Source organism: Alkaliphilus serpentinus (assembly GCF_009017255.1).
In the GTDB taxonomy this organism is placed as follows: domain Bacteria; phylum Bacillota; class Clostridia; order Peptostreptococcales; family Natronincolaceae; genus Alkaliphilus_D; species Alkaliphilus_D serpentinus.
Genome location: NZ_WBZB01000025.1, coordinates 57,672 through 98,238, shown reverse-complemented (window position 1 = coordinate 98,238; position 40,567 = coordinate 57,672). Strand labels below are relative to the sequence as shown.

Sequence of the window (40,567 nt, the reverse complement as noted above, 5' to 3'; positions counted from 1 at the left end):
AAAACAAAAGCATTTTAACCATCCAAAATTAACTCATGAAATGCTTTTGTTCAAACATAAAGGTTATGAAGTTTAATAAGAAGCTTAAAATATAATAGGAGGGATAGGGTATAGTGGTAAAACTAATTACTGGAAAGGAAGAATTAATCAAAACCATTAGGGCGATAGTAGGTAAAAGTAGAAAAGTTCATGAGATCCTTTTATCGAGTATTTTTGATGAGGATATTTTTAATTTAATAAATAGTATTGTTGAGAGCCAACCCAATATTAATCTCAGATTTCTTATTTCCCATCTTGATCATAAGCTTTATTTCTTAGAAAGAGTAGAGGACTATCATAAGCATATAAGAGTAAATGCAAAATGTAGGTATAAGTTTATTATGATTGAAAAGAACATCTTTTTCATATCTGGAAGTTACAAGGACAAAGATTATAATATGGATGGAACTGATTTAATCCTACATCTTAAAGGGAATAAACAATTTTATGATGATTTTTGCAAGATGGTTGAAAACTGTTGGGAAACAGCCCTAGAATTGGATATATAGAGCTGTTTTGCTAAAATTCCTAGAGATAAGGATTTACATTTATTTAAGAATTGTTTCGTTGCTTTCTATGATATACTAAATAAGGAAAAACTTATAAGGATCTATTGTTTTATATTAGATATAAAGTAGTTATCTATTAAAAAATAATAAATCCTCAATATGATTTGGGAGGGTTAAAAATGAAAAAAAGGCTCTTGTTGTTTTTTTTAATCTTAGTATTAATTTTCTCCACAGTTTCTACATTTGCATTTAATACATCGGAAGCTAACAACATAAATCCATTAATCAGCGTTGACGGACAGATAATTGACGCAACGAATTATGAAATCTATATCTCAGAAGATGGCACAATCATGTATCCCTTGAGATTAATCAGTGAGGGGCTAGGTGCTGAAGTAGGCTGGGAGCCAACGAAAAATAGTGCCAGTGTTATTGATGATCAAGATGAGATATGGATTAATCCAAATACAAAGGTAGTGACGGTAAATGGGGTAGAAAAGAAGTTAGACTATCCCATAGAATTTAAAGAATCAAGGATCTATGTAACCTATGAATTCATCAGTGAAATATTAGGAGCTAGATTTGAGATTAATGCAGATACCAAAGCAATCAGTTTGCAGAAACCATCTGTAAACACAGAAAGCCTTGAGTTAACCGCTTCTCAACAGAATACTAAAGATGCTTTAGTTTCATACCTAACCAGTCTTGAGCTTCATAGAAACTTCTCGGGACAGATTTTAGTAGCTAAAGATAACCAAGTTCTAATAGATCGTTCCTATGGGTATTCAGATTATGAAAATCATATAAAGGCCTTTAATACAACAACCTTTGCAATTGGTTCTGTGACTAAACAATTCACTGCAGCTGCTATTATTCAGCTAGCTGAAGATAATATGTTATCCTATGATGATAAAGTATCTAAGTATTTTAGTGAGGTTTCTTATGGCGACGAAATAACCATACATCAGCTCCTCACCCATACCTCGGGGCTTTATAATTATACAATGATGTTACCTGAGTTTGCAGGTATGGATATATCAGAATTAACCTTTGAAAAAATCATTTCCTTGATACAAGATAAACCATTGGATTTTGAACCTGGAAAGGGATGGAATTATTCCAATACGGGCTATCTTATTTTAGGGGAGATTGTAGAACAGGTTTCTGGTGAAACCTTAGAAAAATATTTACAAGATAACATTTTCATCCCTCTTGGAATGGAGAATACAGGTGTAGCTTTCAAACTAGAGGATAAGCTTGTAGAGGCCAATGGCTATTCAGGCAATATGGATGTTGTACTAGACACTGCTGATAGCTTATTGTTGAATGTGGCCTATGGTGCTGGATTTTTACACTCAACTGCACAAGATCTTTATAAATGGAACAGGGCTTTACATGAGGGAAAGATTGTATCTACTGATGGTCTAGTTAAAATGTATGGAAAGTCGCCAGATATGGAGCTATTGGCACCCTATGGTTACGGATTAATGTTTAACTATAGTGAGGAGTATGGAGAAGAAATCTTCCATGGTGGTAATACAATTGGATTTACAAGTGAAAATGCGATTTTCACCGATGAGAATACTCAGATTATTATTCTTACTAACAAAGGGTATGCAGACCTTACAAGTATTAAATATAACATTGCAAGTATATTAAAGGGTAACGTAGTAGCTCCATTAGGAGAGCTTACCTATATTACAGTATCTGAAGAACAATTAAGTAAATATACTGGTACCTACGAAATCAAAGATCTCCTTGTGATTGATATCTTTGTAAAAGATGGGAAGCTAATGCTTCAAGGGGAGGGCCAACCAGCCATCGAACTAGAACCATTATCAGAAACAAAATACGAATCTTCATCCTTCGGTATAGCGATTGAATTTGACAGTAAGGATACACCAAAGGAGTTCATTCTTTATCAAGCAGGGCAACAATTTACAGCACAATTGTTAGAATAGACTCAGATAGAGACTCCTTTTGTGAGGGGAACTCATATAAGTATTCTAGAAGAAGACACAACAGTGTCTTCTTTTTTTCGTTATCTTTATAAATAGAGAATAGTTACTTCCTTATCGGAGACACTAATCTTGAATATATATTAAAGGAGGTGTCTTCAATATGCCAGGAAAAGCTAAGCAATATGTAGACCAGAGTATGACATCAGTACAAAGTACAGTAAGTACATTACAACAAGCACTAAGCTCAGCAGAAAAACCAGATAATAAAAACAAGATTCAACAAGCCATAAACGCACTGAACAATGCCCAACAACAACTATCTGGGTATCAAGATTAAGTTGTAAAAGAGGAACCCACAATAATGCCCTTTAGGTTATAACCCACCTAGATGGGCATTATTCTATTTGACTAAAACTAGATATAGGGTCCTAATGACTAAGGGGTTATCATGTAAAAGACTATGTATAATCACCTTCGCCCCCTACAAAGGCGCCGGCCATAACTGCAAATTGCACATCTGTTCTTACATTGATGTCTTTTCCTGGTACTAAATTGTTATTTTTGAGAACATATTCTAGCACCATGTTGGGCATTCCACCCTTTCTTCCCCCTAGTATTTCCTTACCCCTTAAATCTTCGAAGGTAAAATCCTCATCAGCTTCCCTTGAAACGATAAAGGAACCATCCCTTTGAGTAAGTTGAGCAAAGTTTAAGGCAGGATCCTCTGCACCCTGATTGAATACGTAAATGGATGCTTCGGGTCCCATAAAGCCTATTTCCACTTGTTCACTAAGTAATGCAGCCATAGTTTTGTCTGCTCCGCCTCCATCAATCAGCTCTATATCGATTCCTTCTTCCTTAAAGAAGCCCTCAGATATCGCTACGTATTGAGGAGCATAGAATACTGAATGGGTAACCTCCATAAGTCTAATTTTGGTTAAACCCTCTTCTTTTTGCTGGCAACCCATAAATGCAACCAATGAAATTATGATGATGATGGCCAGTGACGACAACAGCTTAGATTTTCTCATTCATATCACCTCTTATAAATATTTAGCCTACTAATCCATTATATTCATCGCATTAGCATGTGTTCCTTTGAATAGGATTTAATAAACAGGCATAAAATTATATATACAACTGTAATAAAAGTAAAGATATGGAGGGGATGGCATGTCTTGGAGCATAAAGCTTTCGCCGGGTAAAAATCGGTATGGATATATAAAGGGAGAAATTGATCACTTCCAATGGTATGCATTGGTACATAAGGATAATGTAGATTATGGGATAGATCCAATAAGTCTTAATGAGGGCACAGGTAGAATTTCACGGCTATGTATCTATAAGGATATACCTATGTCCTCCTATACTAAGAGATTGATATACGCCAACTATAAAAGGAAGTGGGATGTTTTTAATAGCAGCTATGAGGATATGATTCGATATTTAGTTGAATACCTAGACAGAATTTACTCAATAAGATTAGTAAAGTAATAGATTGTTTGATTTTTTTGATTGAATGCTATAATATGGAATATAAGCCACATAAATATTTTCAATCTGATTTGTCGAATATAAATAATAAATGATTTATTAGATAGAATATTAATTAGACTAAATAGAAAAGAGGGGTAGAATGAATATACCAAATCTATTAACAATATTACGATTTGCACTTATACCAGTCTTCATTCTCGTCTTTTTTTCCTCATCTCCTAATTCCACCCTTTATGCCTTAATCATTTTTTTGGTGGCTGGAATCACCGATGTTCTAGATGGATATATTGCAAGGAAATATAATTTAGTTACAAAATGGGGCCAGGCTATGGACCCACTGGCAGACAAATTAATGCAAATGACGGTTTTGATATCCTTTACCATCAAAAAATTTATCCCTACATGGATCACCTTTGTTGTAGGGATAAAGGAAACCTTGATGGTGGCAGGAGGATTATTTCTTTATCATAGGATGGGTAAAGTTGTAATACCTGCCAATAGGTACGGTAAGCAGGCTACTGTACTATTTTATTTTGCCATTACATGGCTTGTCTTTGATCTACCATTGGCCACAACCATTATCTCCCTGATGGCGTTTTTTGCTGCCTTTGCTTTTCTAAATTACCTAAAGCTTGGTCTCAAGGAGGTTCGAGAAAGAAAAATTCAAAATACACCTTGACAATTTTAGAAAAAGAAATATAATAAATTCTAATAATAAAAAAATATTTAATAAGCTTAGATGAAGAGGAGTAGATATCAAATTCCTTAAGAGAGAAGAGCCCGTGGCTGAAAGGCTTTTCAGGACAATGGATATTGAAGGTAGCTTCGGAGCTTTTGCACTGAACCAAAGTAGGTGCAAACGGGAAATCGTTAAATTTATAAAGAGCCTATACGTTATTTAGTGTAGGAATTAAGGTGGTACCGCGAAAACAAACCCTTCGTCCTTATTTTAGGATGGAGGGATTTTTTAATTGGGGGAATAAAATGAAAAGTAAAAAATAAAAAGTAAAAAAAATGAGATGGCTACTTGATAGGTGAGTTAAGGAGTTATTTAGATTTTAATTTTCAATTTTGGAATTTATTTTTACCCTAAAAGACAATAATAGAAATTTTTATGATAAAATTTCTTCAATAATTCAACATTCAACATTCAACATTCAACATTCAACATTCAACATTCAACATTCAACATTCAACATTCAACATTCAACATTCAACATTTAACATTACTTTTAGAAAGGTGTTGATAGCATGTTCAATTTTGGTATATTTCTGCTACTATTGGGGGCAGTTCTAGTATATGCCACAGTACCAATAATAAAAATATTTAATATAACAACCACCAAAGGCATTTTAGTAGTCAAATTAAGCGGCTTAGCCTTAGCAGTAATCGGTGCAATCATCATGTTTTTTGCACAGTTTCCCCAGAGGCTAGAATTTTTAAGGCTTATATAAATTAAAGGAGGAATTTTTATGATCAATAATTTATCCATAACCTATGATCCAAAGGATTTTGAAGATCGCATTTATCATAGCTGGGAAGAAAAGGGATACTTTAGACCAAAGGTGGACCCTAATAAAAAACCCTATTCAATCGTGTTACCACCACCAAATATTACTGGACAGCTTCATATGGGTCATGCCCTAGATCATACCCTTCAGGATGTATTAATTAGATGGAAGAGGATGCAGGGCTATGAAACCCTATGGCAGCCCGGGACAGACCATGCCAGTATCGCCACAGAGGTTAAGGTTGTGGAAAAAATAAAAGAAGAAGAGGGACTTACAAAGCAGGATGTTGGTAGAGAAGGCTTTCTTCAAAGGGCATGGAAGTGGAAGGAAGAATATGGAGGCCGTATAGTTGAACAGATGAAAAAGCTTGGCGACTCCTGTGATTGGTCTAGAGAAAGATTTACAATGGACCAGGTGCTAAATGACGCAGTTATAGAGGTGTTTCTTCAGCTATATAATAAAGGCTTAATCTATAGAGGAAATAGGATTATCAACTGGTGTCCTGAATGTAAAACCTCATTATCAGACGCCGAAGTTGAGCATGAAGATAAAAATGGATTCTTTTGGCACATTAACTACCCTGTAGTAGGTATGGAGGGTAAATATGTTGAGATCGCTACAACTAGGCCGGAAACCATGCTGGGAGATACAGCAGTAGCTGTTAACCCTACAGATGAGCGATATAAGGATCTCATTGGAAAAACCCTAATGCTGCCCCTTATGAATCGAGAAATTCCAGTAATCGCCGACGACTATGTAGATTCTGAATTTGGTACTGGGGCGGTAAAAATCACTCCAGCCCATGACCCCAACGATTTTGAGGTAGGATTAAGACATAATCTCCCACAATTAGTTGTAATGAATGACGATGCCACCATCAATGAAAAGGGTGGTAAATATGCAGGGCTAGATCGATATGCTGCTAGAAAAGAAGTTGTTAAAGACTTAGAGGAGCTTGGCTTACTGGTAAAGGTAAAGGACCATACCCACAGTGTAGGCCAGTGCTATAGATGCAATACCGTTGTAGAACCTTTAACCTCCCTTCAATGGTTTGTTAAAATGGAACCATTGGCCAAACCGGCAATTGAAGCCGTTAGGAATGGAGAAATTAAATTTGTACCTGAAAGATTTTCTAAGGTTTATCTCCACTGGCTGGAGAATATTAGAGATTGGTGTATATCAAGACAGCTTTGGTGGGGCCACAGAATACCTGCCTACTACTGTCAGGATTGCGGTGAGGTGATAGTATCTAAGGAGGCACCAAATAGCTGTAAAAAATGCAAGGGTTCTAGCTTTAAGCAGGATGAGGATGTTTTAGATACATGGTTTAGCTCAGCCCTATGGCCCTTCTCAACTCTCGGATGGCCTAAGAAAACAGAGGAGCTGGAATACTTCTATCCCACCGATGTTTTGGTAACAGGATATGATATAATCTTTTTCTGGGTTGTAAGGATGGCCTTTTCTGGATTGGAATTTATGAAGGAGGTACCCTTCAAGCATGTATTCATGCATGGAATTGTTAGAGATGCTGAGGGGCGAAAGATGAGTAAATCTCTAGGAAATGGTATAGATCCCTTGGAGATCATAAATCAGTATGGTGCAGATGCATTAAGATTCACTCTGCTAACTGGCAACTCTCCAGGAAATGATATGCGCTTCCATGTGGAAAAACTAGAGGCCAGCAGGAATTTTGCCAATAAGCTATGGAATGCTACACGATTTGTATTGATGAACCTTGATGTAGATAATATTGATAGAGCCTCAGTAGAAGCAAATTTCACTACAGCAGACCATTGGATTATGTCACGTATGAATCAGCTCATTAAGGAAGTAACAGAAAATATGGATCGGTTTGAGCTAGGTTTAGCCGCCCAAAAGCTCTATGACTTTATTTGGAGCGAGTATTGTGACTGGTACATTGAATTGACTAAACCAAGACTTTATGGTGAAAATCAAGAAAACAGAAAAACCGTACAATACACATTAACCTATATACTAGAAAACATATTAAAGCTTCTACATCCCTTTATGCCCTTTATCACAGAGGAGATTTGGGGAACCCTAGCCACTGTAAAGGGTGACGTTATTGTTTCACCTTGGCCTCAATACAATGAAGGGGAAGTAAATTACAAAGCTGAGGAAGAAATGAATCTAATCATGGGAATCATAAAGAGTATCAGAAATGTTAAGGCAGAAATGAATGTTGCCCCATCAAGGAAGGCTAAAATGGCAGTGTTGCCTTCAAAGGCTGAAGTGGGGGAGATTATTGAAGGTGCTAAGCAGTATTTCTTTACCCTTGCAAATATCTCAGAAATCCAATTGGTTGACAGTAAGGAAGAAATCCCAGCTGACTCTGTTTCCATCGTTGCAGAGGGAGCAGAGATATTCCTGCCTCTAGAGGATCTAATTGACTTTGAAAAGGAAATTGAACGTTTAGAGAAGGAGAAGCAAAAGCTAGAGGGAGAAATAAAGAGGGTAGTTGGAAAACTCTCCAATGAAGGCTTCTTGAAGAAGGCTCCCGAAAAGCTGATTGAGGAGGAGCGAGAAAAGCAAACAAAATATCAGCAAATGCTGGATACCGTGTTGGAGAGATTGGCTTCTTTAAAGGGTAAGGCTTAAGAGTAGATAAGACATCTGGGATTAGAAGAATGAACCCTTCTAATCCCATTATAAATGAAGTGGAGGAAGAAAAATGAACTATCAGCAAGCTTTAGAACACATTCATGGGACCTACAAATTTGGTAGTAAGCTGGGAATAGAAAATATTAAATATCTTTTGAGTATGTTAGGGGATCCCCACAAGAAGCTAAAGGTTATACATATAGCCGGAACCAATGGTAAGGGGTCTACAGCCTCCTTCCTTCATCAAATTCTTATGGAGGAGGGATATCGAGTAGGCTTATATACTTCACCCTATTTAGAAAGCTTTACAGAAAGAATAAAGATTAATGGAGAGAATATAGCCGAAGAAAAACTGGCAAGGATTACAGAAATCGTTAAAGAGAAAATTGAAGAGATGGTTCAGGAAGGAAGAAATCATCCTACTGAATTTGAGGTGGTAACAGCCATAGCCTTCTACTATTATGCAGAAGAAGCTATAGACCTCTTAGTGCTGGAGGTAGGGCTTGGAGGTAGATTGGATGCAACAAATGTAGTTGAAAATCCCTTGTTATCAATAATAACCCCTATAGGCTTCGATCATATGGAGTATTTAGGCGATACCCTAGAAAAAATAGCCTTTGAGAAGGCCGGGATTATAAAGGAAAACTGTCCAACGGTTGTTTATCCTCAGGAACCAGGTGTTATAGAGGTCTTTAAAGAGGTATGTAAAGAGAGAAAAAGTAGTCTAGAAGTGGCTAATTTTGAGGATATAATCCTTCATAGGGCTTCTATAGAAGAACAAAGTTTCACCACCACCATATTGGGGGAGGAATATAAGGATTTAAAAATTAAGCTGATCGGTCAGCATCAAATATATAACTCAATCACAGCCTTAACGGCTATTGAGGTATTAAAGAGAAGGGCGGATATTAAGGTTTCTAAAACTGCCATATATAAGGGCTTGGAAAATACCCGATGGCCAGGTCGTCTAGAAATTGTAGGTCAGAGCCCGTTGATAATCATTGACGGTGCCCATAATATTCATGGTGCCGTTGCTTTAAAGAATAGTATAGAGCTATATCTTAAGGATTATTCTGTAACCTTGGTTTTAGGAATGCTGCAGGATAAGGATGTTGAAGGCTTTACCTCCCTTGTAGTTCCTTTAGTTGACAGGGTAATAGCCACAAAGCCCGACAATCCAAGGGCTATGGATGCTAATAATCTAGCTGAGAAGCTTACGGCCTTTGGAAAGGAATTGTTTGCTGAGAATGACATAGCCAAGGCTGTAGACTTAGCCATTGGTAACACCCCTGCAGGAGGCGTAGTGCTTGTTGCCGGCTCATTATATATGATCGGTGAGGCCAGAAGATATATTAGATCAATGAACAATTAATTAAGTTTAAGATACTTTAGTACCAACAATATAGCTGATATAAAATCTGACAATTCCATATTTCTTAATCACACATCCCCTTATTCCTCATAAGATAAGTATATAGATAGGCAACAATAGGATTGGTATTGGTGATATTGGTTATGTGGGGTGATGGTTAGATGGATTTGTATAGTGGAGTTATCATTATTTCTAATTATTATGACGACTCTATTTCAATTGTAGATACAAAGGAGGGTAAGGAGATTAAGAGAATAAGCCTGATTAAGGACAATCTGTTGTATCCTCCAGCCCATTTCGGACCCCATCACATCGCAGTTGAAGGAAATACAAAATTTCTCTATGTACCCAATACCTATCATAATAGCTTAGCTATCATCGATTTAATTACAGGAAAGCTGACGGATATACTATATGTTGGTAGCTGCCCCAGTCAGGTTGTTTTATGTAAGAAATATAATTTAATCTATGTTGCCAACTCAGATTCCAATAGCGTTTCAGTAATTCAAATGGACTCCCTCAAGATGATCCTCCAGATACCCACCGGACAAATGCCCCATGGTATGGTTTTATCAAAGGATCAGGAGAGACTATTTGTAGCCAACCAAGGTTCCAAAACCATTACTGAGATCATTACTGAAAAAAACATTAAGAGAAAGTGTTATTCGGTGGATGGTAACCCATGGCATTTAAAGCTCAGTAGTGACGGTAAATTGTTGTTTGCAGTTCATTATAGCCATCTTTACCAGCGTAAGGGTAAGATATTTGTCTACAGAGTTGAGGACATGGAACTTATGAATACAATAGCTATTGGAAAGATGCCTGTAGAGGTTGCTTGTGATAAGATAAATGAACGATTATATATAAGTGATTCGGATATGGATGTCCTCCATGTTTATAATCTACAAGCAAATAAAGCCGAAGAACCAATTAATGTAGGTAAAATGCCCCACGGCTTAGAAATGGACTATGAAAAAGAAGAAATTTATGTAACAGGAATCCATAGTAATACCCTTCATGTAGTTGATTTTAAGAATAAAACCATAAAAAAAACCATAAGTGTAGGTAAAGAGCCTACAAGCATCGTAATCATATAATAAAAGCCAACTGTACCTTTGAAAATACAGTTGGCTTTTTAGTTTAGTCTATTATAAGGACATTGATCAGCTTTCCATAAAGATCCTGCCCATTATTCCTCCAGTTTTCGCAAATCTCTCGTGCCTGCTTATTACTGGCCACGTTAAGACTTAGGTTAAAGGTGGTTTGACCATTTTCAACCACTTGAAGCTTAACCAGAAAATCTGAATCTCCAAGCTTTATGTACTCTGCTGACATTTCTGCCTGCTTTTGAAGCTCTTCCTTTTTTGAAAGAAGCAAATCATCTACTTTCTTGATCATAGAAGAAGGAATTCTATCTAAGAAATAGTTTAAAGTACTAATTCCTTTGTCTGTAATTACAAAATACTGTTTATAATTCCTTTCCTCTTCTACAACAAATTCTGATTCCTTTAATTCTCCAAGAAACAGCTGTAGAGTGAAATAATTCATGATATCATTTTCTAGGACGAAGTCTGTAATCTGACTTTGAGTAACGGGGATTTCTAGCTCTTTTAGAATATATAAAAGCAAAAGTTTCTTTTCTGCCATTTGTTGAGATGAATGTACAAACATAATTTTTCCCTCCTAAGTAATCCATATATTTAGTTTAAATCATTTTTATATATTTTAAAAGTAGTTATATCATGATAAAAAAATTTTTAAGGGTAGTTAAAGAATATAAATAGTAACTGTCGATTATTTGGACACTGTAGTGAAATCATACAATCAGTAAAATTTGATGAATTACAGTAGTGTAGATTGAAGGGATAGAAAAACGTCCATATATTGGACATATGGTAAAGGAAATAGTTAAAAAATAAACAAATAAAAATTGTCAAATAAAATCCTGTGCATTCTGTAGGTTGTTTATAAAAGCCTTAATATCTCTGGACTTAACTGATTGATCCATGACATATATTATAATGAATCATTATTTTTGGCATAGCACTTGCGTATATAACGACAATAAAATACAATATAAGGGGGATACATTGTGAAAGGAAAAACAATATCTGAAATTGTAATAGGGGACAAGGCTTCTTTTCAAAAGACCATAACAGAGACAGATGTATACTTATATGCAGGAATCACTGGGGACTTGAATCCAGCCCATATTAATGAAAGCTATAGTAAGGAAAGCTTTTTCAAAGGGAGGATTGTCCATGGAATGCTTACATCGGGGTTGATATCAGCTGTTTTAGGTACTCAGCTGCCGGGGCCGGGAACCATTTATTTATCCCAGGAATTAAGGTTCCATGCACCCGTTCGGTTTTCAGATACCATTGTTGCAGAAGTAGAGGCAATAGAGATTATTGCTGAAAAAAATAGAGTGAAGTTCAATACCATATGTAAAAATCAAAATGATGAAGTTGTTCTTTCGGGAACTGCTTTTGTTATGCCCCCAAAATAATTCTAACAACTAAAAGGAGGTAGGAATTGATGAATTTCAATTTATCAAAGGAACATGTGATGCTTCAAAAGATGTATAGGGAGTTTACTGAAAAGGAAGTTAAGCCCTATGCTGAAGAAGTGGATGAAAGAGAAGAATTTCCAGTTGAGACTGTTAAAAAGTTAAGCAGATATGGATTTATGGGTATTCCTATTCCTAAAGAATATGGAGGGGCAGGTGGCGACAATATAGCCTATGCTATGGCGGTAGAAGAGCTGTCGAAGGCTTGTGCTACTACTGGGGTGATTGTTTCTGCCCATACATCCTTATGTGCAGTACCCATATTGGAGTTTGGAACTGAAGAGCAAAAGCAAAAGTATTTAGTTCCCTTGGCAAAGGGGGAAAAGCTAGGAGCCTTTGGACTAACAGAGCCTAATGCTGGTACAGATGCTTCTGCCCAACAAACCACAGCTATTTTAGATGGGGATAATTATATTCTAAATGGAACGAAGATTTTTATAACCAATGCTGGTTATGCGGATATATATATTATTATGGCCATGACCGACAAGAGTCAAGGCACAAGGGGAATATCAGCCTTTATAGTAGAAGCTGAAACTGAAGGTTTTACCGTTGGAAAAAAAGAGGCGAAATTAGGGATAAAGGGCTCTGCCACCTGTGAGTTAATTTTTGAAAACTGTAGGATTCCAAAGGCCAACTTGCTTGGTAAGGTTGGTAAGGGCTTCGGAATTGCAATGAAAACCCTAGATGGCGGACGGATAGGGATCGCTGCTCAAGCCCTAGGTATTGCCCAAGGCGCTTTAGATGAAACCATAGGATATGTTAGAGAAAGACGCCAATTCGGAAAACCCCTGTCATACTTCCAAAATACACAATTTCAATTGGCAGATATGCATACCAAAATTGAAGCTTCAAGGATGCTAGTATATAAAGCTGCCTTTAATAAAAGCAATAATATGCCCTATTCAATGGAAGCAGCTATGGCGAAGCTTTATGCCGCAGAAACGGCAATGGAGGTAACTACAAAGGCCGTACAGCTCCATGGAGGATATGGATATACGAGGGAATACCCAGTGGAGAGAATGATGAGGGATGCAAAGATCACTGAAATCTATGAGGGAACATCTGAGGTGCAGAAAATGGTTATTTCTGCTCACTTGTTAAAGTAGAGGAGGATATATAGATGAATATTATTGTTTGTATTAAACAAGTACCTGATACAACGGAAGTTCGATTGGATCCTGTAACTGGAACACTGATTCGGGATGGAGTACCTAGTATCATCAATCCCGATGACAAAAGTGGTCTTGAAGCTGCTTTAAAGCTTAAAGAAGAGATGGGGGCAAAGGTAACAGTCCTGACAATGGGGCCTCCTCAGGCTGAGGTGGCTTTAAGGGAAGCCTTAGCTATGGGGGCTGACCGAGGCATTCTTCTTACCGACAGAGCCTTTGCAGGAGCTGATACCTGGGCAACCTCCTGTACTTTAGCTGCAGCTATCCGTAAGATTGATTATGATTTAATCATCGCAGGTAGGCAAGCCATTGATGGAGATACAGCCCAAGTTGGACCACAGATTGCAGAGCATCTCGGCCTACCCCAGGTAAGCTATGTAGAAGACTTAAAAACAGAAGGAGATAAACTAATCCTAAAAAGAATGTTTGAGGATGGCTATCACTTAGTCAGGGTAAATACTCCTTGTTTAATTACTACATTAAAGGAAATGAATGAACCTCGTTATATGTCGGTAATGGGGATATTGGATGCCTATAGAGAAAAGGAAGTCGAGGTATGGGGCTTAAAGGATATTGAAATAGATTCTGGAAATTTGGGCCTTCAAGGGTCACCTACAAAGGTGAAGAAATCCTTCACCAAGGGGGCTAAGACGGCAGGAAAGCTGTATGAGGTAGATTCTAAGGAAGCTGCTAAAATTATTGTAGAAAAGCTAAAGGAAAAATATATTATCTAAATAGGAGGGATACCATGGCTATATCTGAATATAAAGGTGTTTGGGTTTTTGCTGAGCAAAGGGGTGGCGAAATCCTAAACGTGTCTTTAGAGTTGTTGGGTAAAGGTAGAGAATTAGCTGATTCATTGGGAACAAAGCTAACGGCGGTATTGTTGGGAGATCAGGTGAAGGATATCGCCTCTGAGTTAATACATTATGGCGCAGATGAGGTAATTGTGGTAGAGGATAAATTACTAAAGGTTTACATGACTGAAACCTATACGAAGGTAATGACTAAGGTGATTAATGAGAGGAAGCCTGATATCATTTTAATGGGAGCCACTGCGATTGGTAGGGATTTAGCCCCTAGGGTTTCTGCCAGGATCCATACCGGCTTGACAGCTGATTGTACTAGCCTTGAAATTGAAGAAGACACAAAAAATCTGTTAATGACAAGGCCCGCCTTTGGGGGAAATATTATGGCTACCATCATCTGCCCCGATCATAAACCCCAAATGTCTACCGTGAGGCCCGGGGTAATGGTTAAAATGGAACGAGATGAGTGTAGAAGTGGAGAAATTATTGAATTGTCATCGGAATTAACGGAGAAGGATGTAAACGTTGAGATTATAGAAATTGTTAAAGAAGAAAAGGCAAAAATGAAAATTGAAGAAGCTGAGGTTTTAGTGTCAGGTGGAAGGGGCTTAGGTAAGAAGGAAAACTTTGCTACACTGGAACTACTAGCTAAAGAGCTGGGGGGGCTTGTTTCAGGCTCTCGAGCAGTGGTAGATGCAGGATGGATCGATCGAGATTATCAAGTGGGACAAACGGGAAAAACCGTAAGACCCAACTTATATATTGCCTGCGGAATATCAGGAGCCATTCAGCATGTTACAGGAATGGAGGACTCTGACTTAATCATAGCCATTAACAAAAATTCTACCGCACCCATATTTGAGGTGGCCGATGTAGGTATCGTAGGAGATGTAGAAAAGGTTATTCCTGCTGTTATAGAGGAGTTAAAGGCCCTTAAAGAGGCTAAATAAATATCAAAAATGATTCTTCTACCCCTATTTTTTTAAATAATGAGAAATCTGCGGAGATAAGAATAAAAGAAGGAGAAAATTACAGATACAATAACCCCTGAGAGATAGTCCCCAACATATGACAGTATAGTATTTTCAATGTCTGAGCCGAAGGTGAGTTTTGAAAATACCTGTGATTTTTGAGTTCATCCTGCCTTTTGACCGAGAGCCAATTTCTCAGTTTTAAAATATAGGGGTCAATAACCTCAAAAGAAAATGCCCTGCTGAAGGGCATTTTCTTTTAAATCTATTTATTTGACATACTTCTTTCTGCATGCTCAATGAGACGCTTTACCATATAGCCTCCAACATAACCATTTTCCCTTGAAGTTAAGTTTCCTTTATCAATTTCTTCATAGTTACTTAATCCTAATTCCGATGCAATTTCTAGCTTCATTTGATTAAGAGCTTGACGAGCTTCGGGAACAACAATACGATTTCTACTTCGTGCCATAGTTTTTCCGCCTCCTTCAATCTTAATCTTTTTCAACACAGTATTTCTGTGTATTTATAGTGTGTCCAGCTTCGTAAAAATCTATGTTAGAAGTATTTATCTATACTACTTAAATATTGCCAAAGTGTGACATAATGCTTTCACTAAGCTTTTTTGATATAATGGATTAGAGGAGGGATGCTTAGATGAAGGAGCTTCAAGAGAAGCTACTGAATATTCTTGTAGCAGAAGGAGTAGCTAAAGTTGGATTTAGTTATGTAGGGGATCTTTTACCTGAAAGATATAAACATTTAAAAAGTGCCGTCACTGTTGCAATAAGGTTGTCACAACAGATCATTGATGATATTGATATAAATTTAGGACCAACCCACACCTATTTTCATCATTATAGAACGGTTAATACCTTTATAGATCAAACCACATTAAAGACAAGCAATATTTTGGAAAATTGGGGTTATCTAGCCATGGCCGTTCCAGCATCCCAATCAATTAATAAAGATGGATGGAAATATCAAAGCTTATTTCCCCATAGAACAGCAGCCACTAGATCGGGAATAGGCTGGATAGGGAAAAATTCCTCTTTAGTTACTGAAGAATTTGGGCCAAGGATTCGGTTAGGTACTGTTTTAACCAATATGGAATTTGATTATCATACACCAATAGTTGTATCCTTATGTGGTAAATGTGATATCTGTGTTAAAGCTTGCCCTGCCAATGCCCTTGTTGGCGGCCTGTGGAAAGCTGGTATGAATCGAGAAAAGCTATTGGATCCCCATGCTTGTAGCCAGCATATGCACAAAGCCTATCAGCATATTGGTAGAGGCGCAGTTTGTGGTATTTGCATTAAGGCTTGCCCTAAAGGTGTAAGAATAAAAGGCTAGGGTAGTGTAAACTACCCTAGGTTAACTTATCCTTTATTGGCCTTTTTACATCCTTTCTAAATCCTACCCAGTGACTGCTTTCCAACTGGGATTTTTGGGATTTTGCTTCCCGGTGAAAGTGTCTATCTTCCTTTTTAAAGGTTTTTGAACTGGCTTCAACTTGGTTGCCATTGATATTGGTCCATTGACTTCTTCTTATAGACATGAAATCACCTCTTTCTTTTAGATGGATGAAAAAATTAGGCTTAGTTATATTATTACCTGAAGCTGTGGCTTTAATTGAATCAATAAATGTCAAACCTTACAGCATTAACATTATATAATTTTTACAACTGGAGGAATAAACTTGAAAAAATTTATAAAAATATTGATAACTTCTATACTTATAGTTACCCTACTAGGGGGCTGTAGCAAACCAATGATCGCTGATGAAATAGAGTCAAAGGATTCAGGAGAAATAGCAGACCCGATTACGGAACCTATAAATGAAGAAAAAGATCCTATAGAGGCTCCTGTAGAGGAGCTTCCAGAAGAAGACCCTGGGGTAGAAGAGATTGATTTAAATGTCGTGAAGCCCAATGAGGCAGGAGAAATTATGGTTCTGATGTATCATCATATTAGAGAACCTGAGGCTGAATGGGCAAGAACTCCAGATAATTTCAGAAGAGACCTGCAGGAATTGTATGATAGAGGGTACAGGCCCATAAGTTTATATGATTATGCAACTGGAAATATCACCACTGAAGCAGGTTTCACTCCTGTGGTTTTTACCTTTGATGATGGAAATCAAAATAACTTTAATATGCTGCAGGATGATAATGGTGAGTGGTATATCGATCCTGATAGTGCTGTGGGGGTATTGGTAGACTTCCATGAGAAAAATCCTGATTTCCCTTTGGAAGCCACCTTCTTTATTAATGGTGGTGTGCCCTTTGGACAAAAGGAACTCATTGAGTACAAGCTAAAATATATTGTTGATTCTGGGATGGATATTGGTAATCACACGATGACCCACATCAACTTTACAAATGCTACACCAGAAAAGATTCAGGAGGAAATGGGCAGACTGATTAAGTTTGTAAAGGGTTATCTACCGGATTATGAAATCAAGACCCTAGCACTGCCCTTTGGCTCTAAACCTAAAAACCCTGATTGGTTAGGCTACTTGGTCTCTGGTAAGTATGAAGATGTAGAATATAACCATGCGGCTGTGTTGGAGGTTGGTTGGGATCCCTACAATTCTCCCTTTCATACTAATTTTACCCCATCAAAAATTAGAAGGGTAAGGGCCAGTGAAACAAAGGTTGACGGAATTGGAATGTATGATTGGATGGGGGCCTTTGATAAAGGTAGTAGAGTTAGATATATTAGTGATGGAAACCCTGACATGGTAACAATCCTTGAAAAGGATGCTGACAAGCTAAGGGAGGACCTTGGTGATAGGGAGATTAGGGAGTATAGGATAGAGTAAGATTAAAGATTATAGATGAGAGATTATATATTAAAGATAAAAGAGCAAGTGAATAGTTTAAGGCAGGTAATAGGGAGTAAGTAAGGGAAGCCAATGGCTTCCCTTATTTTGTGGTTTTGTGGAGCCTTCTAGGGGTTATGCAGGATAGTCATAAACCATATAACAGATGAAAAATAAGTAAAAATTGTCGAAATATACAGAAATTTCTCTAACGGTTTGTTATAAAAAATATCCAATATATGTTATTATAGTAACTAGAAGAATAGAAATAATTTTGTTATGTGCATCTTTTTAAATTTTTGCACCTATTGTTCTAGCTTTTAAGGTTTACTAAAGAATACATACTAAGGGTATTTATTTAAAATTAATTTTCAACTGGTAATTTATCATAATATTAATTCAATTATTACAAAGGAGGTGAGTACATGAAAAAGTATGTAGCTCCTAAAGCAAAGGAAATCCAATTTCCGGCAGCATTAATGCCAGATATGCCAAAGTAAGCTAGGATTTTCAGCATATGAACAGACAATGTTAATTCATTATCTGTTCATATGTACTTTTTCAAACAGGGGGGTAACTATGGATTCTATTGAAATAAAGCAAAGAAATATTATTCTTAACAAGAAGGATATACTTGAAAAACTCGATTATGAAGAAGAAGATATTATTTTTTTAGGTGGTTCGCTTATAGAAGGTAGCATTAATAAGCTTTCCAATGGAATGGGCAATAAATTATCTGATATTGATGTTTTTATTTTATCGAATGACATAAAAAAAATTCAAAAATCAAAGCTGGACTATGACAAAGAATATCTTAAAACTCAATTTAAAAGATTATGTAGTATAAGCCTAGATATTGAAATATACTCAAAGCAAGTGATTTTAGATTTAATTGAACAGTTAAATAATTGTGACTTTAATACTAACATAAGAACATTTAATTTATTAAATTTACCAGTTGGGTTTGATTTGAATAGCTTTACTTCATTTATACATAGGTTTTTAAATGGAATTCCAGTATATAATGAAGAGGTGTTTTATCAGATTAGTAATTTTTTAAAAAGGGATAATTATTTTAAATTAATGGTAAGGTTAGCAGTAAATAACGTTGATGTTTTTTACGAGGATGCAATAGGTAACATTCAAAATCATCAATATGAAGTGGCTCTAGTAGTTGCAAGAAATATTTTGTTAGAAACAATGAAGGCATACATTTTTAATAAAAAAACGTCACTAGATAGAGATAAATGGATTCCCTTAAAGCTGAAGAACTTAGGACTTTATGATGAAGAAGTAGAAACGCAATATAAAACCTTTGCTAAATTATATTATGAAGAAAAATTAGATGAAAGAAACAATATTAGATTAAACGTTGAAAAGATAATTAACTTCTCTAACGAAATAATACAAAAAATTGGACAAGATGGAGGTATTTAGTATGGTTCGAAATGTTTATAAAAGAAATATTCTTTATAGGATAAGAAAATTAGATAATAGAAATATTTTGTTTGGTCCTAGTCATTGCCTAGAACTAAATGAACTAGCATTATTAATTTGGAATAATCTTAACGGAGAGAATAATACGGAGTATTTAATAAACTTAATTCAGTCTCAGTATGAAGAGATTGATAAAGAGACTATAGAAAAAGATATATTAGATTTCATTGAAGGATTAGCTGACAAAAATATTATTAATGCATGTGTATAGATTATGAGTACTGATAGTGCGGTAATGAAAATGAATGAAAACCTATTATGGTTTAGTGTGCTAGTTCTTTCTATTTTAGCGTTCTTTGTTGATATTAAATATGTAGTATTATTATTTTTTTGGACAATGATTATAGTTTTTGTAGGTAATGCCAAAAGATTTTATTCAGAAAAGAATTATGGACTTTTTACAGTTATTAGAAGATCATTATATGTTATACCATATTTACTACCTTTATTAACTGATTTTAAACTAGATATTAAATGTGATTACTTGCTTTTCTGGTGTTCTTTAGGTTTATTTATTGGAGTAGCGTTTATTGCCCCTAAGTATAAAGACTGGCGTATTGCATTATCTATGGATATTATTGAATTCTCAAGAAAAAGTTCTAGAGTATATTATTACACTCAAGTTTTCATGTTATTGGGTGCTGCAATAAGTGAAGAGATTTTCTTTAGAAATTTTATTATTGGATATACTACTCAAGGATATTGGTATATTTCTATTCTTTTAAGCTGTGTATTGTTCTTTTTGAATCACTTTGGTGTTAAGTGGAACAATGGTTTTAAGAAGTATGACTATATTGTGCAAATAACATTTGCTTTGATTAACTCAATCCTTTATATTTTATCTAAATCAATATTACCATGTATTATTGCTCATGTGACATATAATTCCCCACATATACTACATTCAATTAAAAGCTACTATTATCATTATCACTTTACTAAGAATAGCCAATATCAGATTTAATAAAGGAGGACAATAATGAAGGATTCAGTTATTTGTGTTGAAAATTTGTATAGAGATTATGAGACTACTAAAGGATGGCTTAATAAAAAAAAAGTTATAGTTAAAGCACTCGCGGGAATTTCTTTCGAGGTTAAAAAAGGTGAAATTTTTGGATTATTAGGGCCAAATGGGGCAGGGAAAACAACAACGATTAAAATTCTTTCAACACTACTAGCACCTACTTCAGGTGAAAGTAGGGTATTAGGGTATAAGACATTTGGAGAAGAAAATATGATTAGGCAGCATATAAATTTTATTTTTGGCGGGGAGCTAGGTGTATATAGGAGATTATCAGGAAGAGATAATTTGGTATATTTTTCAAATCTATACAAGATTAGGAAAAATATACGAGATAAAAGAATAGACGAATTGCTAGAGCTAGTAGGGCTTTCTGAAAAAGGTGATTTAAAGGTTGAAACCTATTCAAAGGGGATGATTCAAAGATTACAAATAGCTAGGGGATTAATAAATGATCCTGAGATAATTTACTTAGATGAGCCGACAATCGGATTGGATCCAATTGGAGCAAGAGAGCTAAGAGATATAATAAAAGAGCTTTCGTTGAGAAGAAAAACTATATTACTAACAACACATTATATGCATGAAGCTGATGAGCTATGTGATAGAATTGCAATTATTAACAAGGGTAAGATTGTAGCATTGGATACCCCAGTTAATTTGAAGAAGCAAAATAGAATAACTTCAGTACTTGAAATAAATGTATTAGGTATTTACGATAAAGAACTTGAAGAGATTAAAAAAATAGAAGGGGTAGAAACTGTAGCAGTCAAAAAAAATGATCAATGGCAATTAATACTAATACAGTTTAAAAACACTCATAATATAACACAAAATGTACTAAATGTTCTAAAAAACAACACAGTTATCTCTGTAAATGAAAGAGGAGCTTTACTAGAAGATGCTTATGTAAGACTGGTAGGAGGTAGTATATGATAACTGTATTAGAAACAATATATTCTACTGCTAAGCTACAGATGAAAGAAGCAGTAACCAGACCTACTTTCAGGTTTTGCTTACTCATTCAACCAATAATTTATTCGCTAATAACATACAAAATGTTTATTAATTCAGGCCATGACAACTTTGTTGCATATACTGTATTGGGCACAGGGATATTAACATTATGGAGTTGTATATGTTTTTCATCAGCTGGCGATATAGAACGTGAAAGATATATGGGAACTCTACAGGTAATTTATAATACTCCAACAAACTTCAAAGTTATAATCCTTGGCAAAATTTTAGGAAATACAATGTTAGGTTTATTACCTTTTTTTATATCATTTGCATTTGTTAGGTTATTTTTAGGAGGAGATATGTATATTAAAGATCCTATGGCTTTTGGTATTTCAATGATTATTACAATTGCATCTTTTATGGGCATTTCTATGCTATTTGCTGCAGTTTTTACTTTATCAAGAAGCTCAAGAATATTAATGAATTGTATTGAATATCCAGTCTTTATATTATGTGGCATATTATTTCCTATAGAGATATTACCAAAGTGGACAATTCCATTAAGCTATATACTATCTCCAACCTGGGCTGTAAAATTATTACGATTATCAGTTGAGGGTTTAGAGGGCAATGACATATTTTGTAAATACTTTGGTATTTTAACTACGATTACAATAATATACTTCATTTTGTCAAATATACTTTTTAAGATAATTGATAATAAGACAAGAATAAAGGCTACGTTAGGAGTTGTTTAATATGAGTTTTGAAGGTATAGAAAGATTTTTTGTTCAATCTTGGTTATCTTTTAAAGCATTATTTGGATGGATAGAACCAAAAACATATTTTTTTGTAAAAGTTTTAAATCCCATTTTTCAATTATTGTTCTTTTGCTTACTAGCAAAGTATAGCTTTAAAACAAATGATCTAACACCCTGGGTAATTGGAAATTCATTTCTACTGTGTATATATAATTCAATTTTTGGTATTGGTCATGTTTTTGTGATGGATAGGTATGCAGGAACATTAAAAATGATTATTGCCGCTCCCTTTAATAAATTCTTAACATTTTTTCAAAGAGGTTTTGTTCATATCATAGATTCTCTATCCACGGTGGCTATTGGATTAATTATTGGTTCAATTGTATTTAATGTTAGTTTTAGTAACATTAGTATTCCGATATTTATAATTATTGCACTAGTAGCAATGTTTTCAGTGGCTGGATTAGGATTACTACTTGGAAGTTTTGGATTAGTAACGAGTAGCATGAACTTCATTGCCAATATAGTTTCTATGATTTTAATAGCACTAACTGGAGCAAACTTTCCAATCGAAACTCTTCCTAATTCAATCAGAATAATATCCTATTGCTTACCAATTACAAGAAGTATAAAAGCTGCAAATTTATTGATGAATGGAGGTAGTACTCAAGTTATATACAGCTTGATAGTTAAGGAAATTTTTGTAGGTATAGTATATATAGCCTTGGGTTATATGTTCATTATAATTACAGAGCATATAGCAAAAAGAAAGGCTACTCTTGAATTATATTAGATAGATTTTTATTGTTATAATAGTAAGGGGAGTGTTTTTAGTGAAAGTAGGTATTATTGGCAGTACGGGATTTGAGTTTTATAGAATATGCGATTCATATATAGAAAAGGAAATAATAGTTGACTTAGAAAGTATAAAATATTTATCTGGAGATTTTCATGGAATAGATATATACTTCTTTGTTAGAAATATAAGGAAAGGGGCATGTCCACCTCATTCTGTTGATTATCTTAGAATAATGAAAGCAATGCAGCTGTTGCAGGTTAATTCAATATTGGCAACATCAGTTGTAGGTAGCTTAAGGCCTGAGTATAAACCAGGAGACCATATTATAATAGATCAATTTTTGGATTTTACAAAGTATAGGATTTTCACAGTCTATAATAAAGATGAATTTGCTTTTGTTGACTTTACGTACCCCTACTGTAATAGCTTAAGGCAAGTCTTGGCTAATTCCTGTGAAAAAATAGGTGTTGATTATAAAGAAAGTGGTTGCTATGTAGGAGTTGATGGACCAAGGTTTGAAACTGCAGCTGAAGTAAAAGCATATAGTATTCTTGGTGGAGATGTAGTTGGCATGACTAATATACCCGAGGTAATTCTAGCGAGGGAATTAGGACTGTGCTATGCAACTATTGCTTTAATCGTTAATTATGGAGCAGGTATTGAGGGGAATCTAGTTTTAAGAAAAGATTGTCGCGAAGAAGTAAATAAACATATTGATAAAACAGTAGATATCATTAGGAATGCACTATCGAATATCAGAAATAGAGAATATTGTGACTGCTATCTTAAAGCAGATGACATTATTACTAACTAATATCTAAAAATATAATATTATTGATAGAGGTACTGTATATGGCATATTCAAGGATTTTAACTTATTATAATGAAGCTAAAATATTATACAATGGTGGTATATGTAAACCAAGAACAGCAATAATATATCCTGTTTATGGATGCAATTTGGACTGCAAGGGCTGTATATGTCAATCTGATAATTATAACCCTATTTACATGGATTTTGAGAAATTTAAAAAACTAATCACAGAGTTAAAAGAGTACGGAGTTGAATCTATAGAATTTTGTGGTGGTGGGGAACCCTTGCTTCATCCATATATTAAAGAAATGATAACCTACATTACAGAAGATAAAAAATTAGCTTTTGGGATTATGACTAATGGAATATTATTAGATGATGAAATAAGCAATCTAATTATAAACAATGCATCTTATATTAGAATTTCATTATATGACAGCACCTTTTATGAAGTATTTGATGGATTAAAAAAGTTGATTGAACTAAAAAAAAGTAATGGTTCAACAATTGAAGTTTCTAGTAAACTGCTGGTTTCTAATCGTAACATAGATATGATACCTAGCCAATGCGTAGAGTTAACATATTTAGATTTAAATTTAATCTCAATAAAAGCTGAAAGAAATTCAGAATGCGAAATAACTGTTCAGCAGGCAAAAGAACTATCACAGCTTCTAAAACAAATCAATAGCGAGGTTATTGTTGTTGGATTAGAGAAGTCGATTATTAATGAAAAATGTTGGATGTCTCCAATTCATGCACTAATTGATCCATATGGAGATCTTTATATTTGTTGCTATTATGTAAATAGGCCAGATAAACACAGGATAGGAAATGTATTTGAAAAAACTTTTAGTCAAATTTGGGCCTCACAAATACATAAAGAAAAGATAAATAATATAGTTGTTGATGAATGCAACCTTTATGATTGTAGGTGGCATTCGTATAACAAGCAAATGAGAAACTTACTTGATGGTAATAAAGTGTATTACCTATTTTGCTAGAAAATATATTTAATGACAAGAGGTTAAATATGAATTTTATAATGGTTTTAACAATCGTATTAATACTGTTCGGATTATTTAAGTTATTAAAACTATATAAAGTTTATTTAGTTTTAAAGAAAAAGGAAGTTGATTATGAAAAGCTACATAAATTTTTAATCATTATTCCTGTGTATAAAGAGCAACTTCGAATAAAACAATGTATAAAGGCCTTTGAAAGAATAAACTATGATAATAACAAAGTAAAAATAGTTTTTGCTACAACTAACAAGGAAAAAGTAAAACCTCATACCCATGATATTTTAGAGGAATACTTACAATCTAATACTACCATATTTGAATATCAGGTACTTATGTACCCTGAAGAATATGGGAGTTCTGCTGAACAGGTTAACTATGCTTTTAACCAATTAAGAATGGAAGAAGCAAACATAGTAGGAATATATAATGCAGATTCTATACCTCAAAAAGATACATTCTTACATGTGTCAGAAAAATTCAAAGACTCCAAGGTAAATTACCTTCAGCAGAGGATTTCTTTTTTTAGCAACTTAAATAATAATCTATTTTCACTTGGATACGCATATCATCAGACAATTTTTGAACTTTCTGTTAATATGTGGAAAGATTTATATGGTAATGGCGGAATCATAGCTGGCAGAGGGTTATTTTTAAGGAAAGATAAAGTTGGAGATTGTATATTTCCAGAAAACTTTTTTTGTGAAGATATTTCCTTATATTTTTTTCTTAAAAGTAACAAGGAGAAAATATATACAATAAATACTTTAGAATTTAACGAAGCTCCACCGGATTTAACTTCAATAATTAAACAGCATTCAGTTTGGTTTCATACAGCAAACAGCTTCTATGAATTATATAAATATGTTAAATCTAGTCTTAATAATGAATTACCCTTACTATTTTGGTACTTCATTTTCAAAAGGATTATTATGAACATGATATGGCTTTGTGCACCTCTTTTTTTATCTTTGTTATGTATATATAATCCTATATTGCTACTAATGATAGGTCTTTATTGTATAATTACTACATCTATTATTAATAAGCTTACTACTGAAGAGTATAAAGGGAAGCATTTATTGATTTCATCCTTTAGTCTAATGATATATTTATTTCTTTATAATCTAGGACCTCTAAAATACATAATAAATCAAATATTAAAGTTCTTTTATACTAAAGAGGTTGTTAAGTATAAAACCCCGAGGAGGGAAGCCCATAATGAAAAAAATTATAGTAACAGCTGACGATTATGGAATATCAAGGGAGGTAAATGAAGGAATTGAAGAGGCTGTCTTTTATAGCATTATTACTGGAACATCAATATTAGCAAATGGTATATTGAATAATCTAGGCAGCTTAAAAAAATCTAATATTGCTTTTGGTGTCCATTTAAACCTGACCCTTGGTAAACCCATGTACAGTGAATATCCTTTAGAGTATTTAGTTAATTATAATTTTCCTAAGTTTTTTAGAAAAGACGGCAGGGTTCAGTATTCTATAAAAGAAGAAATAATTGAAAGAGAATTTGAATCTCAAATAGATAAAGTAAAATCAATTGTAAATATTAGCTACTTAGATACGCATAACCATATACATGAATTAAGTCAAGTTTTCAGTGTTGTTGTGAAACTAGCTCAAAAATATAACTTAGCTGTAAGATCAATCAACGAAGAAATGACAGCAACCTTAAGAAAAAATGGAATAAAGTGTACTGATAGATGCTTTCTTGATTTTTATGATGAAGGTGCTACCCTAGACAATTTGTTGGTGCAATTACCAAAAATAGAAGGCAATGTGTTAGAATTAGTGACTCATATTGGGTACTCATCCAGTAATATTAATGATAACTACAATGAGAGCAGAGAAAAAGAATACAATATTTTAAAAAGTAAAGAAGCCATAATTTTCATGAAAAAAAATTATAAAAAAATAACATACGAAGAGTTGTTTTAATTTGAGGTGGTTGGGTTAGTGAAAAAGGTTCTCTTAGTTAATGGAATGTTTAATATTAAGAAAATATCTGAACCATTGGGTATTTCTATTTTAGCATCAGTAATAAAGAAAAGCACTTCATACAAAGTTTCCATTTATGATCCTTGTATAGATGGCGATAGCGTTGATATAGCTTATGATAAAGTTCTTTTAGAAGAACATGATGTATTGGGTATTTCAGTTGTGGGCTTTAAAACAGAAGATATAGTTAATTTTCTTGAAAAATATAAGCAGTCTAATAGAAAAACTACTATTGTTATTGGTGGACATGGGCCTTCTATAAGACCTGAACTATTCCTACATGATATAGTAGATGCAGTATTTATTGGTGAGAGTGAAAAGAGTTTTATAATGTATTTAGATAGGCTATTAAAGAGAGAAACAACTAAAAATTTACCAGGTATAGCCTTCAAGGATTCGAACGGGAAGATTATTATTAATGAACCATCAGAAAGAACTGACAATTTAGATGATCTTCCTTTCATGAGTAGAGATGTTTTATTTCAATTACATAAAAAATTTGGAGATGAGATTGCGGCACAAATTATTGGTAGTAGAGGCTGTTATATGAACTGTAGCTACTGCTCTGTACAATCATTTTCTAAGTTACAAAAAGGGAAGAATTATAGAGAAAGATCAGTAGAGTCAATTGTTGAAGAAATGCAGAATTTATATAACACCTTCAGAATTAGGAAGTTTATTTTTGAAGACGACAATTTTGTTCCTAGAAGGCTGAGTGATGCGAGAGAAAAAATAGATAAATTTACCAGATATATTAAGAGAAGTGAAATAAAAAACTTAAATTTTTTCATTCAGTGTAGACCTGATAACCTGCACATTGATTCTATAGATGAATTAAGAAAAATTGGGCTTAGAGGTATATTTACTGGAATCGAATCTATAAATGAAGATGAGTTAAAAATTTATGGAAGAGTAGCTGGTGTAACTGACGTTATAAAAAAACTTAGGGAACTCAACGAAATAGGCTTTAAGTGTGATGTTAATTCAACTTTAAGGCTAAATATTGGATATATTATGTTCAATCCTTATTCATCAAGAGAAACATTGATGGAGAGTGTTAAGTTCTTAAGGGAATTTAATGTAACACCCAAAAAATTAACTGTATCAATAATTCCTTATTATAATACACCAATAAGAAGAAGGATTGAAAAAGAAGATTTAATTAATGAAGATGGAAGTATAAAATTTAAAAATGAAGAAATAAGACAAATATATTCTTATTTATTAAAGATAATTAATAACATATTAGATTTTAGAGAAATATTAAGGATGCCTACTAAAATGAAATTAGAACTGAAACTAAATCTAAATGATGATTTTTTCAACAACCTAAGGGTTGAGTTTGATAAGATGTGTTATGACGCCTTCGAGGAGTTGTTGAATAGTAGAATCGAAGATTTTTCAAAAATCCGTGATAAGTACTATACTTTAGTTGATAATTATAGAGAAAATGACCAGTTAGTTAATAAAATTAATGATTTCTACACATCTTTAAATTTAAAATCAAATACTAAAAATATTTTTAGATAAGGGGAAAAGATGATGGGCTTTGTTAGAAGTTTAAGAGACTGTATTTACTACGATGAAAACTATCTAGGTGGTAAGGCATATTGGCTTAATATCTTAATAAATAGGGGTTATACAGTCCCAAAAGGGTATGTACTTACAAAAGAATTATATGAGGATTATGTAATAAACAATAATATTACTATAGAAGAAAGTAGAGATGAGCTTTTTCAATATGATGAAATTAGAGAAAAAATATATAATGGTCATTTCAATGAAGAAGTCTTAAATGTTTTATATGATACCTATGAAAAGTTAAAAAAGCCAATTATAGTAAGGAGTTCTTCAAGTATTGAAGATAATGAATTGTCAAGTTGTGCTGGATTATATAAGAGTATTGGAGATATCTACCAGTTTAATAAATTTATAGACGCAATAAAGCTATGCTGGATATCTTCATTTAATGACATGATAGATGTAATTGTAGGAAAAAGAAGAGATTATGCCATATCGTTAATAGTTCAAGAGCAAATAATACCAGAATTTGGAGGGGTAGCCTTTACTGCTAATCCTGTTACCATGGATGAACGTGAAATAGTTATAGAAGTATCCAAAGATGGTAGCAAAGAAGTAGTTAGTGGCTCAGGTTTTTGTGAATGCAAAATTTTTAATAAATTAGAAATTTGTTCAGAAAGCATAGATTACCCTTTTGATGAATTAATTAAAAGCTTATTAGATATTGAGATATTGAGAGAAAAGCCCATAGACGTTGAATGGGTATACACTATGGGTACTTTATATTTTTTACAAGTAAGACCAATTACAACATTATCAGCAGTTATGGAAAAAAATATCTTTGAAACTGAAGATGCTATGGTAACAAAGTTCAATCTACAAAACTGTACATCAATGCACTCAAGATGGCTTGAAAAAAAAATACCTGTTAGAAAGTATTGCAAAGAGAACAATATTAATTTACAAAGGTTTATCTATTACTTTAGCAGTAATGATAAATATCATAATGATGTTGATAATATTATTTTCTACATGAGAAGCAATATAATCGAAGTAGTAGATGGAAAGAAAAACATGTTGATAGATAAACAATATTTAAAAGAAATTATAAATAAAGAATATAAAGATAGCCAGGTATTGAGGATAGGTGAGTCAATTTCAACAGAATATTGTGGTTTCTCAACTTATTTGGATGGAAAAATATATATTGAAACTGTTAAGGGTGGTTTCACTGGATTATATGAAGGCTTTAATCCAACAAAATATATTGTAGATTTGAATGGAAGCATAATAAGTGAAACAATTGAAGAGTTTGAACAAGAATACTTCCTCAATCCTAATGATGGGAAATGGCAAGTAAGAGATATAGAGAAAAACCCCTTAACTATTTCTAAAGAAGTAATACAAAAGATTATAAATATGACGGCTATTATAAAAAAAAAATACGGTGAGGTTAGACTAGAATGGATTGGTAATAAAGAGGATATATATTTGTTTGACCTAACAGTTGAAAAAACAAAGATTGGAAATACTTATCTAAGTAGCAATATATTATCAAGTGGAATAGCAAAGGGGAAAGTAAAAATTCTTAATGACATATCCGTATTCGATAAATATATACAAGAAGTAAGCATAAGAATGGGACATAAACTATCAGAAATGAAAAAAAGTGATGAAATAAAAGAAATTAAAAAGAAAATAATTAATGAACGTACAGATACAATATTAGTCTGTGAATATCCAAAAGAAACGCTTGTTACATTAATTGAGCATGTTGAGGGTTTTGTTTTTCGAAGAGGATCTTTACTATGTCATCTATCAATTATTCTAAGAGAGAAGGGTAAACCTGCAATAATTGACCAAGACATTTTTGATAGAATAAATGATGGCGATGAAGTTATGATTAATAATGGAGAATTTATAGTCTTCTAAAGGTGGTATTTTGAATTTGGAGAATTATTTAATTTATGGAGGTTAGTATGAGTATAGATGTCTTTGAACAAGGATTAAGTATTGAGAATGAACGGGATAAAGTTAGCAGGGCTTTATTTTTAATAAGAACTGAAGCTATTCAAAGAAATTTAGTGGGAGAAATAATCAAAAGAATTGAAAAGAAAGGTTTAAAAATAATTGGAATTAAGATGGTAAATCTAAATGAAGAAATAATGTGTAATCTATATTCAAACTGTTTTGATTTACCATATTTTGATGAAATGTTGCGATATCATACAGAAGGTCCTGTAATAGTATTAGTTGTAGAGGGCATTAATGGCAATAAGAATGCAAATGAGGTTTGTGGAAAAGTAGGCATATCAGGTACTATAAGGGGGGATTTATCCATGCACCCTGCACGTAATTTGCTTCACTGTTCTAATCTTGATAAGAGTAATTATGAGATTGAAGTATTTTTCAAAGAAAATGAATTGTTTGAATATGATTTATTTTTGCAAAGATGGACCCGATAATAATCAATACAAAAGGAGCTTGTGTATATGAATAAAGGGTTTTGTGTAATTGAGGGTGTATGCAATGCGGGGAAAACTACATTATTATCATCGTTGAAATCTGATGGATTTTTTGTTGTACCTGAGACTGGTAAAATGGCATCAAATTTTCCACCACCTCCAACAAATTTTCTAGAGGCTAGAATCAATGAAAAGTTTATCTTAGACTTAGAAATTAAAAGGGCAGAATTAGGAAAGAAAAGCTCACTAACTAAACTATCTTTTGCTGATAGAGCACTACCTTCCGTAATAGCCATAACCTATGGATATTGTTTGAAAAGAGGTTATAACACATTGGATGGATTGTTTGATGACATTATAAATATAGTTAAAAAGAATCCATATGCATTTCATGTTGATTATTATGTTTATCTAAAGATTACCTATGATACTGTTTCAAGAAGAAACACCAAGAAAAAACTAAGTGATTTTTGGGTTAATAAAGACGTAATAAATGCACAAATAAATTTTTATGATTTATATCAAACAATCATGAAAAGTCAGACATTTATAACAATAGAGGCTGATAATATGAATAAGGAAGAGTTAAAAGATAAAATACTAAGCTTAAAATTTAAACAGAATTCATTTGATAAAGAAACTCTAATAGCAGAATATAAACAGCTGCACTCTGAACTGACTAAATATTATCATTCATCAAAGGGATGTAGTTAGTTTGAATTTAGAAATAAGGGGAGAGGAGAAAAAATGATAGATGTTATTTTACTAGTTGGCGGAGAAGGAAAAAGATTGAGGGAGATAACAAAAAACAGACTACCAAAGCCAATGGTAAAAATCGAGGGGATACCATTTTTGAGATATAAATTAGATGAAATAATTAATGAAATGGGTGACAGCATAAATAAAATAATACTTGCTATAGGCTATCTAGGTGATATGATTGTTGATTATTTTGGTTACAATTACAGGGGGATAAATATCATATATAGCAATGAGGGAAACGATAAATTAGGTACAGGAGGAGCATTAAAAAAAGCAAGTGAGCTTATTGAAACTGATATAGTACTAGTTGGGTATGGAGACGTATTTTGTAGTATTAATCTTAATGAAATGATAAAAGTTCACTCTAAAGTTACAATATTAACTACAAAGTATAGGCCAGATATGCGTTTCGGAAGATTAAGAATTAATCAGGAAAATAAAGTTACAGATTTTATACCTAAAGGTAATGAAACAGAAGAAGAGTATATTGACGGAGGTTTATACTTATTTAATAAAGAAGTATTGAGAATTATGCCCATTTACTCACAATTGGATAAGGTCTTAGAAAAATATATACTTGAGGGCGAAGTATTAGCTTATAAAGTAGAAAATATTTTTTTTGATATCGGAACTCCTAAAGACTTTGATGTATATGTGAAGTATAAACAACATGAGATAATAGTACATAAGGATCATATGAATTCTGCAATCTAAATAAAGCAAAAGATATGCCAGTAAAGTTTATAAGATAATATATATATGACATATAATAAAATAATTTTGAATTTAACATAACTACTAATCTTTAAAGGAGTTGATAGCTATAAAAGAACCAGTAATTGAAATGGAGTTAAAGTACTTACTATGTAAAAGCGATTTTTTAAGATTAAAGGAGTATCTTTATGAAAATTTTGATGTCATTTCAACAATAAAGCAGACTAATTATTATTTGGATACAGAGGATTACTATTTAGAAAATCAGGGAATTACAGCTAGAGTAAGGGAAGTAGAAGGAGTTAGGTTTGAATTTACATTGAAAACCAAGAGGTTTTCAGTAGGAAAGGATTACTTACATATAAAAAAAGAATTAACTATACCCCTTGATTTTAGTACTTTTAATAATATATTAACTGGAGGGTTTAACGATGTCAAAACTATAAACCTTCAGCAATTTCCCCCGCTGGAAGATTTTAAAGAGATTACCAGTATAAATGTTATAGGAAGTCTATCTACTCAAAGAACTGCCTTTGAAGTGGTAAGCTGTATGGAACCCTTGTTATTAGATGAGAATCAATTTCTTGATAATGAAGATTTTGAAGTTGAATGGGAAACTCCTCAGCCAATAGTTACTGATGAAAAGATAAAGGAGCTATTTTTTATTTTAGAGATTCAACCAATACAGTGCTTTGATTCTAAAAGGTCTAGGTTTATTAAAGTCTTTAAAAATAAAAGAGGTACTAATTGCACAAGGGTGAAATTAATTTAGACTCACATTCCGCTGAAGTGGATATAACTTTTTCAAGGTTTTTCTTAGGTTTTTAAAAATAAGTGGCACCACGTATAAAGATGTCCTTTGGTATGCCTAAGCATCAGAGAATCGTCTTAATGCTATTATTAATAGCGTGCGTAAAATCTCGCTGAGTCTGGGCCCCAGCGTAATAAACAATGGTTTGGATACTGTAAAAGAATTAATAAATGGCAACTAATGAAGGACGAGTCATTTTGAACTTTCCTGGGCCAATGATCACTTCTTCGTTTTCTGCCATCTCACGACGAACAACATATTCAGCAATAGACAAATCCATCACATCTATCAGAAGTAGGTACATCGAAGCATAGATTCGCTTTGAAAAATTCAAATACAAGGAGTTGACTAGTTGAGTGGTTGAGGCGATTTCAACTGTTGAGATTTCTTTTCAACTTGACCTTGAGTCTTGTATTCTTTGAAAATGGTTCAAGCATTGGCATTAGATCATTGCTGCAAAACACAAACATAGATTGACTTAGAAGGTTTTTTCTATCCCCTTATTGTCCATTTGACTGGAAATTTGCATGTAATAGCAAAGCTCTAAAGTATCAGAGTCTGATTTATTAGAAGATCTACCAGGTTTCCGCTTTGTGACTTCTTGTTATCAACATTTACACTATGATATTTGAACTTCTTCAGTGCTTTAGAGACTATTTTTTGAATTTCAATTTCAGCATCTTTAAGGGATGTGCAGGTTCGTTTGGAATACTGTTTAATCAATTTATCAAGAGCATCGCTTTCAGAAGACACCTGCTTATAAAAGCTTTATTCATTCTTTTTACAAAGGTCTTCTGAATAGCAAACGCAGTACCGTTAAAGGTACTTCTTTATAGTCACCTGAAGCTTCCATAATACTGTATCGAGCAGACTTTTTATCATTCGATTCTATAGGTATCATGTTTTTAAAGTCTCTACAGGCTTTTTCAATCAATACTTTAGTAGCTTTGGTGTTGTAAGGAGTTCTTGTAATGAGATTAATATTTCTAGTATTCGCCTTGAGTAGATTTTCATGTGAAAACAAGTTACTATCTGCAATGTAGTAGAACGTATCTGGATTTATTTTCAACAATTTCAGAAGATCCTCCACATCATCTAGCTATTCTTTATTATAAGCCTTGTCATCCATGTTGATGGATAAAACTTTCGCATTAACGAAGGTACCACTGGCAGCTCCCAGTGAGACTTTCAGTTGTTTCTAATCTTGACGTTTTTGCTTACTATAACCATAACCAATTTGAATGACACCATCCTCTTCACAATCTACTTCATAAGTACCCCACAGAACCTTGGAAATGGTGTCAAAGTTAACGCTCTGAACCTTAATACCAAATCGAACAAAAGAATTAGCATCAACTTGGCTGAACATCTCGCTAATCATATGATTATCAATAATTTGTGGTAAACCCATTTGTTTTAATGAACCGACTAAAAAAGCGGCTTTACCATCTGTATAAGTTTTAATATTTATAAGATTTACGGACATGTAACTACCTCCAAAGTCGTTGATACTACAAGTATTCGACATCGGATGAAAAACTCATTATTGCTACAGAAAAAAAGAGAGGTGGATGCAATAGAAGGGGAGATAAGAGTTTTATCAGAGATGATGAAATGATATACGCTTATAATAAAGGTCCAGTGTTAGATACTGGACCTTTGAAAATATTCTTCATTTATACCTTCCAGTTCCTTTAAAAATAAGGGAATAGAAGGATTTTCGTTAGATTTGTTCCATGCCGCCACTAGCTGATCCTCCGTCTGCTCCCCATCAATATCAATAAATCTAAGGCTGGGGCTGGAGTATAGCTTTAGACTTTTAGGAACGATTGCGATTCCCATCCCGGCATCCACTAAGAGAAGTACAGTGTTTATAAGCCTAGGTTCCCTAACGATATTGGGGGAGAAACCACTGTTGCTACACATTAATAGGGTTTTGTTAAAGCCCTGGGGAGATTCCAATCTATTTAACACGATAAAACGCTCATCGGCAAGCTCCTCAAGTTTTAAAATTTCTTTATTTGCTAGGGGATGCTTTTGATGCATGGCAACAGAAATGGTTTCAGTAAATATCCTTTTACCCTCTAAATCTCCAATATTATCAATTCCAAAGGATAAGGTAAAGCCTATGTCTAATTCCTTTGCCTTTAAAGCCTCTATTAAAGTGCCATGATTAAATTGATTTAGGTGTAGGTCCACCTTTGGGTAACTTCTTCTAAATTGTCTAATCAAATGGGGGAGAAAATGCCTTTCGGTATAGCCTAAAAATCCTATCTTTAAATTCCCAATAATACCCAAATCTGCTTGTCTTGTTTTTTCCAAGGCCTCTTGAGTTTTATTTACAAGACCAATAGCTTCCTTTAAAAGAACCTGTCCAGCATTGGTGAGTTTAACAGTCCTCTTATTTCTAATAAATAGCTTGGCTCCAATCTTTTTTTCTAAATCGGCAATTTGCTGACTAACGGCTGATTGAGCCACAAATAATTCTTTTGATGCTTCAGTAAAGCTTAAATTTTCTGCTACTGCTATAAAGTATTGTAACTGGCGGATATCCATGGAATCACCCCTTCGGTAAGATCATTAAGAATTATGAGTTAAGAATGAAGAATGAAATATAACAAAGATCATTAGTAATGAGTAATGAGTAATTAGTAATGAGTAATAGATAATAAGTGATAAGTAACAATTAAAAGTGTAAAATGAAATAAAAAATTGGTGAGTTAAAGTTAATTATAAAACCTATATTTTAGTTAAAATAGGCATTCTAAAACCATTCTTATTTTTATCTTAGTTTTCAATTTTCAATTGTCATTTCTCCATTTTCAATCTATAATTTTCTACATTCTAAATTCTACATTCTTCATTTATGATTCAGCTCTGCTGAATCAATATAATAATAACATTTTATTCTATATCCATCAACAGTAATCACTTTTACTTATTACTGATATTTAATTCTCATATTTCACAATGTAGCTAATATTCTGTATCCTATAGTTAGGATTAAATTTTATTTCTTAAAATATTTTTAGAAATAAGATCAAGAATTAAAGGAGGGATTAGATTGGAAAAGGTAAAAATATTAAGCCAGTACTGCAAAAGCTGTAACCTTTGTGTTGATATTTGTCCCAAGAAAATTCTAGCAATCGGAGATAAGTCAAATCAAAAGGGATACTTTACAGTTGTCTGTACAGATCAAGAAAAGTGCATTAGCTGTGCCTTATGCGCAACTGTGTGTCCAGATGTAGCGATAGAGGTTTACAAATAGAGTATAGATGGGAGTGATATAATACATGGAAAAGGTACTAATGAAGGGTAATGAAATAATTGGCGAAGCTGCCATTCGATCAGGCTGTAAAGTATTTTTTGGATATCCTATTACACCCTCTACAGAAGTGGTGGAATACCTATCAGCCCATATGCCTAAGCATGGAGGTACAGTTCTTCAGGCAGAGGATGAAATAGGAGCTATAAACATGTGCTATGGAGCAGCCTGTACAGGAACAAGGGTTATGACTGCTTCATCAAGCCCCGGAGTAAGCTTAAAGCAAGAAGGTATCTCCTATAGTGCTGCTGTAGGACTACCAATGGTAATCGTTAATGTAAATAGGTGTGGTCCAGGACTAGGCGGACTAGGTCCTGCTCAATCCGATTATTTCCAATCAACTAGGGGCGGTGGCCATGGGGATTATAGAACCATCGTTTTAGCTCCTTCTAAGGCTCAGGAATTATATGATTATACCATGATGGCCTTCGATTTAGCAGATAAATATAGAAATCCTGTATTGCTTTTAACTGACGGTTTCTTAGGTCAAACGATGGAGCCTGTGGTTTTAAAGGAAAGACCAGAAGCACCAGCAGTGGATAGAGACTGGGTAGTTGATGGTGCTAGAGGAAGAGAAAAGAGAGTTTTAGCCAGCTATTCCTTAACCAATGAAATTGGTGAGGCTAATAATCTGGTTTGGGAAGCTAAATATAAGGATATACAAGAAAAGGAGCAGCATTGGGAGGAATTCTATACAGAAGATGCTGAATACCTTCTTGTTAGCTATGGAATTACCGGAAGAATCTGTAAGAGTACAGTATTAAATGCACGCAAGAAGGGAATTAAGCTTGGACTCATTAGACCTATTACTTTATGGCCCTATCCTGAGAAAGCCTTTTTACCCTTTAAAGATAAAGTTAAAGGGATTGTTACAGTAGAGCTAAACACTGGTCAAATGATTGAAGATGTTAAACTATCAGTTGAGTGTAAAGTACCTGTTCATTTATACAGAAGACAAGGTGGTATGCTACCTACAGAACATGAAATATTAGACTATGTTGAAAATACCTTTGGCATAGCTGCTAGGGAGGTGTAGTAATGGAAAAGATATTCGGTAGAAGTAAAGGCTTAACAGATGTTCCATTTTCCTTCTGTCCTGGATGTACCCACGGAACCATTATGAGATTAATTGCAGAGGTTATGGAAGAATTAGATATTATAGAGGACACTATAGGAATCTCCCCAGTAGGATGTGCGGGCTTTAGCCAAAACTTTTTCAGCTGCGATTTTATAGGGGCTGCCCATGGTAGAGCCCAAGCAGTTGGAATCGGTGTAAAAAGATCCCTTCCAGATAGAATTGTCTTCACCTATCAAGGGGATGGAGACATTGCTGCTATAGGTACTCAGCATGCTATCCATGCTGCTGCCAGAGGGGAAAAAATTACTTCAATAATGGTAAACAATGCAATTTTTGGAATGACCGGTGGACAAATGGCACCAACAACCCTTGAGGGAATGAAGACAACAACTAGCCCCTATGGGAAGGATGTATCAACCACTGGATATCCAATAGATTTACCAAGACTGATTGCTAATCTAGAAGGTGCAGTTTATGTAGCTGCCGTTTCAGTGGATTCACCAAAGAATATTAATCAAGCCAAGAAGGCCATTAAAAAGGCTTTCCAAGTACAAATGGCAGGTTTAGGCTTTGCCTTTGTAAGTGTATTATCCACCTGTCCAACCAACTGGGGAATCTCTCCTGTAGACAGCTTACAGTGGCTGCGTGAAAATATGATGCCTGTTTATCAAATGGGTGAATTAAAGGTGACAGAGGAGGTAAAGAGCTTATGATGGATAAGGTTATAATTGCCGGATTTGGAGGCCAAGGGGTAATGTTTTTGGGTAAGGTTATGGCCTATGCTGGAATGGGCTCAGATTTAGAGCTTTGCTGGATACCCTCCTATGGACCTGAGATGCGTGGTGGAACAGCCAACTGTTCTGTTATTCTTTCAGATGAGGAAATCTATTCTCATGTTATTGATTATGCTGATTGTGCAATTGTTTTAAATAAACCAGCCTATGAAAAGTTTTCTCCAAGGGTTAAGCCAGGCGGAGTGCTGGTTGTAAACTCCTCTCTAGCGAAGCTAGAATCCAAGAGGGATGATATCACAGTTATTGAAATACCGGCCACAGATATGGCCAATGAGCTAGGAAACCCTAGTATTGCCAATATGATTTGCCTTGGAGCTTTAATACCCCATCTAAAGTTAATCGATTTTAATAAGGTAGAAAAGGCAATGACAAAGCTTACAGCTAAACGTCCACAGTTAATGGATGTAAACCTAACCGCCATTAATAAGGGGCTTGAGTTTAAAAATCAATAGATAATACTAAAACCCCAATTTCCTTGGGGTTTTATTTTTCATCTTTTTTAGCACTTGACCATTGAGAGTGCTAATTTTTTATTGACATATTACTCCTTCAGTTGTATCATAAATCTGTAAAAGGGATATTTATCCTCAATTAAATACATAAGAAGGAGTGATTTACATGAGTAAACAAAGAGGTAGCTTGTCTATTCATAGTGAAAACATTTTTCCGATAATCAAGAAGTGGTTGTATTCCGACCAAGACATATTTATAAGGGAGCTAATCTCCAATGGCTGTGACGCCATAACAAAGGTAAAGCGATTAAATAGTCTTGGTGAGGCAGATTTAAAGGAGGATGCTGATTTTAGCATTAAGGTTGTTTTGGATAAAACCGCTAGAACTCTTAAGTTTATCGATAATGGTATTGGAATGACTGAGGAGGAGATCAATAAATATATTAATCAAATTGCCTTCTCTGGAGCAGAGGATTTCTTTAATACCTATAAGGACAAGGGAGAAAAGGATCAGATTATAGGTCACTTTGGATTGGGCTTTTACTCAGCCTTTATGGTGGCACATACCGTAGAAATCGATACCCTTTCCTATAAAGAAGGCGCCGAGGCTGTTAAATGGTCCTGTGATGGAGGAACAGAATTTGAAATTGAAAAGGGCTTAAGAAGAACTAGGGGCACAGAAATCACCCTACATATTGGTGAAGAGGGGGTTGAATTTTTAGAGGAATATACAATCAGGGAAACCATTGAAAAGTACTGCTCCTTTATGCCCTACCCAATATACTTAGATGTTGCAGATAAAGATCCGGAAAAGGACAAGGATGGCAATATAATACTTCCAGAAATCAAGCCACTAAATGAGCCCAAACCTTTATATTTAAAGGTGCCCAATGAATGTACAGATGAAGAGTATCAGGAGTTTTATCGAAAAACCTTTAGTGATTTTAGAGAACCATTATTCTGGATTCATTTAAATATGGATTACCCCTTCAATTTAAAGGGGATCTTGTATTTTCCTAAGCTTAATAACCAGTTTGATACACTGGAGGGGAGAATTAAGCTATATAATAACCAGGTTTTTATTGCTGATAACATTAAAGAGGTTATTCCAGAATTTTTATTGCTCCTTAAGGGAGTGATTGATTGTCCAGACTTACCCCTTAACGTATCCAGAAGCTTCCTGCAAAATGATGGATCAGTAAAGAAAATTTCCGATTATATCACCAAGAAGGTAGCTGATAAGCTCAATCAATTGTTTAAGTCTCAACGCTCAGATTATAAGAAATTCTGGGATGATATCAGCCCCTTTGTGAAATTCGGCTCCTTGAAAAATGATAAATTCCTTAAGCAAGTAGAAGGGATTATCCTATTTAAAACTACAGAGGAGAAATCTGTTACCCTAGAAGAATACCTTTCCGCCATGGAAGGAAAGTTAGAGAATCAGGTTTACTATGCAACTGATCAAATGCAACAGTCCCAATATATTAGGCTTTTAAAGGAGCATGATTTGCAGGCTGTGATATTGGACCATGCCATCGATTCCGCCTTTATCTCTCAGCTAGAGGCCAAAAATGAAAAAATTAAATTTTTAAGGGTAGATTCTGATCTGGCAGAGTTATTGAAGGATGATGGAGAAGCAGAAGATCAGGAAGCTATGAAGAATAATTCCCAGAAGGTAACGGATATCTTTAAGAAGGCCCTTGGCAGGGATGACCTAAAGTTAAAGATGGAAGGCTTAAAGTCTGATGATGTTGCAGGGATCATTATATTGTCTGAAAACAGTCGACGTATGCAGGAAATGATGAAAATGTATGGAATGGGTGGGATGAATTTCGATCATATCCCCACCGATGAAACCCTTATTCTTAATAAAAAGCATCAATTGCTACAGTATATGATGG

Annotated in this window: 43 protein-coding genes and 1 other annotated feature (1 of these 44 running past the window's edge); of the genes, 36 read left to right on the top strand and 7 right to left on the bottom strand. The window is 34.1% G+C overall.

Going from position 1 to position 40,567, the window contains the following annotated elements:
• Positions 1–113: 113 nt before the first annotated feature.
• From F8153_RS08750 to F8153_RS16090, 3 genes are all read left to right on the top strand, one after another.
• Positions 114–548, top strand: a complete 435-nt coding sequence (locus tag F8153_RS08750) for a hypothetical protein (protein WP_151865979.1) — start codon at positions 114–116, stop codon at positions 546–548.
• A 179-nt stretch (positions 549–727) separates the two neighbouring features.
• A complete protein-coding gene (locus F8153_RS08745; RefSeq protein ID WP_151865978.1) occupies positions 728–2,509 on the top strand; it encodes a serine hydrolase in 1,782 nt (593 codons plus the stop codon).
• 160 nt (positions 2,510–2,669) lie between these two features.
• Positions 2,670–2,846 carry a hypothetical protein gene (locus tag F8153_RS16090; RefSeq protein ID WP_192929738.1) on the top strand — a complete coding sequence of 59 codons (177 nt, stop codon included), beginning with the start codon at positions 2,670–2,672 and terminating at the stop codon, positions 2,844–2,846.
• A gap of 121 nt (positions 2,847–2,967) precedes the next feature.
• Here F8153_RS16090 and F8153_RS08740 read toward each other — a convergent pair whose 3' ends face one another.
• Positions 2,968–3,540: an ABC transporter substrate-binding protein gene (locus F8153_RS08740; protein WP_151865977.1), complete on the bottom strand. Its 573-nt coding sequence runs from the start codon at positions 3,538–3,540 to the stop codon at positions 2,968–2,970.
• Between the two features lie 142 nt (positions 3,541–3,682).
• Between F8153_RS08740 and F8153_RS08735 the strand changes: the two genes are divergently transcribed.
• From F8153_RS08735 to F8153_RS08710, 6 genes are all read left to right on the top strand, one after another.
• A complete protein-coding gene (locus tag F8153_RS08735; RefSeq protein WP_151865976.1) occupies positions 3,683–4,003 on the top strand; it encodes a DUF7678 domain-containing protein in 321 nt (106 codons plus the stop codon).
• A gap of 142 nt (positions 4,004–4,145) precedes the next feature.
• Positions 4,146–4,685, top strand: coding sequence for a CDP-diacylglycerol--glycerol-3-phosphate 3-phosphatidyltransferase (gene pgsA / locus F8153_RS08730; RefSeq protein WP_151865975.1), 540 nt, complete (start codon positions 4,146–4,148; stop codon positions 4,683–4,685).
• A 48-nt stretch (positions 4,686–4,733) separates the two neighbouring features.
• Positions 4,734–4,955: a binding site (T-box leader), on the top strand.
• Positions 4,956–5,257: 302 nt separating this feature from the next.
• Positions 5,258–5,461: a hypothetical protein gene (locus tag F8153_RS08725; protein WP_151865974.1), complete on the top strand. Its 204-nt coding sequence runs from the start codon at positions 5,258–5,260 to the stop codon at positions 5,459–5,461.
• An 18-nt stretch (positions 5,462–5,479) separates the two neighbouring features.
• Entirely contained in the window at positions 5,480–8,137 is a 2,658-nt protein-coding gene (locus F8153_RS08720; protein ID WP_151865973.1) for a valine--tRNA ligase, read from the top strand.
• A 73-nt stretch (positions 8,138–8,210) separates the two neighbouring features.
• Entirely contained in the window at positions 8,211–9,512 is a 1,302-nt protein-coding gene (locus F8153_RS08715) for a bifunctional folylpolyglutamate synthase/dihydrofolate synthase (protein ID WP_151865972.1), read from the top strand.
• Between the two features lie 161 nt (positions 9,513–9,673).
• Positions 9,674–10,609, top strand: a complete 936-nt coding sequence (locus F8153_RS08710) for a YncE family protein (RefSeq protein WP_151865971.1) — start codon at positions 9,674–9,676, stop codon at positions 10,607–10,609.
• A 43-nt stretch (positions 10,610–10,652) separates the two neighbouring features.
• On the opposite strand, the gene F8153_RS08705 is transcribed toward F8153_RS08710, so the two are convergent.
• A complete protein-coding gene (locus tag F8153_RS08705; RefSeq protein ID WP_151865970.1) occupies positions 10,653–11,183 on the bottom strand; it encodes a DUF4364 family protein in 531 nt (176 codons plus the stop codon).
• A gap of 421 nt (positions 11,184–11,604) precedes the next feature.
• Here F8153_RS08705 and F8153_RS08700 point away from each other — a divergent pair, with 421 nt between their 5' ends.
• Genes F8153_RS08700 through F8153_RS08685 form a run of 4 tightly spaced genes read left to right on the top strand, consistent with a single transcriptional unit; the run spans position 11,605 to position 15,012 of the window.
• A complete protein-coding gene (locus F8153_RS08700) occupies positions 11,605–12,021 on the top strand; it encodes a MaoC family dehydratase (protein ID WP_151865969.1) in 417 nt (138 codons plus the stop codon).
• Positions 12,022–12,050: 29 nt separating this feature from the next.
• The gene (locus F8153_RS08695; RefSeq protein WP_151865968.1) at positions 12,051–13,190 is read left to right on the top strand and encodes an acyl-CoA dehydrogenase; all 1,140 of its coding nucleotides are present in this window, start codon (positions 12,051–12,053) and stop codon (positions 13,188–13,190) included.
• A 14-nt stretch (positions 13,191–13,204) separates the two neighbouring features.
• On the top strand, positions 13,205–13,987 hold the full coding sequence (locus F8153_RS08690) for an electron transfer flavoprotein subunit beta/FixA family protein (RefSeq protein WP_151865967.1): 783 nt from the start codon (positions 13,205–13,207) through the stop codon (positions 13,985–13,987).
• Positions 13,988–14,001: 14 nt separating this feature from the next.
• Positions 14,002–15,012: an electron transfer flavoprotein subunit alpha/FixB family protein gene (locus F8153_RS08685; RefSeq protein ID WP_151865966.1), complete on the top strand. Its 1,011-nt coding sequence runs from the start codon at positions 14,002–14,004 to the stop codon at positions 15,010–15,012.
• Positions 15,013–15,298: 286 nt separating this feature from the next.
• Here F8153_RS08685 and F8153_RS08680 read toward each other — a convergent pair whose 3' ends face one another.
• Positions 15,299–15,505, bottom strand: coding sequence for an alpha/beta-type small acid-soluble spore protein (locus F8153_RS08680; protein WP_151865965.1), 207 nt, complete (start codon positions 15,503–15,505; stop codon positions 15,299–15,301).
• A gap of 185 nt (positions 15,506–15,690) precedes the next feature.
• On the opposite strand from F8153_RS08680, the gene F8153_RS08675 reads away from it, so the two are divergent.
• Entirely contained in the window at positions 15,691–16,386 is a 696-nt protein-coding gene (locus F8153_RS08675) for a 4Fe-4S double cluster binding domain-containing protein (protein WP_151865964.1), read from the top strand.
• A 16-nt stretch (positions 16,387–16,402) separates the two neighbouring features.
• On the opposite strand, the gene F8153_RS08670 is transcribed toward F8153_RS08675, so the two are convergent.
• Complete coding sequence (locus F8153_RS08670; protein ID WP_151865963.1) at positions 16,403–16,591, bottom strand: hypothetical protein; 189 nt, start codon at positions 16,589–16,591, stop codon at positions 16,403–16,405.
• 141 nt (positions 16,592–16,732) lie between these two features.
• Between F8153_RS08670 and F8153_RS08665 the strand changes: the two genes are divergently transcribed.
• From F8153_RS08665 to F8153_RS08585, 17 genes are all read left to right on the top strand, one after another.
• Positions 16,733–17,857 (top strand): polysaccharide deacetylase family protein, encoded by a 1,125-nt coding sequence (locus F8153_RS08665; protein ID WP_151865962.1) that lies wholly within the window; start codon positions 16,733–16,735, stop codon positions 17,855–17,857.
• Between the two features lie 579 nt (positions 17,858–18,436).
• Entirely contained in the window at positions 18,437–19,294 is an 858-nt protein-coding gene (locus F8153_RS08660; protein ID WP_151865961.1) for a hypothetical protein, read from the top strand.
• 1 nt (position 19,295) lies between these two features.
• Complete coding sequence (locus tag F8153_RS08655) at positions 19,296–19,565, top strand: PqqD family protein (RefSeq protein WP_192929737.1); 270 nt, start codon at positions 19,296–19,298, stop codon at positions 19,563–19,565.
• A 3-nt stretch (positions 19,566–19,568) separates the two neighbouring features.
• Positions 19,569–20,318, top strand: a complete 750-nt coding sequence (locus F8153_RS08650; RefSeq protein WP_151865959.1) for a CPBP family intramembrane glutamic endopeptidase — start codon at positions 19,569–19,571, stop codon at positions 20,316–20,318.
• Positions 20,319–20,333: 15 nt separating this feature from the next.
• Positions 20,334–21,311, top strand: a complete 978-nt coding sequence (locus tag F8153_RS08645) for an ABC transporter ATP-binding protein (protein ID WP_151865958.1) — start codon at positions 20,334–20,336, stop codon at positions 21,309–21,311.
• A complete protein-coding gene (locus F8153_RS08640; protein ID WP_151865957.1) occupies positions 21,308–22,093 on the top strand; it encodes an ABC transporter permease in 786 nt (261 codons plus the stop codon). Before F8153_RS08645 ends, F8153_RS08640 begins: the two co-directional genes overlap by 4 nt.
• 1 nt (position 22,094) lies before the next feature.
• Complete coding sequence (locus F8153_RS08635) at positions 22,095–22,889, top strand: ABC transporter permease (RefSeq protein WP_151865956.1); 795 nt, start codon at positions 22,095–22,097, stop codon at positions 22,887–22,889.
• A gap of 40 nt (positions 22,890–22,929) precedes the next feature.
• Positions 22,930–23,709: an MTAP family purine nucleoside phosphorylase gene (locus F8153_RS08630; RefSeq protein WP_192929736.1), complete on the top strand. Its 780-nt coding sequence runs from the start codon at positions 22,930–22,932 to the stop codon at positions 23,707–23,709.
• A gap of 38 nt (positions 23,710–23,747) precedes the next feature.
• Complete coding sequence (locus F8153_RS08625; protein WP_151865954.1) at positions 23,748–24,710, top strand: radical SAM protein; 963 nt, start codon at positions 23,748–23,750, stop codon at positions 24,708–24,710.
• Between the two features lie 29 nt (positions 24,711–24,739).
• Entirely contained in the window at positions 24,740–25,975 is a 1,236-nt protein-coding gene (locus F8153_RS08620; protein ID WP_151865953.1) for a glycosyltransferase, read from the top strand.
• Positions 25,950–26,684, top strand: coding sequence for a ChbG/HpnK family deacetylase (locus F8153_RS08615; RefSeq protein ID WP_151865952.1), 735 nt, complete (start codon positions 25,950–25,952; stop codon positions 26,682–26,684). Before F8153_RS08620 ends, F8153_RS08615 begins: the two co-directional genes overlap by 26 nt.
• An 18-nt stretch (positions 26,685–26,702) precedes the next feature.
• Complete coding sequence (locus tag F8153_RS08610) at positions 26,703–28,274, top strand: B12-binding domain-containing radical SAM protein (RefSeq protein ID WP_151865951.1); 1,572 nt, start codon at positions 26,703–26,705, stop codon at positions 28,272–28,274.
• A 12-nt stretch (positions 28,275–28,286) separates the two neighbouring features.
• On the top strand, positions 28,287–30,197 hold the full coding sequence (locus tag F8153_RS08605; RefSeq protein ID WP_192929735.1) for a PEP/pyruvate-binding domain-containing protein: 1,911 nt from the start codon (positions 28,287–28,289) through the stop codon (positions 30,195–30,197).
• Positions 30,198–30,244: 47 nt separating this feature from the next.
• Positions 30,245–30,730 carry a nucleoside-diphosphate kinase gene (locus F8153_RS08600; RefSeq protein WP_192929734.1) on the top strand — a complete coding sequence of 162 codons (486 nt, stop codon included), beginning with the start codon at positions 30,245–30,247 and terminating at the stop codon, positions 30,728–30,730.
• A 27-nt stretch (positions 30,731–30,757) separates the two neighbouring features.
• Positions 30,758–31,444, top strand: a complete 687-nt coding sequence (locus F8153_RS08595; RefSeq protein ID WP_151865948.1) for a hypothetical protein — start codon at positions 30,758–30,760, stop codon at positions 31,442–31,444.
• Between the two features lie 33 nt (positions 31,445–31,477).
• Positions 31,478–32,206: a nucleotidyltransferase family protein gene (locus tag F8153_RS08590; protein WP_151865947.1), complete on the top strand. Its 729-nt coding sequence runs from the start codon at positions 31,478–31,480 to the stop codon at positions 32,204–32,206.
• A gap of 130 nt (positions 32,207–32,336) precedes the next feature.
• Positions 32,337–32,978 (top strand): CYTH domain-containing protein, encoded by a 642-nt coding sequence (locus F8153_RS08585; protein WP_192929733.1) that lies wholly within the window; start codon positions 32,337–32,339, stop codon positions 32,976–32,978.
• Positions 32,979–33,798: 820 nt separating this feature from the next.
• Here F8153_RS08585 and F8153_RS08580 read toward each other — a convergent pair.
• The 3 genes from F8153_RS08580 to F8153_RS08570 form a co-directional block, all read right to left on the bottom strand.
• Positions 33,799–34,089: a hypothetical protein gene (locus F8153_RS08580; RefSeq protein WP_151865945.1), complete on the bottom strand. Its 291-nt coding sequence runs from the start codon at positions 34,087–34,089 to the stop codon at positions 33,799–33,801.
• A gap of 126 nt (positions 34,090–34,215) precedes the next feature.
• The gene (locus F8153_RS08575; RefSeq protein ID WP_151865944.1) at positions 34,216–34,503 is read right to left on the bottom strand and encodes a hypothetical protein; all 288 of its coding nucleotides are present in this window, start codon (positions 34,501–34,503) and stop codon (positions 34,216–34,218) included.
• 158 nt (positions 34,504–34,661) lie between these two features.
• Positions 34,662–35,573 carry a LysR family transcriptional regulator gene (locus tag F8153_RS08570; protein WP_151865943.1) on the bottom strand — a complete coding sequence of 304 codons (912 nt, stop codon included), beginning with the start codon at positions 35,571–35,573 and terminating at the stop codon, positions 34,662–34,664.
• A 508-nt stretch (positions 35,574–36,081) separates the two neighbouring features.
• Here F8153_RS08570 and F8153_RS08565 point away from each other — a divergent pair.
• The 5 genes from F8153_RS08565 to htpG all read left to right on the top strand — a co-directional run.
• Entirely contained in the window at positions 36,082–36,285 is a 204-nt protein-coding gene (locus F8153_RS08565) for a 4Fe-4S dicluster domain-containing protein (protein WP_192929732.1), read from the top strand.
• A gap of 25 nt (positions 36,286–36,310) precedes the next feature.
• A complete protein-coding gene (vorB, locus tag F8153_RS08560; protein ID WP_151865941.1) occupies positions 36,311–37,378 on the top strand; it encodes a 3-methyl-2-oxobutanoate dehydrogenase subunit VorB in 1,068 nt (355 codons plus the stop codon).
• Between the two features lie 2 nt (positions 37,379–37,380).
• Positions 37,381–38,133, top strand: a complete 753-nt coding sequence (locus F8153_RS08555) for a thiamine pyrophosphate-dependent enzyme (protein ID WP_151865940.1) — start codon at positions 37,381–37,383, stop codon at positions 38,131–38,133.
• Complete coding sequence (locus F8153_RS08550) at positions 38,130–38,666, top strand: 2-oxoacid:acceptor oxidoreductase family protein (RefSeq protein WP_151865939.1); 537 nt, start codon at positions 38,130–38,132, stop codon at positions 38,664–38,666. Before F8153_RS08555 ends, F8153_RS08550 begins: the two co-directional genes overlap by 4 nt.
• A 166-nt stretch (positions 38,667–38,832) precedes the next feature.
• Positions 38,833–40,567, top strand: the 5' portion of a protein-coding gene (gene htpG, locus F8153_RS08545; RefSeq protein ID WP_151865938.1) for a molecular chaperone HtpG. The gene runs 149 nt beyond the window's last position; the window shows 1,735 of its 1,884 coding nt (coding positions 1–1,735); it begins with the start codon at positions 38,833–38,835; its stop codon lies beyond the right edge, outside the window.

Coding starts and splice junctions, on each gene's coding strand:
- F8153_RS08680 (WP_151865965.1), bottom strand. CDS start 15,505: ATGGCACGAAGTAGAAATCGTATTGTTGTTCCCGAAGCTCGTCAAGCT.
- F8153_RS08655 (WP_192929737.1), top strand. CDS start 19,296: ATGGTTCGAAATGTTTATAAAAGAAATATTCTTTATAGGATAAGAAAA.
- F8153_RS08735 (WP_151865976.1), top strand. CDS start 3,683: ATGTCTTGGAGCATAAAGCTTTCGCCGGGTAAAAATCGGTATGGATAT.
- F8153_RS08710 (WP_151865971.1), top strand. CDS start 9,674: ATGGATTTGTATAGTGGAGTTATCATTATTTCTAATTATTATGACGAC.
- F8153_RS08705 (WP_151865970.1), bottom strand. CDS start 11,183: ATGTTTGTACATTCATCTCAACAAATGGCAGAAAAGAAACTTTTGCTT.
- F8153_RS16090 (WP_192929738.1), top strand. CDS start 2,670: ATGCCAGGAAAAGCTAAGCAATATGTAGACCAGAGTATGACATCAGTA.
- F8153_RS08725 (WP_151865974.1), top strand. CDS start 5,258: ATGTTCAATTTTGGTATATTTCTGCTACTATTGGGGGCAGTTCTAGTA.
- F8153_RS08590 (WP_151865947.1), top strand. CDS start 31,478: ATGATAGATGTTATTTTACTAGTTGGCGGAGAAGGAAAAAGATTGAGG.
- F8153_RS08605 (WP_192929735.1), top strand. CDS start 28,287: ATGGGCTTTGTTAGAAGTTTAAGAGACTGTATTTACTACGATGAAAAC.
- F8153_RS08685 (WP_151865966.1), top strand. CDS start 14,002: ATGGCTATATCTGAATATAAAGGTGTTTGGGTTTTTGCTGAGCAAAGG.
- F8153_RS08635 (WP_151865956.1), top strand. CDS start 22,095: ATGAGTTTTGAAGGTATAGAAAGATTTTTTGTTCAATCTTGGTTATCT.
- vorB (WP_151865941.1), top strand. CDS start 36,311: ATGGAAAAGGTACTAATGAAGGGTAATGAAATAATTGGCGAAGCTGCC.
- F8153_RS08575 (WP_151865944.1), bottom strand. CDS start 34,503: ATGTCCGTAAATCTTATAAATATTAAAACTTATACAGATGGTAAAGCC.
- F8153_RS08600 (WP_192929734.1), top strand. CDS start 30,245: ATGAGTATAGATGTCTTTGAACAAGGATTAAGTATTGAGAATGAACGG.
- F8153_RS08620 (WP_151865953.1), top strand. CDS start 24,740: ATGAATTTTATAATGGTTTTAACAATCGTATTAATACTGTTCGGATTA.
- F8153_RS08720 (WP_151865973.1), top strand. CDS start 5,480: ATGATCAATAATTTATCCATAACCTATGATCCAAAGGATTTTGAAGAT.
- F8153_RS08585 (WP_192929733.1), top strand. CDS start 32,337: ATGGAGTTAAAGTACTTACTATGTAAAAGCGATTTTTTAAGATTAAAG.
- F8153_RS08690 (WP_151865967.1), top strand. CDS start 13,205: ATGAATATTATTGTTTGTATTAAACAAGTACCTGATACAACGGAAGTT.
- F8153_RS08745 (WP_151865978.1), top strand. CDS start 728: ATGAAAAAAAGGCTCTTGTTGTTTTTTTTAATCTTAGTATTAATTTTC.
- F8153_RS08550 (WP_151865939.1), top strand. CDS start 38,130: ATGATGGATAAGGTTATAATTGCCGGATTTGGAGGCCAAGGGGTAATG.
- F8153_RS08625 (WP_151865954.1), top strand. CDS start 23,748: ATGGCATATTCAAGGATTTTAACTTATTATAATGAAGCTAAAATATTA.
- F8153_RS08695 (WP_151865968.1), top strand. CDS start 12,051: ATGAATTTCAATTTATCAAAGGAACATGTGATGCTTCAAAAGATGTAT.
- F8153_RS08570 (WP_151865943.1), bottom strand. CDS start 35,573: ATGGATATCCGCCAGTTACAATACTTTATAGCAGTAGCAGAAAATTTA.
- F8153_RS08660 (WP_151865961.1), top strand. CDS start 18,437: ATGGATTCTATTGAAATAAAGCAAAGAAATATTATTCTTAACAAGAAG.
- F8153_RS08640 (WP_151865957.1), top strand. CDS start 21,308: ATGATAACTGTATTAGAAACAATATATTCTACTGCTAAGCTACAGATG.
- F8153_RS08595 (WP_151865948.1), top strand. CDS start 30,758: ATGAATAAAGGGTTTTGTGTAATTGAGGGTGTATGCAATGCGGGGAAA.
- F8153_RS08645 (WP_151865958.1), top strand. CDS start 20,334: ATGAAGGATTCAGTTATTTGTGTTGAAAATTTGTATAGAGATTATGAG.
- F8153_RS08675 (WP_151865964.1), top strand. CDS start 15,691: ATGAAGGAGCTTCAAGAGAAGCTACTGAATATTCTTGTAGCAGAAGGA.
- F8153_RS08650 (WP_151865959.1), top strand. CDS start 19,569: ATGAGTACTGATAGTGCGGTAATGAAAATGAATGAAAACCTATTATGG.
- F8153_RS08615 (WP_151865952.1), top strand. CDS start 25,950: ATGAAAAAAATTATAGTAACAGCTGACGATTATGGAATATCAAGGGAG.
- F8153_RS08555 (WP_151865940.1), top strand. CDS start 37,381: ATGGAAAAGATATTCGGTAGAAGTAAAGGCTTAACAGATGTTCCATTT.
- F8153_RS08740 (WP_151865977.1), bottom strand. CDS start 3,540: ATGAGAAAATCTAAGCTGTTGTCGTCACTGGCCATCATCATCATAATT.
- pgsA (WP_151865975.1), top strand. CDS start 4,146: ATGAATATACCAAATCTATTAACAATATTACGATTTGCACTTATACCA.
- F8153_RS08715 (WP_151865972.1), top strand. CDS start 8,211: ATGAACTATCAGCAAGCTTTAGAACACATTCATGGGACCTACAAATTT.
- F8153_RS08670 (WP_151865963.1), bottom strand. CDS start 16,591: ATGTCTATAAGAAGAAGTCAATGGACCAATATCAATGGCAACCAAGTT.